The 56,518-nt window shown below is 55.8% G+C and carries 57 protein-coding genes and 1 tRNA gene (2 of these 58 only partly in view); 24 read left to right on the plus strand and 34 right to left on the minus strand.

Annotated elements, in window-relative coordinates; all coding sequences use genetic code 11:
- The 5 genes from VGM48_RS14070 to VGM48_RS14090 form a co-directional block, all read right to left on the minus strand.
- On the minus strand, window positions 1-865 hold the 5' portion of the coding sequence (locus VGM48_RS14070) for a DUF2851 family protein (RefSeq protein WP_331580129.1). Its footprint begins 305 nt before the window's first position; only the first 865 of its 1,170 coding nucleotides appear in the window; the start codon lies at window positions 863-865; its stop codon lies beyond the left edge, outside the window.
- Between the two features lie 94 nt (window positions 866-959).
- Entirely contained in the window at window positions 960-1,532 is a 573-nt protein-coding gene (locus VGM48_RS14075; protein ID WP_331580131.1) for a Maf family protein, read from the minus strand.
- Between the two features lie 14 nt (window positions 1,533-1,546).
- Window positions 1,547-2,488: a geranylgeranylglycerol-phosphate geranylgeranyltransferase gene (locus VGM48_RS14080; RefSeq protein ID WP_331580133.1), complete on the minus strand. Its 942-nt coding sequence runs from the start codon at window positions 2,486-2,488 to the stop codon at window positions 1,547-1,549.
- A gap of 7 nt (window positions 2,489-2,495) precedes the next feature.
- Entirely contained in the window at window positions 2,496-3,017 is a 522-nt protein-coding gene (locus tag VGM48_RS14085) for a KdsC family phosphatase (protein WP_331580135.1), read from the minus strand.
- Between the two features lie 43 nt (window positions 3,018-3,060).
- Entirely contained in the window at window positions 3,061-3,822 is a 762-nt protein-coding gene (locus VGM48_RS14090) for a DUF2520 domain-containing protein (RefSeq protein ID WP_331580137.1), read from the minus strand.
- 20 nt (window positions 3,823-3,842) lie between these two features.
- Between VGM48_RS14090 and VGM48_RS14095 the strand changes: the two genes are divergently transcribed.
- Window positions 3,843-4,691 carry an alpha/beta hydrolase gene (locus tag VGM48_RS14095; RefSeq protein WP_331580139.1) on the plus strand — a complete coding sequence of 283 codons (849 nt, stop codon included), beginning with the start codon at window positions 3,843-3,845 and terminating at the stop codon, window positions 4,689-4,691.
- A 15-nt stretch (window positions 4,692-4,706) separates the two neighbouring features.
- Here the strand turns inward: VGM48_RS14095 and VGM48_RS14100 are convergent, their stop codons facing one another.
- Window positions 4,707-5,363, minus strand: a complete 657-nt coding sequence (locus VGM48_RS14100; protein ID WP_331580141.1) for a protein-L-isoaspartate(D-aspartate) O-methyltransferase — start codon at window positions 5,361-5,363, stop codon at window positions 4,707-4,709.
- A gap of 146 nt (window positions 5,364-5,509) precedes the next feature.
- Here VGM48_RS14100 and VGM48_RS14105 point away from each other — a divergent pair, with 146 nt between their 5' ends.
- The 5 genes from VGM48_RS14105 (at window position 5,510) to VGM48_RS14125 (ending at window position 12,783) form a co-directional block, all read left to right on the plus strand.
- Complete coding sequence (locus VGM48_RS14105) at window positions 5,510-6,703, plus strand: nucleoside permease (RefSeq protein ID WP_331580143.1); 1,194 nt, start codon at window positions 5,510-5,512, stop codon at window positions 6,701-6,703.
- 10 nt (window positions 6,704-6,713) lie between these two features.
- Window positions 6,714-7,907 (plus strand): Gfo/Idh/MocA family oxidoreductase, encoded by a 1,194-nt coding sequence (locus VGM48_RS14110; RefSeq protein WP_331580145.1) that lies wholly within the window; start codon window positions 6,714-6,716, stop codon window positions 7,905-7,907.
- On the plus strand, window positions 7,907-9,214 hold the full coding sequence (locus tag VGM48_RS14115; RefSeq protein ID WP_331580147.1) for a hypothetical protein: 1,308 nt from the start codon (window positions 7,907-7,909) through the stop codon (window positions 9,212-9,214). Before VGM48_RS14110 ends, VGM48_RS14115 begins: the two co-directional genes overlap by 1 nt.
- A gap of 185 nt (window positions 9,215-9,399) precedes the next feature.
- Window positions 9,400-10,371 (plus strand): ribonucleoside-diphosphate reductase small subunit, encoded by a 972-nt coding sequence (locus VGM48_RS14120; protein ID WP_331580149.1) that lies wholly within the window; start codon window positions 9,400-9,402, stop codon window positions 10,369-10,371.
- Window positions 10,372-10,395: 24 nt separating this feature from the next.
- Window positions 10,396-12,783: a ribonucleoside-diphosphate reductase subunit alpha gene (locus VGM48_RS14125; protein WP_331580150.1), complete on the plus strand. Its 2,388-nt coding sequence runs from the start codon at window positions 10,396-10,398 to the stop codon at window positions 12,781-12,783.
- Between the two features lie 197 nt (window positions 12,784-12,980).
- On the opposite strand, the gene VGM48_RS14130 is transcribed toward VGM48_RS14125, so the two are convergent.
- Window positions 12,981-14,708 (minus strand): phospho-sugar mutase, encoded by a 1,728-nt coding sequence (locus VGM48_RS14130; RefSeq protein ID WP_331580152.1) that lies wholly within the window; start codon window positions 14,706-14,708, stop codon window positions 12,981-12,983.
- 256 nt (window positions 14,709-14,964) lie between these two features.
- On the opposite strand from VGM48_RS14130, the gene VGM48_RS14135 reads away from it, so the two are divergent.
- From VGM48_RS14135 to VGM48_RS14145, 3 genes are all read left to right on the plus strand, one after another.
- On the plus strand, window positions 14,965-16,410 hold the full coding sequence (locus VGM48_RS14135) for a hypothetical protein (RefSeq protein WP_331580154.1): 1,446 nt from the start codon (window positions 14,965-14,967) through the stop codon (window positions 16,408-16,410).
- A gap of 211 nt (window positions 16,411-16,621) precedes the next feature.
- On the plus strand, window positions 16,622-16,939 hold the full coding sequence (locus VGM48_RS14140) for a hypothetical protein (protein ID WP_331580156.1): 318 nt from the start codon (window positions 16,622-16,624) through the stop codon (window positions 16,937-16,939).
- Window positions 16,940-17,014: 75 nt separating this feature from the next.
- A complete protein-coding gene (locus tag VGM48_RS14145) occupies window positions 17,015-18,289 on the plus strand; it encodes a saccharopine dehydrogenase C-terminal domain-containing protein (protein WP_331580158.1) in 1,275 nt (424 codons plus the stop codon).
- Here VGM48_RS14145 and VGM48_RS14150 read toward each other — a convergent pair.
- The 8 genes from VGM48_RS14150 to VGM48_RS14185 all read right to left on the minus strand — a co-directional run bounded on the left by VGM48_RS14150 (window position 18,270) and on the right by VGM48_RS14185 (window position 26,098).
- Window positions 18,270-19,616, minus strand: a complete 1,347-nt coding sequence (locus VGM48_RS14150; RefSeq protein WP_331580160.1) for a hypothetical protein — start codon at window positions 19,614-19,616, stop codon at window positions 18,270-18,272. The genes VGM48_RS14145 and VGM48_RS14150 overlap by 20 nt on opposite strands.
- Before the next feature lie 443 nt (window positions 19,617-20,059).
- On the minus strand, window positions 20,060-20,749 hold the full coding sequence (locus tag VGM48_RS14155; protein WP_331580162.1) for an NAD-dependent deacylase: 690 nt from the start codon (window positions 20,747-20,749) through the stop codon (window positions 20,060-20,062).
- A gap of 48 nt (window positions 20,750-20,797) precedes the next feature.
- A complete protein-coding gene (locus VGM48_RS14160; protein ID WP_331580164.1) occupies window positions 20,798-21,208 on the minus strand; it encodes an EVE domain-containing protein in 411 nt (136 codons plus the stop codon).
- A 305-nt stretch (window positions 21,209-21,513) separates the two neighbouring features.
- A complete protein-coding gene (locus tag VGM48_RS14165) occupies window positions 21,514-22,230 on the minus strand; it encodes a (Fe-S)-binding protein (RefSeq protein WP_331580166.1) in 717 nt (238 codons plus the stop codon).
- On the minus strand, window positions 22,227-22,724 hold the full coding sequence (gene ribH, locus VGM48_RS14170; RefSeq protein ID WP_331580168.1) for a 6,7-dimethyl-8-ribityllumazine synthase: 498 nt from the start codon (window positions 22,722-22,724) through the stop codon (window positions 22,227-22,229). Before ribH ends, VGM48_RS14165 begins: the two co-directional genes overlap by 4 nt.
- Window positions 22,725-22,773: 49 nt before the next feature.
- Window positions 22,774-23,454, minus strand: coding sequence for a tetratricopeptide repeat protein (locus tag VGM48_RS14175; RefSeq protein WP_331580170.1), 681 nt, complete (start codon window positions 23,452-23,454; stop codon window positions 22,774-22,776).
- Window positions 23,455-23,492: 38 nt separating this feature from the next.
- Window positions 23,493-24,488, minus strand: a complete 996-nt coding sequence (gene pdhA / locus VGM48_RS14180) for a pyruvate dehydrogenase (acetyl-transferring) E1 component subunit alpha (RefSeq protein WP_331580172.1) — start codon at window positions 24,486-24,488, stop codon at window positions 23,493-23,495.
- A gap of 56 nt (window positions 24,489-24,544) precedes the next feature.
- Window positions 24,545-26,098, minus strand: a complete 1,554-nt coding sequence (locus VGM48_RS14185) for a M20/M25/M40 family metallo-hydrolase (protein WP_331580174.1) — start codon at window positions 26,096-26,098, stop codon at window positions 24,545-24,547.
- 57 nt (window positions 26,099-26,155) lie between these two features.
- Here VGM48_RS14185 and recF point away from each other — a divergent pair, with 57 nt between their 5' ends.
- Genes recF through VGM48_RS14200 form a run of 3 tightly spaced genes read left to right on the plus strand, consistent with a single transcriptional unit; the run spans window position 26,156 to window position 28,039 of the window.
- A complete protein-coding gene (gene recF, locus VGM48_RS14190) occupies window positions 26,156-27,265 on the plus strand; it encodes a DNA replication/repair protein RecF (protein ID WP_331580176.1) in 1,110 nt (369 codons plus the stop codon).
- A 55-nt stretch (window positions 27,266-27,320) separates the two neighbouring features.
- Entirely contained in the window at window positions 27,321-27,776 is a 456-nt protein-coding gene (locus VGM48_RS14195; RefSeq protein WP_331580178.1) for a hypothetical protein, read from the plus strand.
- Window positions 27,758-28,039 carry a DUF721 domain-containing protein gene (locus tag VGM48_RS14200; protein ID WP_331580180.1) on the plus strand — a complete coding sequence of 94 codons (282 nt, stop codon included), beginning with the start codon at window positions 27,758-27,760 and terminating at the stop codon, window positions 28,037-28,039. Before VGM48_RS14195 ends, VGM48_RS14200 begins: the two co-directional genes overlap by 19 nt.
- Window positions 28,040-28,043: 4 nt before the next feature.
- Here VGM48_RS14200 and VGM48_RS14205 read toward each other — a convergent pair whose 3' ends face one another.
- From VGM48_RS14205 to VGM48_RS14215, 3 genes are read right to left on the minus strand one after another with little or no spacing between them, the layout of a single operon-like run.
- Window positions 28,044-29,093 (minus strand): ABC transporter permease, encoded by a 1,050-nt coding sequence (locus VGM48_RS14205; protein ID WP_331580182.1) that lies wholly within the window; start codon window positions 29,091-29,093, stop codon window positions 28,044-28,046.
- Window positions 29,090-30,232, minus strand: coding sequence for a BT_3928 family protein (locus VGM48_RS14210; protein ID WP_331580184.1), 1,143 nt, complete (start codon window positions 30,230-30,232; stop codon window positions 29,090-29,092). The genes VGM48_RS14205 and VGM48_RS14210 overlap by 4 nt, the downstream gene beginning before the upstream one ends.
- Before the next feature lie 9 nt (window positions 30,233-30,241).
- Window positions 30,242-30,793, minus strand: a complete 552-nt coding sequence (locus tag VGM48_RS14215; protein ID WP_331580187.1) for a DUF1599 domain-containing protein — start codon at window positions 30,791-30,793, stop codon at window positions 30,242-30,244.
- Between the two features lie 34 nt (window positions 30,794-30,827).
- Between VGM48_RS14215 and folP the strand changes: the two genes are divergently transcribed.
- Window positions 30,828-31,652, plus strand: a complete 825-nt coding sequence (folP, locus tag VGM48_RS14220) for a dihydropteroate synthase (RefSeq protein ID WP_331580189.1) — start codon at window positions 30,828-30,830, stop codon at window positions 31,650-31,652.
- 33 nt (window positions 31,653-31,685) lie between these two features.
- On the opposite strand, the gene VGM48_RS14225 is transcribed toward folP, so the two are convergent.
- Window positions 31,686-32,642: an FKBP-type peptidyl-prolyl cis-trans isomerase gene (locus tag VGM48_RS14225; protein WP_331580192.1), complete on the minus strand. Its 957-nt coding sequence runs from the start codon at window positions 32,640-32,642 to the stop codon at window positions 31,686-31,688.
- A gap of 11 nt (window positions 32,643-32,653) precedes the next feature.
- Entirely contained in the window at window positions 32,654-33,661 is a 1,008-nt protein-coding gene (locus VGM48_RS14230; protein ID WP_331580194.1) for a bifunctional oligoribonuclease/PAP phosphatase NrnA, read from the minus strand.
- A gap of 134 nt (window positions 33,662-33,795) precedes the next feature.
- Here VGM48_RS14230 and VGM48_RS14235 point away from each other — a divergent pair, with 134 nt between their 5' ends.
- Window positions 33,796-34,212 (plus strand): nucleoside-diphosphate kinase, encoded by a 417-nt coding sequence (locus VGM48_RS14235; RefSeq protein WP_331580196.1) that lies wholly within the window; start codon window positions 33,796-33,798, stop codon window positions 34,210-34,212.
- 4 nt (window positions 34,213-34,216) lie between these two features.
- Here VGM48_RS14235 and VGM48_RS14240 read toward each other — a convergent pair whose 3' ends face one another.
- The 3 genes from VGM48_RS14240 to VGM48_RS14250 form a co-directional block, all read right to left on the minus strand.
- Window positions 34,217-35,161 carry a TraB/GumN family protein gene (locus VGM48_RS14240; protein ID WP_331580198.1) on the minus strand — a complete coding sequence of 315 codons (945 nt, stop codon included), beginning with the start codon at window positions 35,159-35,161 and terminating at the stop codon, window positions 34,217-34,219.
- The gene (locus VGM48_RS14245) at window positions 35,158-37,086 is read right to left on the minus strand and encodes a menaquinone biosynthesis decarboxylase (RefSeq protein WP_331580199.1); all 1,929 of its coding nucleotides are present in this window, start codon (window positions 37,084-37,086) and stop codon (window positions 35,158-35,160) included. The genes VGM48_RS14240 and VGM48_RS14245 overlap by 4 nt, the downstream gene beginning before the upstream one ends.
- A gap of 135 nt (window positions 37,087-37,221) precedes the next feature.
- Window positions 37,222-38,070 carry a DUF6089 family protein gene (locus tag VGM48_RS14250; RefSeq protein WP_331580201.1) on the minus strand — a complete coding sequence of 283 codons (849 nt, stop codon included), beginning with the start codon at window positions 38,068-38,070 and terminating at the stop codon, window positions 37,222-37,224.
- 285 nt (window positions 38,071-38,355) lie between these two features.
- Between VGM48_RS14250 and VGM48_RS14255 the strand changes: the two genes are divergently transcribed.
- Window positions 38,356-38,429, plus strand: a tRNA-Pro gene (locus VGM48_RS14255).
- Between the two features lie 178 nt (window positions 38,430-38,607).
- On the plus strand, window positions 38,608-38,859 hold the full coding sequence (locus VGM48_RS14260) for a hypothetical protein (protein ID WP_331580203.1): 252 nt from the start codon (window positions 38,608-38,610) through the stop codon (window positions 38,857-38,859).
- Between the two features lie 65 nt (window positions 38,860-38,924).
- Here VGM48_RS14260 and VGM48_RS14265 read toward each other — a convergent pair whose 3' ends face one another.
- A complete protein-coding gene (locus tag VGM48_RS14265) occupies window positions 38,925-40,217 on the minus strand; it encodes a hypothetical protein (protein WP_331580205.1) in 1,293 nt (430 codons plus the stop codon).
- Between the two features lie 103 nt (window positions 40,218-40,320).
- On the opposite strand from VGM48_RS14265, the gene VGM48_RS14270 reads away from it, so the two are divergent.
- Window positions 40,321-40,821, plus strand: a complete 501-nt coding sequence (locus tag VGM48_RS14270) for a GNAT family N-acetyltransferase (RefSeq protein ID WP_331580207.1) — start codon at window positions 40,321-40,323, stop codon at window positions 40,819-40,821.
- On the opposite strand, the gene VGM48_RS14275 is transcribed toward VGM48_RS14270, so the two are convergent.
- The 3 genes from VGM48_RS14275 to VGM48_RS14285 form a co-directional block, all read right to left on the minus strand.
- Window positions 40,778-41,686, minus strand: coding sequence for a helix-turn-helix transcriptional regulator (locus VGM48_RS14275; RefSeq protein WP_331580209.1), 909 nt, complete (start codon window positions 41,684-41,686; stop codon window positions 40,778-40,780). The two genes, VGM48_RS14270 and VGM48_RS14275, sit on opposite strands and share 44 nt — an antisense overlap.
- 90 nt (window positions 41,687-41,776) lie before the next feature.
- Window positions 41,777-42,541 carry an SDR family NAD(P)-dependent oxidoreductase gene (locus VGM48_RS14280; protein WP_331580210.1) on the minus strand — a complete coding sequence of 255 codons (765 nt, stop codon included), beginning with the start codon at window positions 42,539-42,541 and terminating at the stop codon, window positions 41,777-41,779.
- A gap of 83 nt (window positions 42,542-42,624) precedes the next feature.
- Window positions 42,625-43,020: an OsmC family protein gene (locus tag VGM48_RS14285; RefSeq protein ID WP_331580212.1), complete on the minus strand. Its 396-nt coding sequence runs from the start codon at window positions 43,018-43,020 to the stop codon at window positions 42,625-42,627.
- 101 nt (window positions 43,021-43,121) lie between these two features.
- Here VGM48_RS14285 and VGM48_RS14290 point away from each other — a divergent pair, with 101 nt between their 5' ends.
- A complete protein-coding gene (locus tag VGM48_RS14290) occupies window positions 43,122-43,469 on the plus strand; it encodes a Bor/Iss family lipoprotein (RefSeq protein WP_331580214.1) in 348 nt (115 codons plus the stop codon).
- Window positions 43,470-43,489: 20 nt separating this feature from the next.
- On the plus strand, window positions 43,490-45,001 hold the full coding sequence (locus VGM48_RS14295; protein WP_331580216.1) for an FAD-binding protein: 1,512 nt from the start codon (window positions 43,490-43,492) through the stop codon (window positions 44,999-45,001).
- 15 nt (window positions 45,002-45,016) lie between these two features.
- Here VGM48_RS14295 and VGM48_RS14300 read toward each other — a convergent pair whose 3' ends face one another.
- A complete protein-coding gene (locus VGM48_RS14300; RefSeq protein WP_331580218.1) occupies window positions 45,017-46,153 on the minus strand; it encodes a hypothetical protein in 1,137 nt (378 codons plus the stop codon).
- Between the two features lie 101 nt (window positions 46,154-46,254).
- On the opposite strand from VGM48_RS14300, the gene VGM48_RS14305 reads away from it, so the two are divergent.
- On the plus strand, window positions 46,255-46,722 hold the full coding sequence (locus VGM48_RS14305) for a nuclear transport factor 2 family protein (RefSeq protein WP_331580219.1): 468 nt from the start codon (window positions 46,255-46,257) through the stop codon (window positions 46,720-46,722).
- A 63-nt stretch (window positions 46,723-46,785) separates the two neighbouring features.
- Here the strand turns inward: VGM48_RS14305 and VGM48_RS14310 are convergent, their stop codons facing one another.
- The 6 genes from VGM48_RS14310 to VGM48_RS14335 all read right to left on the minus strand — a co-directional run bounded on the left by VGM48_RS14310 (window position 46,786) and on the right by VGM48_RS14335 (window position 52,891).
- Complete coding sequence (locus VGM48_RS14310) at window positions 46,786-47,523, minus strand: class I SAM-dependent methyltransferase (RefSeq protein ID WP_331580221.1); 738 nt, start codon at window positions 47,521-47,523, stop codon at window positions 46,786-46,788.
- A gap of 72 nt (window positions 47,524-47,595) precedes the next feature.
- On the minus strand, window positions 47,596-48,066 hold the full coding sequence (locus VGM48_RS14315; RefSeq protein ID WP_331580223.1) for a hypothetical protein: 471 nt from the start codon (window positions 48,064-48,066) through the stop codon (window positions 47,596-47,598).
- A gap of 53 nt (window positions 48,067-48,119) precedes the next feature.
- Window positions 48,120-49,100, minus strand: a complete 981-nt coding sequence (bla, locus tag VGM48_RS14320; RefSeq protein ID WP_331580225.1) for a class A beta-lactamase — start codon at window positions 49,098-49,100, stop codon at window positions 48,120-48,122.
- Between the two features lie 8 nt (window positions 49,101-49,108).
- Window positions 49,109-50,791, minus strand: coding sequence for a hypothetical protein (locus VGM48_RS14325; RefSeq protein ID WP_331580227.1), 1,683 nt, complete (start codon window positions 50,789-50,791; stop codon window positions 49,109-49,111).
- Window positions 50,792-50,800: 9 nt separating this feature from the next.
- Window positions 50,801-52,012, minus strand: a complete 1,212-nt coding sequence (locus tag VGM48_RS14330; RefSeq protein ID WP_331580228.1) for a hypothetical protein — start codon at window positions 52,010-52,012, stop codon at window positions 50,801-50,803.
- Between the two features lie 87 nt (window positions 52,013-52,099).
- Entirely contained in the window at window positions 52,100-52,891 is a 792-nt protein-coding gene (locus VGM48_RS14335) for a murein L,D-transpeptidase catalytic domain family protein (protein ID WP_331580230.1), read from the minus strand.
- A 234-nt stretch (window positions 52,892-53,125) separates the two neighbouring features.
- On the opposite strand from VGM48_RS14335, the gene VGM48_RS14340 reads away from it, so the two are divergent.
- The 4 genes in view from VGM48_RS14340 to treZ are tightly spaced (at most 55 nt apart) and all read left to right on the plus strand, a layout consistent with a single transcriptional unit that may run on beyond the window.
- Window positions 53,126-53,875, plus strand: a complete 750-nt coding sequence (locus VGM48_RS14340; RefSeq protein WP_331580232.1) for an ABC transporter permease — start codon at window positions 53,126-53,128, stop codon at window positions 53,873-53,875.
- Window positions 53,872-54,639: an ABC transporter ATP-binding protein gene (locus VGM48_RS14345; RefSeq protein WP_331580234.1), complete on the plus strand. Its 768-nt coding sequence runs from the start codon at window positions 53,872-53,874 to the stop codon at window positions 54,637-54,639. The genes VGM48_RS14340 and VGM48_RS14345 overlap by 4 nt, the downstream gene beginning before the upstream one ends.
- Entirely contained in the window at window positions 54,636-55,607 is a 972-nt protein-coding gene (locus VGM48_RS14350) for an MlaD family protein (RefSeq protein WP_331580236.1), read from the plus strand. The genes VGM48_RS14345 and VGM48_RS14350 overlap by 4 nt, the downstream gene beginning before the upstream one ends.
- 55 nt (window positions 55,608-55,662) lie before the next feature.
- Window positions 55,663-56,518: the 5' end (the start) of a malto-oligosyltrehalose trehalohydrolase gene (gene treZ / locus VGM48_RS14355; RefSeq protein WP_331580238.1), read on the plus strand. Its footprint extends 959 nt past the window's final position; only the first 856 of its 1,815 coding nucleotides appear in the window; the start codon lies at window positions 55,663-55,665; the stop codon falls past the right edge of the window.

The raw sequence follows: 56,518 nt of genomic DNA on the forward strand, positions 1-56,518 counted from the left end.
CCGATGTCGCCTCCCGGATGATCCCGAACCAGCCTTTCCCTTCCTTTTGCAGGGCCGCCAGCTGCACCAGCCGGGTTACCGGGGAATGTCCCGGCCGCATCCGCAGGAACGATACCGGCAGCCGGATGGGCTGCAATCCATATTTCGATCGCCAGAACTCATATTCCCGGTGCAACCCATGTCCTGCCTGCAGGAGACCGGCCTGCCCCAGCAGAAGGGCTTCCAGGGTCGACGCGTACAGCCGGTGCCGTTTTAACAGCCGCAGCGGCAGGCTCCGCGCCACCGCCTCGAAAACGGCGGCATTCACCGGCAACCCCATGCTTCGCGCCATCATCCACCAGGTCGTTTCTTCCCAGTCCTGGCGGTTCTGGTCCAGCCAGCTCCCCACGATAACGGCCCGTCGCTGCAGCCGGCGGAGTGTCAGCTTCCGGGTCCAGTCCCGCCAGGCATCGGCGGTCAGCGCCGGCAATTGCCGTTCGCAGGGCACGAAACCGGTCTGGCGCATCCAGTGTTCATAGCGGCCAAGCAGCGGCTTGGATACCCGGTCGTGCAATACCAGGATCGGGATATCGGCCGGTGGTCCGGGGGTATCGTTCTCCCAGACCACATGCAGGATCACCTCGCGGTAATGGGCATCACCGGTATGGCCATGACGCAGCCAGTCGGAGCTGCGGATATGCAGCTCCACGGGTCCGACAAAGGTCACCTCCCCGATGCGCAGCCGCGCCGCCCGGAAATCAGGTCCCTGATCGGTATTCGGTTGGCCCGGGAACACGATGTGCAACGGCCGGCCGTCTTCGGTTACCAGTCCCTGTTGGTTGAAATGGCGGTATCGCCAGATGTAATGTAATAACTCTTCCCGCATCCTCGTCCTCCTCTTCGGAGCCGCAATCAGCTAGCTCCACTCCCGGAACGCGCACGGCGTTCCGGACATCACCGGGAAATGGCGTGGCCGATTTTTAGCCTTCGGTCCGCCATTTCCGCAGGGCCTGTACAACCCGGCTCACCGGCAGGCCCATGACATTATAAAAATCTCCTTCTATTCCTTTTATCCCCACCACCCCGATCCATTCCTGGATCGCATAGGCGCCGGCCTTGTCATAGGGTTTGTATCTGTCGACATAGGATTCCAGCTCGGCGGTCGTCAGGGGATGGAACCAGACCGCGGTTATGTCGGCAAAGGCCTGTTCCTGGTCGTCCCGCAACAATACCACGCCTGTGATCACCTCATGGCGCTGGCCCGCGAGTCGCGAGAGGATGTTCACCGCATCGGCCCGGTCCCTGGGTTTGCCGATGATCTCGCTGCCGAGGACTACGACCGTGTCCGCCGCGATGACCACCCGGCCCGGGCCGATATCGGCTTTTACCGCCAATGCCTTGTTCCGCGCGATATGCACGGGAACATCGATGGTCGCCATGCCCGCCGGCCAGTTCTCCGGGGTATCTTTTACCCGAACTTCAAAATCCACCTCGGCCCATTCCAGCAGTTGTTTGCGCCGGGGCGAACCGGATGCCAAAACGATACGTTCCATACAGTATTGCGCATTTAGATCAGGAGCATCGAACAGATACCGGTCAGCATGACTCCTTTAATGACATTGCTCAGCAGATGATATTGCTGTTTTCCCTGGGCCTCGTACAGTTTGCGCAGCAGCCAGACGCAAGGCAGGTCGATCAGCAGAACGCTATAGAGGATCAGCTGCCACCATATTTTTTGCAAGACATAGAATTGAAAGATGACCAGCGCGCCGATCAGCACTACCAGCCAGGTGCCTGCAAACACTTTGGCAACATTGACGCCCCAGACGATGGGCATGGTCCGGCAGCCATACTTCGCATCTCCATCCATATCTTCGATATCTTTTACCACCTCCCGGACCAGGGAGATGATGAAGGCAAACGAACCATAGACGATCGCGAACTTGAAGATGCGCGACGTGACCTCGCGGTAGGTGGGATCGGTGGTGATCCTCGCCTCGCAGACGAACAACACCAGGATGACCCAGGCCGTCAGCAGCGAGATGATGATATTGCCGATCAGCAGCTTCCTTTTGAAGGTCGTGCTGTAAAACCAAAGCAGGCCGACACAGCCCAGGTTGGCCGCGGCGATGATCGGGTTACGCAGCCGCCAGCTTACATAAAAGCTCAGCAGGATACCCATGCCCGAAAGGATCCAGTGCCAGAGGATCGTCCACCGGCGTTTGATCACTTTCTCCACCACCATCCGCTTTGGCTTGTTGACCCGGTCGATATTCAGATCGAAATAATCGTTTATCGCATAACCTGCCGCGGCGATGAGCACGGAAGAGGCCGACAGCAGATAGAACAGCAGCGGCTCCAGTTTCGGCACCGGCATCGGCACCGCGACATACCGGATGGCAAAGCTGGGCAGCAGGATGAAATGATAGAACAACAGCTGGGTTAGGAAGATGAACACCAGGTTTGGCCAGCGGATCAGGCGAAAAAACGATCTAATCAATTGCGACATACCAAATCTATTTTGAGGCTACGGATTGATCCAGGTCCCATTGACCATTTAATTTCAATACCTTTTCGACGACATCGCGCACGCATCCCTGGCCTCCGCCAAACGATGAGATATACGCGGCGATATGCCGGATCTCCGGCGCCGCATCCGACGGCGCACAGGCGAGCCCCACGTGTTGCATCGCGGCGTAATCGGGGATATCGTCCCCCATATACAACATATCCTGTTCGTCGAGTCCGTGTTCCCGGGCATAGCGGTCAAGCAGTTGGACCTTGTCGTGAACGTTTAAAAAGATATCCTGGATACCCAGGTATTGCAGCCGCTGCCGCACGCCTTCCGAAGATCCGCCCGAGATCACGAGCACGCGGTAGCCCTTCCGGACGGCCAACTGCAGGGAATACCCGTCCCGGGTGCTCATCCGGCGCACCTGCTCCCCCGTCTCAAAAACCTGTACGCTGCCGTCGGTCATCACTCCATCTACGTCGAATACGAATGTCCTGATCGATTTGAATTTTTCCAATACGCTCATGAGTCTGTTGATTTACTGGGCGAGCAAAAATACCCTAATTTATCTAACCGTAGTACTCTCTTATCTGGTCGGAGAACTGCCGGTATAAGACACTCATATTATGATAATTGCTAAGAATATCCAGGTGGCGCTCCATTGTTTGCCGGTCGTCCCGGATGGCCGGTCCGGTCTGTACCTCCCGCGGTGGATATTGCTGCATCCGCTGGGCCGTCTCTGCGATGATCGGCAGGAGCAGGTGGAAATCGATCTGCTCCTGTTGGCAGAAATCGGCGGCGAGGGTATAGAGGTAGTTGGTGAAATTGTTGGCGAAGGTTGCCGCCACATGCAATTTTATCCGCAGGGCGTCATCGGCATGCTGCACCTGCCGGGCGATGGTCCGGGCAAAGGCGTCGATCGCCGTTTCGTCTTCCGGGTGGCGGGCATCGATCAACAGCGGAAACTCCGGGAAGGGCCGGATCTCTTTGCGCAGGCTTTGCAGGGGATACAGGACGCCATGGCGGGGGCTCACCTTCTCCAGGGCGGCAAGCGGCGCCGCTCCCGCGGTATGGACGACGAGCCGTCCCGGCAGCGACAACACTCCGGGTAAGTCCACCAGTGCGCGGTCGCTGATCGATACGATATAAATATCGGCCCCGGGGTCTACGGCTTCCCACCGGGTTGTATATCCGCAGCCCCATTCAGCCGCAAGCGCAGCCGCGGCGGCTTCCCGTCGCGCCACCACCTGCAGCAGCTCATGCCCCGCGACGGCGATCCTGCTACCCATCACGGTGGCTACATTTCCCGAACCGATGATAACTACTTTCATCTTTGTAATTTTACGGCGTCATGAAGATATCGCAAAAACTTGCACTTCGATATACACGCGCCAGGATAAACATTCTTTCCCTTGCCGCTCCCCGCAAAGCCGCGATCAAGGCTTTCCGGCTTTTTTGTACGCCCCAGCAGCGGGTCACCAAAAAGGGTTCGGCCTTCTTTGAAAAGGGCGAGCCGCTTTCTTTCCGCTATGCCGGTCACAGCGTTCGCGGTCGTCGGTGGCTGCCTGCGGAACTGCCCCGGAAGAGAGTACTCATTGCCCATGGCTTCGAGTCCGCCTCCCGCAACTTCGACGCGTATATCGCGGCCCTGGTGGAGAAGGGATACGAAGTCGTCGCCTTTGACGCCCCGGCCCATGGCCGTTCCGGCGGCCGCCGCATCCTGCTGACCGACTATGTCGGCGTCCTGCGGAAGATCGAACAAAGTTACGGCCCCTTTCATTCCTATCTGGGCCATTCGCTCGGCGGGCTTGCGCTGGGGCTTTTTCTCGAGAACACCCCGCACAACCGGGTCACGCGTCTGGTGCTGATCGCGCCTGCCGTCGAAACGATCATCGCCGTCGATACCTTCGCCCGCCGCATGCAGCTGTCGCCCCAGCTGGTCAGGGAAATGGATGACTATGTCCAGGAGACCAGCGGCCATCATTTCGACTGGTTCTCTCTTCGCCGGGCGCTTCACCAGGTGCATGCGACCACGCTTTATCTGCAGGACGATGAGGACAGGATCACCCCTGTAAAGGATGCCATGCTGGTCAGGGATGATGCCCACTCCAATGTAAAATTCATCTTTACCAACGGGCTGGGTCACCGGAAGATCTATAAGGATGCCGAAGTCATGGGGCGGATCGTTGCGTTTCTTTAGCGGCGCGCCATCGGCCTAGCTGTTCTTTCCTTCCACCATCGGCACGAAGGAGAAATTGTCAAACACTTCCTGCGTCGTGCTGCCATCCGCCTGGCGGGTCAGCCGCAACATCCGCTGCACCTGTCCCTCGCCTACCGGGATGACCATCAGCCCGCCGGGTTTCAGCTGCTCGACCAGCTTTGGCGGGATGAACGGCGCGGCGGCGGTGACGATCACCTTGTCGAAAGGCGCATAGGTGGGTAACCCTTCGAACCCGTCGCCATAGAAGAATTTCAGCGCGGGGTATTTCTTCAGATAGGGGAACAGCTTGTTGCTGTCGAATAATTTTCTCTGCCGTTCGATCGTGAACACCTGTGCCTTCATCTCGGCCAGGACGGAGGCCTGATAGGCGCTGCCCGTGCCGATCTCCAACACCTTGTCAAAGGGTTTCACCTCGAGCAGCTGGGTCTGGTAGGCGACGGTATAGGGTTGGGAGATGGTCTGCTCCTGGCCGATCGGAAACGCGCGGTCCTCGTAAGCGATCTTGTCAAAGGCCGAATCCATGAAAAAATGCCTGGGGATATGCAGGATGGCGTCCAGCACCCGTTCGTCGGTAATGCCTTTCTGCCGGACGATATCCACGAGCTGCCTGCGCAACCCCTTATGGCGGTAACTGTCTTCGAATGTTCTCATAAACGGGTGCAATTTAATCCCTATATTCGAACCTCGCGAAACGGACTTTGTCCGTTTCGTCCGCGGAGCGGACAGATATAATGAAAATTTCGGGAAAAAATTATCTTTCCGCAATTTTTTCCCGAAATACAAAATTCGAATGTAAAATGAAATTTAAAACAGGTAGCCAACTGGCCTTCATGATGTTCGTCGAATACTTCATCTGGGGGGCCTGGTATGTCACGATGGGCACTTATATGGGCGAGCACCTGCATTCCTCCGGTAGCTGGATCGGCAAGGCGTATAGCGCACTGGCCGTCGCGACCATTGTCTCCCCTTTCTTTGTCGGCCTGATCGCCGATCGTTATTTCCCCGCGCAGCGGGTAATGGGCGTCCTCCACCTCGCCGGCGGCGGGCTGCTCTTTATCGTGCCCATGATCGGAAGCGATCCGTTATTTGCCGTGGCGATCCTGCTCTATTCGCTCCTGTATATGCCGACCATCGCGCTTTCCAACAGCGTCGCCTTCGGCCAGATGACCGATCCGGGAAAACAGTTCCCCTGGATCCGTGTTTTCGGTACCCTGGGGTGGATCGTCGCGGGGGTCATCATCGGCAGCTATAAGCTCGAACCGACGGCCACGACCTTCCGGGTCGCCGCCTCCGCCTCCGTCCTGCTCGGCCTCCTTAGTTTTGTCCTGCCCAATACGCCGCCGAAAGGGAAGGAATCCCAGGCTCCCGGAACAGAGGCATTCGTTCTCTTTAAAAGCAAGCCCTATCTCATCTTCTTTATCGCCGCCATCCTGGTCTGCATCCCGCTGAGCTTCTATTACGGTTTTGCCAATCCTTTTCTCAATGAGCTGGGCATGGACAATGCCGCTACAAAGATGACGCTCGGCCAGTTCTCGGAGGGGCTCTTCATCATCGCCATACCTTTCCTTTTCAACCGCATCGGGGTCAAGAACATGATCCTGATGGGGATGGTAGCCTGGATCCTCCGCTACATTTGCTTTGCCTACGGCGGTCTCGGCGACAAGACGTGGATGCTCTATGCGGGCATCCTCCTCCACGGGGTCTGCTACGACTTTTTCTTCGTGACGGGTTACATGTACACCGAGAAAAAGGCGGGTGCAAAGATCAAGAACGCCGCACAGCAGCTCTTCACCCTGGCCACCTATGGTGTCGGGATGTTTGCCGGCACCTGGTTCTCCGGAGTGGTTGTGGACTCGTACGTCGTCAAAGGTGGCGCCGTTGCCCATGACTGGAAGGGCATCTGGCTGGTGCCGGCCTATATCGCCGCCGCCGTGCTTGTCTACTTTATTTTGTTCTTCCGTGAAAAAAAACAATTGACTGTAAACCAATAAATCATTCGTTATGGTAAAGATCGCTATGCTCGGTTCCGGTTTTATCGCCCGTTTCTATGCCGAATCCATTCTTGGCCAGCGGAGCCGCGATTCCATCGTCTCAGTCTACTCCCGCCGGAAGGAAAGCGCGGAAAAATTTGCCAAAGATTACAAATGCAACCATTGGACCACCGAGATGGAAGAGGCTATTGCCCGGCCGGAAGTAAACCTCGTCTGTATCTCCCTGCCCAATAACCTCCACGAGATCGCCGTCCTCCTCTGCTGCAAGCACAAGAAGGCCGTAATGACCACCAAGCCCCTCGGCCGCAACGCCACCGAAGCGCGCCGCATGCTGGAAGCAGTGGAAGATGCGGGGATCCTCAACGCCTATCTCGAAGACCTCGTCTATACCCCGAAATTCCTGAAGGCCCACCAAAGCGTGGCCAATGGCGCGCTTGGCCGCATCCTCTGGGCTAAGTCCCGCGAGACCCACCCTGGCCCGCACAGCGAATGGTTCTGGGATATCGAACAGGCGGGCGGCGGCTGTATCCTCGACCTGGGTTGTCATTGCGTGGAGATCGCCCGCAGCTTTATCGGTAAGGACATCAAACCCGTCGAAGTCATGTGCTGGGCCGATACCCAGGTGAAACCCATCGACGCCGAAGACCATGCCATCGGGATGGTGAAATATGAGAACGGGGCCATCGGCCAGTTCGAGGTCAGCTGGACCTTCCGCGGCGGGATGGATCTGCGGGATGAGGTCATGGGAACCGAAGGGACGATCTTTATCAACAATTTCCTGCGCACGGGGCTGGAGATGTTCACCACCGGTAAGGGCGCCGACTATGTCGCGGAGAAAGCGGAGAGCAACACCGGCTGGCTCTTCCCCGTCGGCGACGAAGTGAACGATCTTGGCTACAACCATATGTTCACCGATGTCTTCAACGCCCTCGAAAAAGGCGCCGCGCCAAAAGAAACCTTCTACGACGGATATGTGGTCAACGCCATCCTGGACGCAGCCTATCGTTCGGCGAAGACAAAGCTGTGGGAACCCGTCAAGCTCGACATCTGGCGTGGCAGGATCGGGGTCACCAAGGACAGCCATCTCATCGAATACGACGCGGCCCATTATCTCGTAAAAGAGGAGGTGACGCACTATGGCGCCAAAAAAGTGATCCTGAAAGACAAGACCACCGGGAAGATCACGGAAAAAGTGCTCAGCTGATGGGGCGATGGCTGCTGCTGACGTCAGCGGTCCTGTTCGTTCTGGGATACGCCATCAGCCGGGATATCCGCTTTGAAAAAGCCTATGCCGGGGATCTGCGCAACCGGGTGACGGGTTCGAGGATCGTGAAGGATGGCGGCTCGCCCTATTTCTACAAATGGAGCGCGGCGGATGGGCTGCGCTATTACGATCCGCAGAATTTCGATGACTGGCGGCCATCGCATATGACGTCTACCCCGGTGATGTACCGGCTGCTGTCGCCGCTGGTCGAGATGCCCCAGGCCACCATCTCCCGGTGCTGGCTGGTGCTGGAATACCTGATGTTTGCGGGGATTGCGCTCTGGGCCTTTCTCCGGGCCGTTACGCCGCTTCAACGACAGGCCGTGCTGCTGGTGTTCGGACTGGTGCTGCTGACCAATGGCTGGAAGCAGCATGTGGCTAATGGGCAAACCTATCTCTGTATCCCGCTGTTCGCGATGCTTTTTTTTGCTTTCTGGGAGAAGAATGGGCATCCGGCCCGGGATCTGGCCGCCGGGGTTGCCGCCGCCTGTCTTGTCGGGATCAGACCGAACACTGCGTTGTTTTTCGTTGGTTTTTTGTTTTTGATCCCGTTTTATCCCCGCCGCCGGCTTCTGTGGTTTTGTCTCCCCGCGGTGCTGTTGGCCGGCTGGACGCTTTTCAGTTCGCATGAGCGTGGTCTGTGGCAGGACTATTTCCACAATGTGGCCGAGGCGACGAAGATCAATCAAAAACTGCATCCCGATATCGTGCACAATGTGGCCGACCCGCATTACCGCAAATGGGAAGGCATCGATACGGTCGAAACGACCCGCTATATGGACCATCCTCCGGCCCCGATCTATTCGGAGAATGGGAATTTCTTTGTTCTTTTCAACGGCATTTTTCATACGGTGCTTTCCGTAACGGCCATGGGTGTACTGGCGCTTGGCGCGATCGGTATCGTTGTTCTTTTGTTCTTTCTTCGTCTTCGTGGCCAGCCTTCCGATAAACCGGATCTTGCCGGGGCGGCCCTGCTCGGGGTTTGCCTGTTCATGATCGCCGATCTGGCCTCCCCGATCTATCGCCATCAGTACTACACCGTTCAATGGATATTCCCGCTGCTGCTGGCGGCTACGGAGTTTACCCCGGGGCGGAAGTGGATCTATGTCCTGCTGCTGGTGGGATTACTGCTCAATTGTATCCATTTGCCCTTTGTGAAGATGGGTCAAACCATCGGCGAATATGGACTTTTACTCGGGTTTTTGGGGATGGCGCTGACCCCGCGCGGCTTTCGGGATTTGGGGTAAAAGTATTGCACATTGGGTGGAAAACATAAACCCCGTTTTTTCCCTGGCTATGTTATTTTTGAGTTAGCTCTTCACCGAAAGAGGTCCACCTCCTCCGAAAGAGTCCCCTGCCGCCAAAGGTATTGCCGGAACTGTCCCCGAACCATTGAGGTTATCATTCATTCATCTGCAATCTATTAAGTAAAATGGAGAACGGAAACGAGGTCTTATTGAAAGAAAATAAAGATCGGTTTGTCATCCTGCCGATCAACTACCCAAAAGTGTGGGAGATGTATAAGAAGCATGAGGCTTCCTTTTGGACGGCGGAGGAGATCGACCTCGGGGGTGACCTCCAGGACTGGGGCAAATTAAACGATGGCGAACGGCATTTTATTTCCCACGTTCTTGCTTTTTTTGCCGCCAGCGACGGCATCGTCAATGAGAACCTGGCCGTCAACTTCATGAGCGAGGTGCAGCTGCCCGAAGCCCGTTGCTTCTACGGCTTCCAGATCATGATGGAGAATATCCACTCGGAGACCTACGCCCTGCTCATCGACACTTACATCAAAGATCCTCAGGAAAAATACCGGCTCTTCCATGCCATCGACACGGTTCCCGCCGTGCAGAAGAAAGCGCAGTGGGCTCTTCGCTGGATCCAGAACGGCAGTTTCGCCGAGCGGCTGGTTGCCTTCGCGGCCGTGGAAGGTATCTTCTTCAGCGGCAGCTTCTGCTCTATCTTCTGGATGAAGAAAAGAGGCCTGATGCCCGGGCTCACCTTCAGCAACGAGCTGATCAGCCGCGACGAAGGCCTGCATTGCGAATTCGCCTGCCTGCTCTACAGCATGCTGGAGAACAAGCTCCCCCAGGAACACGTGCATTCCATTATCGGCGACGCCGTCAACATCGAGAAAGAGTTTATCACCGAAGCGCTCCCCGTCGATCTTATCGGGATGAATGCCCGGCTCATGCAGCAATACATCGAGTTCGTGGCGGATCGCTGGCTGGACCAGCTGGGCTACACCAAGCTCTTCAATACCACCAACCCCTTCGACTTCATGGAAATGATCTCGTTGCAGGGCAAGACCAACTTCTTCGAGAAGCGCGTCGGCGACTATCAGAAGTCAGGGGTCATGTCCGGCAAGGAAGCGCAGACCTTCAGCCTCGAAGAAGATTTTTAGATTACCCATTAAATCTACATATATATGTTCGTCATCAAAAGAAACGGCAAGAGTGAGTCCGTGAAGTTCGACAAGATCACGGCCCGGATCGAAAAACTCTGCTACGGTCTCGACCGTCGCTTCGTCAACTCCGCAGAGGTTGCCAAGAAGGTCATTGAAGGACTCTATGACGGGGTCACCACTACCGAACTGGATAACCTGGCCGCCGAAACCGCCGCTTCGCTCACCGTAAAGCACCCGGATTACGCCCTGCTGGCCAGCCGCATCGCGGTAAGTAATCTGCACAAGAACACGATCAAGAGCTTCTCCGACACGATGAAGCTGTTATTCGAATGCCGCGACAGCAAGACCGGCAAGCTGGTCCCCCTGCTCTCCGATGAGGTCTGGCAGATCGTCAGCGACAATGCCGAGCTCCTGGATTCCACCATCATTTACGACCGGGACTACGGCTTCGACTACTTCGGCTTCAAGACCCTGGAGAAATCTTATCTCCTGAAGGTCGACGGCAAGGTCGTCGAGCGTCCCCAGCATATGTATATGCGCGTAGCCATCGGTATCCATCAGAGCGATATCGACGCGGCCATCAAGACCTACCATCTGATGAGCGAACGCTGGTTCACGCATGCCACCCCCACCCTCTTCAACGCCGGAACGCCGAAGCCGCAAATGAGCAGCTGTTTCCTGCTGACGATGAAGGACGACAGCATCGACGGCATCTACGACACGCTGAAGCAAACGGCCAAGATATCCCAGAGCGCGGGTGGTATCGGCCTCTCCATCCATAATATCCGGGCCACGGGTTCCTATATCGGCGGCACCAACGGCACGAGTAACGGGATCATCCCGATGCTGCGAGTCTTCAACGACACGGCCCGCTATGTGGATCAGGGCGGCGGCAAACGCAAGGGCGCCTTTGCGATCTATCTCGAACCCTGGCATGCGGATGTATTCGCATTCCTCGACCTCCGCAAGAACCACGGCAAGGATGAGCTTCGCGCCCGCGACCTCTTCTACGCCCTGTGGATACCCGACCTGTTTATGCAGCGCGTTGAATCGGGCGGCGAATGGAGCCTGTTCTGCCCCCATGAAGCACCGGGTCTTCACGAGACCTGGGGTGCGGATTTTGAAGCACTGTATGCCCAGTACGAGGCCGAAGGCCGTGCCCGCCGTACGGTAAAGGCGCAGGACCTGTGGTTCGCCATCCTCGATGCGCAGATAGAGACCGGGACGCCATACCTCCTGTACAAGGATTCCGCCAACCGCAAGAGCAACCAGCAGAATCTCGGCACGATCAAGAGCAGCAACCTCTGCACCGAGATCATCGAATACACTTCTCCCGACGAGATCGCGGTTTGTAACCTCGCGTCGCTGGCGCTGCCCCGCTTTGTGATCAACGGGCAGTTCGATCACCAGACGCTTTATGACGTAACTTACGAGGTGACGAAGAATCTGAACAAGATCATCGACAATAACTATTACCCTGTCGAAGAGGCCCGTAACTCCAACCTGCGTCACCGGCCGATCGGTCTGGGCGTTCAGGGACTGGCCGATGCGTTCATCCTGCTCCGGCTTCCGTTTGAAAGCGACAAAGCCAAGCAGCTGAACAAGGAGATCTTCGAGACCATCTACTTCGCCGCGATGACTGCGTCGAAGGACCTGGCGAAGATCGAGGGACCTTACTCCAGCTTTGCCGGCTCACCGGCTTCGAAGGGGCAGTTCCAGTTCGATCTCTGGGACGTCGAGCCCACGCTTCGCTGGGATTGGTACCGGCTGAAGGATGAGGTTATCAAGCACGGGGTGCGCAACTCCCTGCTGGTCGCTCCGATGCCCACGGCGTCGACGTCGCAGATCCTCGGCAACAACGAGTGCTTCGAGCCTTACACGTCGAACATCTATGTCCGCCGGGTACTCAGCGGGGAATTTGTGGTGGTGAACAAGCATCTGTTGAAGGACCTGGTCGAGCTGAACCTGTGGAACGACGAGATGAAGAGTAAGATCATCTTCAACAACGGCTCGATCCAGGCCATCGATGAGATCCCGCAGCATCTGAAGGAGATCTATAAGACGGTGTGGGAGATCAAGCAACGCAATATCATCGATATGGCTGCCGACCGCGGCGCCTATATCTGCCAGTCGCAGTCGCTCAATCTATTCATCGATTCGCCTTCGGCCAATAAACTCACTTCCATGCATTTCTATGGCTGGAAGAAGGGGCTGAAGACGGGGATGTATTACCTGCGCACGCAGGCCGCTTCGCAAGCTGTTCAGTTCACGGTCGAACGCCAGGGCGGCAAGATGATCGAGCCGCTGGCCAACCCCGCTGCCATCCAGGTTGCTTCCGCCGACGCCGGCGAAGACATGGTGGGTGCGACCTGCACGATGCAGGAAGGTTGTGTGACCTGTTCCGCATAAATAATAACACCTAGGCCCCGCCTTTCGGTGGGGCCTAGGTATTTTTACTATTGCAAGTGCGGTGTTTTGTGCCTACATTAGCTTCAATCTGTAACCCTCTAAAAACTTACCGTTATGTTCACACGTACCAACCTCCTCAGCGCAAGCCTTTTCGTTTTAGTCGCAATCATTCAAATGGCCTTCTAGCCAAGCCACCTTTACTTCAGCTGCATATCTTTTATGATGCCTTCTATCCGCGTGGATAGTTCAGCGTTTACCTTGTCGTACTCGCCTGCGGATGCAAGCTGTGTATGCACGCTGAAATAGAATTTGATCTTGGGTTCCGTCCCCGAAGGACGGGCAGAGATCTTGCTGCCATCAGCCAAGATGAATTGCAGGACATTCGACTTCGGCAGTTGAATGGCCCAGGTATCGCCTTTCTGTAAATTCCGGCCCTTCTGCAGCTGGTAGTCGAGCAACTGCGTCACGGGCGATCCGTTGATCGTGGCCGGAGGATTATTGCGATAGACGCTCATCATGTCTGCGATCTCCTTCTGTCCGTTCATGCCCTTCCTGGTAATGGAGATGAGATGCTCCTTGTAGAATCCGTATTCGACGTACAGATCGATCAGCTTTTCGTAGAGGCTGCGGCCCTTGTCTTTTTCATAGGCTGCCATCTCGCAAAGCAGGGCGACGGCGCTTACCGCATCCTTGTCCCTGATCTGGCTGCCGATCATCAGGCCATAGCTTTCCTCTCCGCCGATGATATAGTTCTTTTTGCCTTCTTTTTCCTTGATCAGTTCGGCGATATACTTGAATCCTGTGAGCACATTGTAGCACTCGATCTCGTTGTGCGCGGCGATCTCATCGATCAGGTTGGTCGTCACGATCGTCTTGACCACCATATCGGCGGGGGTGGAGATCCCCTTGGCCTTGCGTGCCTCGATCATATAATTGAACGCCAGGACAGCCGTCTGGTTCCCGTTGAGCAAGACCCATTGTCCTTTTCTGTCCTTCACCCCGATGCCCACGCGGTCGGCGTCCGGATCGGTCCCGAGGAGGATGTCGGCGTCGATCTGCCGCGCCTTCCGTAATCCGATGCTCATCGCTTCGCTCTCTTCGGGGTTGGGATAGATCACGGTCGGGAAATTTCCGTCCGGGGTAGCCTGTTCATCCACTACGTGTACATTGGTAAAGCCAAACCGCTGGAGCACTTCGGGCACGAGTTTGATCCCCGTCCCGTGGATGGGGGTATAGACGATCCGTAGATTATGCTGACGTTCAATGACTTCGGGATAAACAGAAAGATTGCGGACCATGGCGATGTAGGCCTCGTCCAGTTCTTTGCCGATCATCGTGATGTTGGACTCGCCCCCACCCCATTTTACGCTATCCACGCCGGCGATCTTCTCTACTTCTCTGATGACGTTTCCGTCGTGGGGCGGCACCAGCTGGCCGCCATCGTCCCAGTAGGCTTTATATCCGTTGTATTCTTTGGGGTTATGGGAGGCGGTGCAGACCACTCCGCCCTGGCAATGCAGGTGCCGGATGGCAAAACTCAGCTCCGGCGTGGGGCGGAGCGACTGGAAGAGAAAAACCTTTATTCCGTTGGCTGCAAATACGTTAGCCGTGGTTTCCGCAAAAAAACGGCTGTTGTTCCGGCTGTCATGGGCAATGGCGACCCGTACTTCCTGATTGGGAAAAGAGGCCTTCAGGTAGTTGGCATATCCCTGTGTGGCCATCCCGAGGGTATATTTGTTCATCCGGTTGGTGCCGACGCCCATGATCCCTCTTAACCCCCCCGTCCCAAATTCCAGGCTGCGATAAAAGCTATCCATCAGTTCGGTCGGGTTCTCATTTTGCAGCCGGGTGATCTCATCTTTGGTTGCCTGATCATAATTTCCCGTTAGCCAGGCATTCACTTTTTCCTGTATTGCAGCGTCCATATATCGTTAATTTATATTGGGTTCCGAAGATCGGGTATCTTGCGAAGAATAACAAATCTTGGGGAATACTATGAAATTATTTGCGAAAATAGTACATTTGCCTTCGGCCCCAGACTCCCGGCCTGTCCTCCTCAAATCCATTGAAATCCCGCGCCGGTAAGAATATAACTTACCCTTCACAGTATCAGGTGAAAAATTTGCTGTTATTTATCGGTACCGTCTGAATTCGAAAACGCCTCTTAACCGGAACATGGATATGTATTTGCTACTTCGTAATAACAAGCAAAGCGGCCCATACTCGCTCGATGAATTGAAGAGCATGGGGCTTAAAGCCTACGATCTCGTATGGTTGGAAGGGAAAAGTGCAGCATGGAGGTATCCCGGTGAGTTAGAAGAGCTTAGTTCCTTTGCGCCGCCTGTCGAAGAACAACCTTTCGACCGGTTTTACAAAAAGCCCGCTGCTTCCGCAAACGCCGGCGTACCTGTCAACGCCGCTGTCGAATCCACGGTTTCCACGACAACATCGCTTCCGCCTATCGTTCCGGCAGCAACGCCTGCCGCCGCGAGTCCGCAATACGCCGGTGAACCCTCTGCGGTGCCCGGCAAACGCATTATTTATGTGACCATGCCCGCGGGCCGGACGTCATCGCCTAGCCGCGAGACGCCACGCGAGGTGGCCAATGATCAGCGGCTCAACGGCGCGCCGGTTAGGGAGACGCCGAAGGAGCCCGTTCGCCCGGTAACTGTGGCCGGCGCCCCGGATCCCGAGCATGTCGCTTATGCTTCGGGCGTCACGCACGCCGGCGCTGCCACGCCTGCCGGCGCTGCGGTTCATGCCAGGCCTGCCGCTGAGGATTATTCTTCACAACTGCCTTCACTCGAAGAACAACTTGAGGCGGTTTCTCCACGGTCGAGATCCATGCGTTCTAAGCGGATCCTGCGGCCCCTCGGCATCGGCCTCGTGATCCTGGCCCTGCTGGCCGCCGGTATCTTTATCGGCATTTCCCTCGCCAAAGACAATCCTGCCCTTCAGCAAAAGATCGCGTCGAAAAACGCGGCGCAGAATACGGCTCAACCCATCATTCATCCCGCTTCGCAGCAGCTGCCGGCTGCCGCGACGATCCCGGCTTCACCAGCCGGTGTCACCGGAGAAGCGAAGGATTCGGTAGCTGAAATTGTTGAGCAACCGGTGACGACGGTTCCGCCTGTCACGAAGCCTACCCATCCGGCGACTTCGAAGCAAAGACCCGCCACACCGAAGAAAGGAGTGATACCTCCGCCCGTTACGAAGGATTCCGCTGCCGGCGCGAATTCGGCGCTACACCGGGAGGCGGTTCATCGTGCGGATATTATCGAAACGAAGTCGGAGAACAAGGTCGACAAACCCGCCAGGACACCTATCGCCAGCCAGGTATCCGTCGGAGCCAATGGCTATGCCGTGGGGACCTTTGGCGGGATCAACGACCTGCAGTTGACCGTTACTAACCGGAGCGTATATCCGCTGGACCTGGTTGTAGTGGAAGTCCAGTACATCCAGGCAAACAAAAAGGTTTACAAGACAGAGAACCTATACTTCCGCAACATCGGCGCAGGGTCCGCCCTCATGCAGGAGGCGCCCAAAAGCACCCGCGGGATAAAAGTCCAGTATAAGATCACGACTATCAGCTCAAAAGACCTGGGCTTGTCTTATTCTGGGATCTAATTTTTGGCCATCGGCCGGGCTGCCCTTGGTGGCTCCTGTAACCTTCTCATTAACAAAAAGGTAAACAAGTATTTCCTACATTCTTCTTCATTTGGCACAGTAGTTGAAAATACCCTGTGCGATCTTGCCCTCTGTCACCACTCTTTTCGATCTCTTAATTGGAAGCCTGTCATAGTAGTCAAAGGATTTTTTCAAAAAATTTGGAATCGGTATGAGAAACGCGATGGTGCAACTTTGCCTTGTGATAATAGGTATCTCTAGTATCCATGCTGTCAAACTATTACAAACTTCTTCCTTCCACGTTCGGACGTATCCCCTGGACGCCGCCGACAGGGTCTGGGCCGTTCAGGGACGGGACTCGGTAGAGATGATGAATATCAACGGGGAATACATTCTCCGGTCGATCAACCCGGGTCACTGGCTCATCTCCGTAGAGGCGAATGAGCCTTATCGGAACGCCCGATTCGATGTCAGCGACGTAAAGCCCGGCATGGATGTAGATCTCGGCGAGATCCGTTTAGGAAGATAATCCCGCAGTTGCCAGAAAAGTTTAATACCAGGGGTTTAGCAGTCGGTTAACAAAACGGGTTACCTTGCGGTCCATATGAAAAAGATCCTCCTTTTCGGGGCCGGCAAGTCCGCTACCAGCCTGATCCGCTATCTGCTTGGCGTCACCGCTACCCGGGGCTGGCAGCTGGTCGTGGCCGAAAGCAACCTCCCCCTGGCGGAATCGAAGATCGCCGGCCATCCCCAGGCGCGGGCAGTGGCGCTGGATGTCACCCGGGAAGAAGATCGCGATGCGCTTGTCGCCGGCGCCGATCTCGTCATCTCCCTCCTGCCGCCGGCCCTTCACTATGGGGTGGCGCTGTCCTGTCTGGCAAACGGCAAGCACCTGCTTACGGCTTCCTATCTCGATGACTCCATCCGCGCGCTCGAAGACTCCATCCGGGAGAAAGGGTTGTTCTTTCTTTGTGAGATGGGATTGGACCCGGGGATCGACCATATGAGCGCCCTGCAGTTCATCCGGGAGATCGAGGGCACCGGCGGCCGGATCCATTCTTTTCGTTCTCATACGGGCGGCCTTGTCGCACCCGAAAGCGATGACAATCCCTGGCACTATAAGATATCCTGGAATCCCCGGAATGTCGTCCTGGCCGGATCTGCCGGCGCCCGTTACCGGGAAAACGGTATGATAGTGGTAAAGGATCATAGCCGGCTTTTCGAGGAGCCGGGGCGAGTCACGATGCCGGGTATCGGTGAGCTGGCCTGGTATCCCAACCGCGACAGCCTTTCTTATATTCCCTTATATGGCCTTGAGCCGGCGGCAACCTTTATCCGGACGACCCTGCGCTACCCCGATTTTTGCCGGGGCTGGGCGCCCATCGTTCGGGCCGGGCTCACCGACGATAAGACGCCCGTCGACACCGATAATCTCAGCTATGCCGTTTGGTCGGCGCCCCTCCTGTCCTTTGTCGATGCCTCGATCCGCGGGCAACTAGAATACCTGGGCTGCTTCGATCCCGACCTCGTTCCGGCGGCTGCCCTCAGCTCCGCCGATATCCTCCAGCATTTGCTGGAAACGCGGCTCGCGATGCAACCCGCCGACAAGGATATGATCGTGATGATCCACGAGCTCGGCTTTGTGCGGGAAGGCAAAGAACATGTTGCCACCAGCACGCTGGTCGTAAAGGGCGAGGATCATTTGCACACGGCCATGGCCCGTACCGTCGGCCTGCCGCTTGGCATCGCGGCTGTACTGGTGCTGGAACAAAAGATCACGTTGCGGGGATTGCATATCCCGATCGTCCCGGCCATCTACGAGCCGGTGATGCAGGAGCTGGAACGCCAGGGCATTTGCTTCAATTCACTTCAATATTGAGAGCACTCAGGATCTTGTAATTGATGTCGCGGAAAAAGATCTTGTACTTTCCCTTTCGCAGGTAGAGCAGATAGCGCTTGTGGCCTAACCCATCGCTTCCGCCCGGTGTATAGGTCTGATCGGCCGGCACGAGCTGCCAGGGTGTGTTGTCGTTGTTGTCGATCTCCTGTTGATAATAGGCTTGTACGAGGAAGACTGCGGTGGAGGGCGATTTGACATAGGTAGGCTGCCGCGTGCCTCCCAGGCTCAGCCAGGTGGGCCGTCCATCCAGCCATTGGGTCGGCGGGTGGATGACGCATAGATCATAGAGGTCCTTATCGGTGATGTTTACCGGGGTGTTGTTGACCAGGGCGATAGACGGCGTGCTCAGCTTGAATCTTGTCGTATAGGCCTGATAGATGACCCGGCCATAGCCAAAGCTGCTTTCTTCGGTCATGTCGATCTGATCGATGGTCAGCGGTTGGATACCGGAGAGGCGCCAGAAGGCGAGGGCCATGGGGATATGGCCGTCGGGCAGTTTTTTCTTGCTGATATGGGCATAGGAGGCATGGACGAGGATCTTTGCCGTGGAATCTTTGAGGAGGACGGCATTCAGGTTGGCTGCCTGCACCGAATCCCGCTGGTTGGCTGTGTGTGTGCCGGCTGCGGTGTCCTCATAGGACACCAATGTGTAGCCGAGCTCGATGGCTTTGCGCATCAGTTCCCCGCCGACGGGTTCACAGACATAATACCCCGAGTGCATCCCGACGCTGGAGAGCCGCTGATTGGAGAAATTATCCAGCATCTCCATCGCGAGATACCGGAAGCCCATCCGGTAGAAATCTTCGAGCAGGCTGAGGGTAAAGGCCCGATGCAAGGGTTTTGCAAAAGCCTCGTTGATCATTACCACCCGGCGGTCCTTCGCGGCAAGATGGATATACTTGCGGGCATCGACGTGCTCGATCTCGGGTAGATTGGCGGCTGTCTTATAGATCTTTTTGCGGGTGGCGTCATCGATGCTGTCATAGCTTCTCACCAGGTATTGCAGGGCTGTCCGGTAGTCCCCTGCAAAGGCGAAATACTGGCTCATCTCATCGAAGTATCCCTTGTCGGAATAGATCTTCCGGAATTTCTCTTCGTCTTTGAGCCCATGATACAGCGGGAACAGGTAGTGCAAATTGCCCTTGGGCGTCAGCGTCAGGATATTGAGCCGGGGGCTATAGCCCGTCGGGACATTCTGCCGGCAATACTCCTTCAGCTGTTGTACGGCTGCGGAGGTGTCGTTCTGGGCAAACGCGCTGCCGACGGAGAACAGTACAGCCGCTACCAGAAAGAATGGCCTTATCACTAATAATCGCTTATATCCGGTCATTTCGGCGCAAAGTAGTGCATTTTTGGGCTGGCGCCTCAGGCGAGTACGCGCTTTAGCTTATTTTTAAATTGGACGATCCTGACCCAGTAAATGATCCAGCAGGTCATCGTGGCCAGCCCGAGGCCGATTATCGTAAATCCGAAAATAGCGTAAAAATTATCTGAATTTGCCGGTGTGGGGTCAGCTGAAAGACTGGTCGCAAATACAATTGAACAGTGGGATCAGTTGAAGCCATACCAGCCCCGGGTGCATTCGGCGGTTTTCCGGGCGGATCATCGATAGGGTACTTTTCTGAGCGCTCATGAAAATCATGGCAAGGATGAGGAATGCTGCAAGGTAGAACAGCTGCAATCCGCTACTGGAAGAGGTAGTATCCACGGTTAGTAGGTTGGTTGGTCCAAATATAAGGATTACCCCGATCACCCCAACTCCCCAAGTCTTTTCTGAAGCTCCAGCACCCCAACGGACGCCGGCTGTTCGATGGCAACCAGGTTGCTCACGCCGGATGTATCGGGGATCTTCTTATCGACGATGAATTTCGGGATCCCCCGTCCGGCCACGCCTACCAGTCCCGCCGCCGGATATACTACCAGCGAGGTGCCCACGACGATAAAGATATCCGCGGCCTGGACCAGCGGGACGGCATGCCCGATCATCGGCACCGGCTCTTCGAACCAGACGATATTCGGCCGGAGCTGCGCTCCGTCCTCTGCCGTATGGCCCAGCAGGATATCTTCGCGGATGTCATATACGAGTCGTTCATCCCGTTCGCTACGCATCTTGAAGATCTCGCCGTGCAGATGCAGCACCCGGGTGCTGCCCGCGCGTTCATGGAGATCGTCGATATTCTGGGTGATGATCTGAACGTCGAAATCCTTCTCCAGTTGGGCCAGACCAAAATGTGCCGCGTTGGGCTTCGCTTTAAGGACATCCCTGCGCCGCATATTATAAAATTCCAGTACCAGTTTGGGGTCCCGCCGCCAGGCTCCCGGCGTTGCCACTTCCGTTACCTCATAGCCTTCCCACAGTCCGTCGGAATCGCGGAAGGTCTTCAGCCCGCTCTCGGCGCTGATGCCTGCTCCGGTGAGCACTACGATCTTTTTCTTCATGCGCACAAATTAATAAAACTCCCCACTTCCCAACGATCTGTTAAAACATTACTTCTCCTTCGCCAGTTCCATCACCACTGCCCACTCCTTGTCCGATACCGGCTGGACCGACAGGCGGCTGATCCTTACCAGCGCCATTTCCTTCAGGCGCTTATCCTCCTTGATCTGATCGAGACTAACGGGATGCTTTAACCGCTTGAAGGGTTTCAGGTCCACGGCGTCCCAACGATCGTCGTCCGTCGTGGGATCGTGATAGGCTTCCTTCGAGATCTTTGCAATGCCGACGATATCCATGCCTTCGTTGCTATGATAATATAGCACCTCATCGCCTTTTTTCATTGCCCGCAGATGAAGCCGGGCTGCGTAGTTCCGGACGCCCGTCCAGGCGGTTTCCTTGTCTTTTTCCAATTGGTCCCAGGGATAGACCGAGGGTTCTGATTTTACCAGCCAGTATGCCATACTCAAAAATAGATCATTTACGAGAAATCCGGGTTGCGGGCAGGCGCCAGGTTACCCACAAGTAATTGACTTTCAATAGGGGGTGCCTTTCTTGAAAAAAATCGCCTTTTTATAAATCCAAAGCGTACCGGGCTTCGTATGTATTCCTGAGGCCTGGTTTTAACCCTATTTAACGCTTGCGACAGGTTGTTTTAAGGGTCAAGACCATCCGGTTACTACTGTAATTTGGGTGGTCTTATTTTTTTGCCCTTACCTGTCAGCGGATAGTCCGGTTGCCGGCGGTTATTGATCGATACCTTGAAAAATTAGCAGTTGGCTAACACATCCGCGATGTGCATCGTGCGAATCGGATAGCCTTTGTGACGGATATACCCGTCCAGGTGCATCAGGCAGGAGAGATCGGTGGAAATGATATAGTCGGCGCCTGTCTGAAGCGCATTATTCACTTTCTGGTCGGCCATGGCGACAGAGATGGATTCGAATTTTACCGCAAAGCTGCCGCCAAATCCGCAACAGGTCTCCACATCATTCATTTCGAGCATTTCGAGGCCCTTCACCCGGGCCAGCAGTTTCCGCGGCTCTTCTTTTATCCGGCATTCCCGCAGACCGGCGCAGCTGTCGTGATAGGTGGCTTTCCCATACAGCGAAGCTCCGACATCTTCCACGCCCAGCACATTCACCATAAACGAAGAGAATTCGAAGATGCGTTTTTGCATATCCCGCACCTGGTTGTGGAGGGACGAGTTATTGAACAGCGTGCTGTAGTAATTGCGGACAAAGCCGACACAGCTGGCGCTGGGCGCCACGATATAGTCATGGCCGTCGAAATCCTTCAGGAATTTGGTACAGACCTCCCGTGCCTCGTCGCGGAAACCCGCATTAAAGGCCGGCTGGCCGCAGCAGGTTTGTTCCTCGTTATAGGCCACTTCGACGCCCGCTTTTTCCAGGACCTTCACCATATTGAAGGCGGTCTCCGGGTAAAGCTGGTCGACAAAACATGGTATGAATAGTTGTACCCTCACTGAAAGGTCTTTTTTACGGCGATCATTTTTAGCGCCGTGATCGCGGCTTCTTCTCCCTTGTGGCCGTGCTTGCCGCCGATGCGTTCGTCGGCCTGCTGCTGGTTGTCGACGGTCAATACGCCAAAGATCGTCGGAACGGGCAGCGTCAGGTTTAGTTGAAGCACCCCATCGGTGACGGCGCGGCATACATATTCAAAATGCGGGGTATCGCCTCTCAACACGCAACCCAGGGCTATAAAGGCCTGGGGCCGGTCGTCCCGGTATTTATGGATATCCCAATAGGCCCGGATGCCAAAGGGGATCTCGAATGCGCCCGGCACTTCGATGACCCGGCAGGTCGCCCCGGCCTTCTCCAGCGCGGCCTTGCAGCCTGCCTCCAGTGCGCCGACGATGGCGGCATTCCATTCCGTACGGATAATAACGACACAGGCACCCTCGATACCCGGGATGCCTGCGTTGGTGGCGAATAAGTTACTGTTTGTCACTTCAGCCATAAGGTCATGAATGTTTGTCCTTCTGACGAGCCCTTTCCAGGGGCTCTGGTTATTGAATCACACCCAGTCTCGCCAGGTATTTGTCGATATCGGCGCCACGCTGCGAGGTGGGATATTTGTCCTTGATCAACTTGTACATTGCGATCGCATCTTGCATCTTGCCCATGTTCTCGTACAGGTAGCCGCTGCGGAAAAGATATTCAGGAGAGAGAAGTTCATCCTGTTCGTAGTAGGTACCGGCTTTCTTGTACTGGTCGGCCGCTTCTTCCTTCTTGCCCTGTTCGGAATACGCATCGCCCAGCAAGCCCAGCGCCCGCTCCTGCAGTTGCTTTACCGGCGTGGAGAAGTCCTTCAGGTATTTCACGGCATTGTTGAAATCGCCGAGCTTCAGATAGCAGCTGCCTGCATAAAAGCCGGCCATACCGGCGGCCTTCGTGCCACTGTATCTGGACATGACCTTCAGGAAGCCGGCATTGATATTGTCGCCGTTGAGGGCAAGCCGGGCCGAATCTTCCCGGAAGTATTCCTCCGCCCGGAACATGGCTTCGGAAGCCTGTAGCTCTTTGGGTTCGCTGATGAAGTTGCGATAGGCGATAAAGCCTCCTATGATGACGATGACCACCAATAGTACATAGGAAGCCGTCTTCCCATATTTCTCCCAGGCGTTGTGGAACTGGGCAACCGGATTTTTTTCGTCCTCTAAATGAGCGGGGTGTTTGATCTCTGACATGGCTTATTTAATGAAAATTGCTTTTTGTTGAATGGATTTTAGTCGACGATAAAGGGATAGTTCGCATCGAGATAGACATCTTTATACACTTCGGAGTCATCCGGCCAGGGTGACTCTTCGGCGAACTTCACCGACTCGGCAACGGTGTCGTTCACCCGTTTGTTGATCGCGTCGATCTCTTCCTGGGTGGCGTATTTTTTCGTCATGATGGTGTCCAGCACGGCCAGCACGGGGTCGCGTTGCTTGTATTCATCCACTTCTTCTTTCGTCCGGTATTTCTGCGGATCGGAAATAGAGTGGCCTTTGTAGCGATAGGTCTTGATCTCGAGCAGGGTCGGGCCATCGCCCTGACGTGCGCGTTTGACGGCGCGGGCGACCGCTTCGTGGACGGCTTCGGGGCTCATCCCGTCGATGGAGTCGGCGGGCATCTCGTAGGCATCGGCCAGCTTATAGATATCGACTACGTTCGAGGTCCGCTCGACGCTGGTCCCCATCGCATAGTTGTTGTTCTCGCAGACAAAGATAACCGGCAGCTTCCACAGCATCGCCAGGTTGAAGGTCTCGTGCAGCATTCCCTGCCGGGCGGCGCCGTCGCCAAAAAAGGTGAGCGCCACGTTGTCTGTGCCCTTGTATCGCTCGGCAAAGGCGAGTCCGGCACCGGTGCCGATCTGTGCACCGACGATCCCATGACCGCCAAAGAATTTCACGTCCACGCCAAAGAAGTGCATGCTCCCACCCTTCCCCTTGGCTGCACCGGTCGCCTTGCCATACAATTCGGCCATGCAGGCATTGGCGCTGACACCCTTGGACAGGGCCAGACCATGGTCGCGGTAAGCGGTGATAAACGGATCATCCGGTTTGGTGGCCGTCATACAGCCGGCCGCGATCGCCTCCTGTCCTATATAGGCATGGAAGAAACCACGGATCTTACCTTCCATTTTGTATTTTTCTTCCGCCATCAGCTCGAACTGGCGGATCAACTGCATTAATTCATACCAATACAGGTAGGTCTCTTTTGAGAATTTGGTAGCCACGATATTGAAAAATTTTGGGTTCCGAGGCGCAAATATACGCCTTCCCCCTCAATCCTTTATGGGAAAATATCGTCAAAAACGAACTTTTCGGGCTTCGGTAACGGCTTCCTGGGGATCATCTGGGGCCGCATGGCTGTGAAATACACAAAGCCTGCCAGGATCGTGGCCGCCTGCCGCAGATCGTCCATTCGCAGATGGTCATAATTGTCCTCGTTCGAATGGTGGGTCCGGGTCTCGTAATCCAGCTCGTCCTGAATGAACTGGAAGCCGGGAATACCTACGGCGTCAAAGCTGAGGTGATCGGTCGAACCCGTATTATGGAGGGTTACCGTGGTTGCGCCAAGGTCGTGGAAGGGAACGAACCATTGTTTGAAAATGGCCGCCGCCTGCTCATTTCCCTGGGCAAAGATGCCCCGGATCCTGCCCGTGCCGTTGTCCAGGTTGTAATACGCCGAGATCCTGGCCGCCTCGGGCTTCAACTTCATGTCGATGGGGTCGCCAAAATGATTTTTCACATAGTGGAAGGAACCGAACAACCCTTGTTCTTCACCGTCCCACAGGGCAATCCGGATCGTCCGTTTGGGCTTTATCCCCAGGTCCTTGAGGATGCGGATCGCCTCGAGCGCCACGATACAGCCTGCGCCGTTATCGGTGGCTCCCGTCCCCGAAGACCAGGAGTCCAGATGACCGCCCAGCATGACCACTTCCGACTTCAGGGCCGGATCGGTGCCGGGTATCTCCCCCACGACGTTATGTCCCGTCAGGTCCTGATCATAGAGTTTGGTATCGCTTTGTACCTCGACGGTCACGTTCGTGCCCCCAAGCGCCAGCCGGGATAACCGTTGCAGATCTTCCTTGGCGACCTGCAGATCGGGGATCGCCGGTTGATCCTTCTTCCGCCAGCCGGTCATACTTTGCACGACCACGGTCCCGTCCCGGCGTGCGGAGGCATGGAGGATCGCCAGGGCCCCGCTGTGGGCCAGCATCTTGTCGAGTGCCATATTTTTCAGGAGGAAGGGCAGGTAGAACTTGAACATCTCCTTGGTGAACATATACGTGTCGCCGATGGCCGCCAGTGCGCTGTCGCTATACCGGGTAGCGTCGGGCTTGAAATCCGGCGATAATACACTGTCCTGTGGGGTGATGACCAGGATCTTTCCTTTCATCTCACTGAGATGACCGGTGATCCAGGCGGAGTCCATCTTCGCCACGACAAAAACGGGTGCGGATACCGCCCCGTTGGTGCTGCCGCTCCAGGGAGTGGCATAGGCGATCAGCGGGCTGTAGTACGGCGTGCGCATGGCCAGGGTCGTTTTCTCCGCCGACCATCCATACCCGAATTCCCCCCAAGGTTCGGCCTGCGCCCCGCTGAGGCCCCAGCTTTTCAGGGTCTGCACGACCCAGGCGGCGGCCCGGTGAAAACCCGGGCTGTTGGTGAGCCGTGGCCCCATCTCGTCGGTCAGGTGATGTGCGATGGCGGGTATCTGGCTGTTGGTAAGCCCTTCCTGCCGGATTCGTCTAACCATTGCCGTGTCAACCGTTTCCTGTGCGGCGGTTACTGCCGGCGCGGAAAGCCCGGCCATCAGAAGCAGTCCGAAAAGTTTATTCATAGCAGTGTTCTTTACATTTGCCCGAAAGATAATATTTTACACCCGAATTCCACCGGATTGCTAAGGATTAAACAAATATCGCTCGTCGGTTTCAAGAACTACGCCGGGGCTACGTTCCGCTTCGATAAACGGATCGTCGGCATCTGCGGCAACAATGGCGTCGGCAAGACCAACCTGCTGGACGCGCTGTATTATCTCTGCTTTACGCGGAGCTATTTCACCCGCAGCGATCAATCGAACGTGCTTCGCCGCGCGGCGGGGTTCCGCATCGAAGGGCATTTCGACAATGCCGGTCAGCCGACAACGGTGGTCTGCATCCTGCGTGAAAATGGCAAGAAGGAATTCATTGCTGACGGCCAGGCCTATGAGAAATTCTCCCGGCATATCGGCCGCTTCCCCTGCGTCATCATCGCGCCCGACGATATCCAGATCATCACCGGCGGCAGCGAAGAGCGGCGGCGGTTTCTCGATGCCCTGCTATCCCAGCTGGACCCCGTTTATCTGCAGAACCTCATCGACTATAACAAGGTCCTGCAGCAACGCAACAGCTTCCTCAAATCCCTGACCGATAGGCGGCTGACGGATAACCAACTCCTCGAAGTATATGACGAGCAGCTTGTTGCCACCGGGACGGCGATCTTCGATTACCGCCGCCGCTTTCTGCAGGACCTGCTTCCCCTGGCAGCCCGCTTCTATACGGACATCGCCGGCGCCGAAGAGCCCCTGGCCCTCGGATATGACAGCCAGCTGCTGAACACCCCCTTTCGTCAGCTTCTTCGCCAGGGACTGGAAAAAGACCTGTACCTCCAGCGAACGGGCAGCGGCATCCATAAGGACGACATCGATATCCGCTATGCCGAAGAGCCCTTCAAGACCCGGGCTTCGCAGGGGCAGCGTAAAAGCCTGCTCTTCGCACTGAAGCTGGCCGAATATGAGACCCTGAAACAGGCAAAAGGCTGGGCGCCGATCCTGCTCCTGGATGACGTCTTCGAAAAACTGGACCGGAATCGCATGCGCAACCTGCTTGACAAGGTCTGCGTGCAGGATGAAGGTCAATTATTTATCACCGACACCCATCCCGAACGCATCCGCCGGGAGATGGACGAGATCGGGATGGAATTTCAGCTCATCACCCTTCCCCTCGATGAAGAAAATTCCGATTTATGAGTAAAAAAGAGTATATTTATTGACCCAATTTGAACACTCCCGAAAATTGATTGCTATGCCATCCGACCTGGAATCTGCTATTCGTTTCCTAGAAGAAACGAATGACCCTGCCACCGCTTTTTTCTCCTACACGGTTGACAATACGGGCGAGTTTGGACTCATCAAAGCCAACAAAGAAGGACTGCGTTTATACGCCGCGGAGATCCTGAAGAAATCCCGGCAGATGGAAGTTGCCGAACAGCAGCCCGAACCGGAGCAGCCCCTGCATTTCGATCCCCTGCAATGGATCTGCAGTGAGACGGGGTACGATCTTATCTCCGGCGTCCTCCCCCAGTATCAATCCCGGCGCGAGATCCTGACCTCGCAACTCCCGCCCCGTCGCGTCACCGGTCCCCGGCGTAGAAAACAACCGGTGCTTCTTTTTATCCTCATGTGTATAACGGGAGCACTCATTATGCTGGCTACACTAAAAGCTTTCCCTAACTTGCGCCTATGGGTGAATATTCATTAGGGGATGCGCTGCGGAAATTTCTAAACCAAAGTCAGCTGAAAGGCTCCATCCAGGCCCTGCAGATCGAAGAGATCTGGGAGCAGATCATGGGTAAGACCGTAGCCCGCTACACCGACAAGATCCAGATCCACGGACACACCCTCTACGTCAATACAGCCGTCGCCCCCCTTCGGCAGGAACTGCTCTACCAGAAAGACAAGATCATCCAGCGGGTCAATGAAGCGCTTGGCGAGAATGTGATAAAGGAAGTGGTGATCAAATGATCCATCAACCGGTCATCCGCACCCGCGGATCGACGAGGCCATAGAGGACATCGGACAACAGGCTGATCCCGATAAAAAAACAGGAAGAGACCAGCACCGACCCCATTACGACGGGGAAATCCAGCTTCTCCAGCGCATCGACCGTCACTTTTCCGATGCCCTTCCAGCCGAATATCGTCTCGACAAAGAAAGCGCCCGCCAGCAATTCGGCAAACCAGCCGGTGATCGCGGTGATGACGGGGTTCAGCGCATTTCTCAACCCATGTTTCCAGACCACGGCCCGTGGTTTCAGCCCCTTCGCATACGCGGAGCGGATATACTCCTGGTCGAGGACGTCCAGCAGCGATCCCCTTGTCAATTGGGCGATGATGGCCATCGGTCTGATCCCCAGCGTCAGCGCCGGCAGGATCAGGTTGCGCAATTGCAGTTGCCGTCCCGCGAATGGATCGGTGTCGAAAAGGCTGCCGGTCATATGAAGTCCGGTGGCATGGCTGAAGACAAACCCAAAAAGATAGGCGATGACGATGCCCATGAAGAACGAAGGCGCCGAGATCCCCAGCACGCTGACGAAAATGGAAGAAGTATCCCAGACGGTACCTTTTTTGATCGCCGCGAGCACCCCCAGCCCGATGCCGAGTATCGTCGCGACGAACATCGCTGCCAGCGCCAGCAGCAAGGTTCCCGGCAAGGCCTCCATCAGGATCGCCCCCACTTCGCGCTTGGTCTGATAGCTTCGGCGCAGATAGGGCCATTTAAGGCCGATCGTCGTTTTCCCGCCGATAAAGATCCCCCTGAGGCCCTTTTGTTCTATCTCTTCACGGGAGTGAATGCCGATGGGCGAAATGTCATCGAGATAGTAGACGAATTGCTTCCACTTTGGCTGATCGAGATACAGTTCCTTGCGGATATTCTCCTGCGTGGCGGCATCCGCCCGCTGACCCATCACCAGCCGGGAAGGATCCCCGAAACCCTGGAAAAGGAAAAAGACGGTGACCACCACTCCCAGCAGTACGAGCAGCCCATAAAAGGATTTGCGGAGGATGTAGCGTATCATTGTTTCGATTGATCAGGCAGTTCGGCGATGGCCGGGAGCGTGCCGTCATAGTCGGCATAGCTCCATTTTCTCAGGATCGTCGCGCCTTTCAGCAAATAGATCGTGGGTTTCTCTTCGGAACGTGCAGCGGTTTTTATCGCCGTCGCATCACATTTCACCAGCGTGATCAGGCTGTCGATCCCTTTCTGCCGTGTCCAGGCGCTGAGCTCGTCGTAGTCGCCGGTGACCAGGTAGAAGGGAATGTTCTTTGCCTTCGCCATCGCGAGCAGCACGCCGAAGCCTTCACGGGTGCGGGGTACAAAATCCATATCCTTTACAAATACCAGCAGCTTGAACCCCCGGGCCTCCAGCACCGCCTGGGTGGTATCCGTCCCTGCTCCGGTGAGCAGGTTGAAATCTTTTATCGCCGGGTCCGCGTTTCCCTTGCGGATCAGCTTGTCATAGCGCTTCACGAAATGATAGGAGTCGTTGAAATCCGCGGGGAACTGACTCGCGTCGAATTCCACCTGCTTGCCGGCTTTTTCGTACACCATCGTGATCGCCGTGCTATCGGGGATCGCACCGGGCGGGGGCTTCATCTTCTCCTGGATATTGTTGCCGACGCGGTAGGGCAGGCAGTCCACGGAGGGCAGATGCACCAGCACATGCCATTGAAAAGAGAACGACAGGATCGTGGCCAGGATCAGCACTGCCGCGCTACTTACGGGACGAAGCGCGGGGATGATCCGGTCGCGCACCGTAAAGAGAAAAAAGATCAGCACCAGCAGGATGAGGTCCTTGGTGAAGGACTGGCCGGCGGTCAGCGGGATGCAATCGCCAAAGCACCCGCATTCCCTTACCTTTCCCGACAGATAGGCATAACCGGTAAGGAAGGTAAAGAAGATGATCAGCAGCAGGAGCAGCCAGCTGAACAGCCGCATCTGCCAGCCCAGCAGGATGGCCACACCGGCGACGATCTCGAAGACGATCATGATCAGTGAGAACGCCAGCGTAAAATGATCCAGCCAGTGGAAATTCCAGACCTCGAAAAACTCCTGCATCTTATAGCTCAGCCCCAGCGGGTCGTTTGCTTTTACCAAACCGGAAAAGATGAACAGGATGCCTACGAAGGTCCGGGCGATGGAAATGAGTAGCTTCATAAACGTGGTTTATGCACTATGCAGCCCTTCTCCGATCAGGATCAGGGCAAACAGGGAATAGTTGATGATATCGATAAAATTGGAGTCGATGCCTTCGCTGATCAGCGTCTTGCCGTCGTTGGCCACGATCTGGCGGACCCTCAGGATCTTCATCAGGATCAGATCGGTGAAGCTCTCCTGGCTCATGTCCCGCCAGGCTTCTCCATAGTCGTGGTTCTTGGCGGTCATCGTTTCCCGGGCAAGCGCCATCTTTGCATCGTACTGCTTTTCCGTTTCGGCCACGGTCAGCTCTTCGGCTGCATCCGGGTCGATCGACAGCTGGATCAGCCCGATGACCCCGTAGTTCACCATTGCCCGGAACTCGCCGGCCTTGTCCTCGCCTACTTTCGTCACATCGGTCTCTTGCAGGGTACGGATCCGTTTTGCCTTGATGTAGAGCTGGTCGGCAATGGAGATCGTCCGCAACACCCGCCATGAGGTGCCATAGTCCTTTGTCTTGCTGATAAAAATAGTCCGGCATGCCCGAGCTGCTGAATCATATTGTTTATACGTATCGCTCAATTTCTATTTAATTTCACACAATGATAATTAAAAAATGGGCACATTGAATGTAAAAGGCCGGTTAATACCCCTCGGCCGGCCGCTGGTCATGGGCATCCTCAACCGGACGCCGGACTCTTTCTATTCCGGCAGCCGCATCGCCGATGAACCGCTTCTGTTGCAACAGGCGGAGAAGATGATCCGCGAAGGCGCCGATATCCTCGACATCGGCGGGCAGAGTACGCGTCCGCATGCCGAGCAGGTCGGGGAAGAGGAGGAACTGCGGCGGGTGGTGGGTGCGATTGCGGAGCTGCATCGCCGGTGGCCTGAGGTGCCCCTCTCGGTGGACACCTGGTATGCCCGTGTGGCCCGGGAAGCCGTAGCCGCCGGAGCCTCGATGGTCAATGACATCAGCGGCGGAACGCTCGACCCCGGGATGCTGGCAACGGTCGGCCGTCTGCAGGTGCCGTATATCTGTATGCATATGAAAGGAACTCCCGCCACCATGAACCGGGAAGCCGTATATGAAGACGTCGTGCGTGAAGTCCTGGACTTCTTTATCCGGCGGATCGAAGACTGCCGGCTGGCCGGTATCCATGATGTCATCCTCGATCCCGGTTTTGGCTTCGCCAAGACGGCCCTGCATAATTTTCAGGTATTGCGTGGTCTGCCGCTTTTTCGCATCGCCGGCAAGCCGCTGCTGCTTGGCGTTTCCCGGAAATCCACCATCTACCGGACCTTGCAGAGCACGCCCGAGGAGGCGCTCAACGGGTCGACCGTGCTGCATACCATCGGGCTGCTCAATGGAGCAGATATCCTTCGGGTGCACGATGTAAGGGAGGCGAGGGAGGCGATTATATTATTGGAGGCCTATAAATGAAAAAGGGACCTCACGGTCCCTTTTTCGATTCGATTATCTGTGCGGTTGCGGCTGTCCTTGCTGCGGTTGCCCTTGTTGGGGCAGACCCTGGATATTCGGCATCCCGGGCTGTGCGGAAGCGGGCGGTGCATCCTTTACGTCCACGATCTCTACGTCGAACATCAGGTTCTCGAAAGGCTTGTGCCCCGGACCTGCCTGTGCGTCATAGGCGAGATAGGCGGGGATATAGAGCTTTCCCTTTCCGCCTTTCTTGAATACTTTCAACCCGTCGTCCCAGCCGGGGATCACGTTACCCGCGCCGACGACAAGCTTGTAGGGATCGGCGGGACCCGTCATATTTCCGTCGAAGACCTTGCCAGAAGGCATCAGTTTGCCGGTATACTTGACGGCCACCTGCTTGCCGGAGTCTACCTTCGGACCGTCACCGGGATTGTCGATGACGTAGTATACGCCTTTCTCCGTTTTCTGAGCCTGGATATGGTTGGCGCTAAGATAGCTTTCGACCTCTTTTATTTCCCGGTCCTTCTGCTTGGCCAGTTCGCCTTCGCGATCCTTGTTCAGCAGATCTTCACTTGCGAAGACATCCAGCACCTTAAAGGCGAAGATGATCTTGTCCTTCTTCTTCAGGAAGGGAGGCAGTGCGCCGTTCATCTTGCGAAGCAGGGTGTCCACCGACAGGACTGCTACCGCGCTGTCACCTTTCCGCAACATCGTGAAGATCTCCCAGGGATTATAGGTGTTGTGCGGAGTGTCTACCGGCAGATAGACCGGCATCGCACCATAGGAGCTGTACAACGTGGAATCCCGCAGTTTCTGCAGAATATCGAGTTTCAGAAATTGGCCTTTCTTGGCCACATCCCCACGCCCGTCGGAAAATATCTTGTACTGCAGACCTGCTTTCGTCCGCTTGAATTCGGTATTGGTGCAGGCTACTGCTCCAAGCAGAACCAGGCTCACAAGCCCCAGGAATTTCGGAAACATGATTTTCATTCGTATTGTTATTATTGTAATTGTGAAGAATTATCGGTTAAAGCCTTCAGGAATCGTTGTACCGTGACCTCGAGCGTATCGGTGCTGCGTCCGCCGGCCGCGTTGACATGCCCGCCGCCGTCAAAATAGGTGCGCGCAAACGAGTTTACATCGAAGTCGCCCTTGCTGCGGAACGAACATTTCACTTCTTCGTCGCGGTCGATGATCAGGGCGGCCATCCGGATGCCCTGGATCGAAAGGGGATAGTTCACCAGACCTTCGGTATCACCGGTCTTAATCTCGTACCGGACGAGGTCCTTCCAGGGGATGGCGATGAGCGCCGCGTTATGCTCATAGAAGATCTCCATCCGGTTGCTCAGGACATAGCCGATAAAGCGCAGCCGGTTCTCCAGGAAGTTATCAAAAAGGTTCTCATGTATCTGCGTATGATTCAGCCCCGTGTCCTTCAAGGCCCCAACCATCCGGTGCACGGCTGCCGAAGCGCCGGGAAACCGGAAAGAGCCGGTGTCGGTCATCACCCCCGAATATAAACAGGCGGCGATGTCGATATCGATCTTGTCGGCATGACCGGACTCCACGATAAGATCATACACCATTTCGCTGGTCGAGCTCTTTTCGGTATTGCTGATGCCGTAGGCAAAAACGGGGGTTTCAGGCTGTTGGTGATGATCGATCAACAGTTTTTGGGCGGGTGACTTTCTGAGCCTGGACGCCATGTGACGAGTTCGGGTCAGGGTGTTGAAGTCCAGGCAAAAGATCCACTCCGCCTGGTCCAGTGCGGCAATGGCCTTCTCGGTGGAGAACTCATAGTCGATGACCGCCGCGCAGTCCGGCATCCACTTCAGCCATTCGGCCCAGTTGGTGGGTGAAATGACGGTCGTTTGGTGCCCCAGCTTCCGCAGGAAAAGTGATAGGCCAAGGGACGATCCCATGGCATCCGCATCGGGTTTCTGATGCATAATAATCACTACCCGGCGGGGCTGCTTTAATAACGGATATATCTCGGAAATAGGTTTCATGTCTACCAAAAGGCTTGCAAAGGTGCAGAATTCTGTGGCAAATCCCAAGTTTTCCTTATCCCCCCCGTTTTGAGCCGGAAAAAGCCAAAGGATTATCCTACATTTGCCAGCCAAAAAAGAAAGGAAAGGAATATATGAGCAATCAAACTTTCACCATGATCAAGCCGGACGCTTTTGCAAAAGGGCATTCGGGCGCCATCATCGACAAGATCCTGAAAAGCGGTTTTCGTATCGTAGCCCTGAAGCTGACCCGGCTTTCGAAAGAAAAGGCCGGTGAATTCTATGCCGTCCACAAGGCAAGACCGTTCTACGGCGAGCTGGTCGACTTTATGAGCAGCGGTCCCATCGTCGCCGCCATCCTGGAAAAGGACAATGCCGTAGCCGATTTCCGCAAGCTCATCGGCGCCACCGACCCCGCCAAGGCGGACGAAGGCACCATCCGTAAGCTGTTTGCGGCATCCGTAGGCGAAAACGCCGTCCATGGCAGCGACAGCGACGAGAATGCGGCCATTGAAGGGAGCTTCTTCTTCAGCGCGTTTGAAAGAATTTAGACCATTATAGTGTTGAACGGGCAGCGGTCCGCTGCTGTCCGTTCGATACCTCGTTCTTCACCGGTTCGACGGTGTACCCCTCCTTCCGCAGCAGATCGATGACGCCGCCGGTGCCCGGCAGATGCGCCGCCCCCACCGCGATCAGCAGCGATCGTTTCCCGAGCAGGCTATCGAGATTTTTCGCCCATTTCCGGTTGCGGTTGTATAACAGCAGGTCCATATAACCCGACACGCCCCCGTCTTCCTTCTTGCTCAGCTCGTCGATCCCATCCAGGTCCTGGTGATTGTACAGGTCTACCAACTGCTGGGTCATCTGTTTGTTCTGGTCACTGCTATCGATATAATTCACGAGTTCTTTAGCCTGGGTCTCGTAGGGGATGCTGTCGAAGAGTCCGGCCTGGAATTCCGCGGTCTCCAGTCCGTTGACCGGTTTGTCGTGTTTGGCTTGCTTCATGATCAAGAGCTCCATTCCGTCCGTCGTTTCGCAATCGAGGGCCTGTTCTTCGACAAGTCCGCTGATCAGCATGGGTTTGAAGCGTTCGAGCAGACTGAAGGGAAGCATCGATGCGTGCCGGGCGAAATAATCCTTCACGCGGGCATATTCGTCGGGCTTCAGCAGATCGGACAGCTTCTTGCTGTCATTCATCCGCATATACTTCATGGAATTGAGCATGCCTGCCATGTCGCTCAGGTTGATCTCGAAATAGATCTCATCACAGGTGGCGATGGCGGCCTTGAGGCTATCGCTCAGGTTGGCGTCCTTTGCGCAGAGGACATGCATCGTGCCGAAGAGATAGGACGGATGGGTGATCTTCTTGCCCGTGATCCGCCATAAAAGCGTGTGGGGCAGCTGCGAAAAGGCCAGGGACGCGGTCAGCATCCCCGCGGCCAAAAGTCCGGCCCGCCGCCAGGCGGCAAACCCTGAAAAAAAGCGCATCTTCTTTCTCATGAAACCACGGCCTCCTCGCCGTATACCTGGTCCTTGAATTTTAGCGATGGCGATGGGAGAAAGGCTCCCAGCCCCAACTCGTTCCATTTTTTGTCGACGGCCCGGATCGTCGCATCGTCGGCGACGATGATATTGGGCCAGTCGCGCTGAAAGTTATCCAATTCCTTTGTCTTGCGCGTGCCGTCGAGCCCCAGACAGGCAAATATTTTTCCATTGCCGGCCGCCGAGGGCCGTTCCGTCAGGATATGGTCCCGCCGGGGGTCGAGGTTATTGCAAAACCGCCATAGCGCCACGGGCAGATCGGTAGCATCGACGGTATGCTCGACATACAGGATCATCTTGAGCCCCTCCAGGCTGTCGAGGCCGCAGAGGGCTTCGTGCAGCTGGCGGATATGTCCGGGCCGTTGCTTACGAACTGCGAGCACCAGACAGGGAATCCCTTGTTGCAGCAGTGCAGTATTGACGCCGGCGATCTCGGGCCAGCAGCTTTTCAGGGTCTCGCCGTTGAGCCCTTGCCAGGCGGTCGCCTGCAGCTGGTAGGTTTCCGCGTCGGTCTCTTCCTCGAACTTCGTCGTACCGTCGATACACATCTTCCCGCCGAAGCCGAGCTTGCTGCAGCTATGATCGAGCACATCCATCGGCCCCTGAGAGAAACTAACATCCGTAGCCGGGTTAAGGTTGTGAAAAACGGCTTGCGCCAGCTTTTTATAGTCCTGGATGACGGTGTGCTCGTCGGCGATGACGAGGATCTTGTTGAACATCATCTGACCGGCGCCCCACATCGCATTCATCACTTTCTGGCCCTGGCCGGCATATTCCTTTTTTATCTGGGCGATGACGAGATTGTGGAATACGCCTTCCACCGGCATGTCCATATTGACGATCTCGGGGACCAGCGTCATTTTTATCGGTGCGAGGAAGATGCGTTCCGTAGCCTTGCCCAGCCAGGCGTCTTCCTGTGGCGGGATGCCGACGATCGTCGCGGGGTAGACGGGGTTCTTGCGGTGGGTGATGGCGGTGATATGAAAACGGGGATACCAGTCGGGAAGGGAATAGTACCCGGTATGATCGCCAAACGGGCCTTCCCAGATGAGTTCTTCGTTGGGGTCTACATAGCCTTCGATGATGAAGTCGGCGTCGGCGGGGACTTCGATTTCGGGTTGGGTGAGGCATTTGACCAGTTCGACCTTCTTTTTGCGGAGGAAGCCGGCGAGCATATATTCATCGACATTCTCCGGCAGGGGCGCGGTGGCGCTGTAGGCGTAGGCGGGGTCGCCGCCGAGGGCGACTGCGACGGGCATTCTGCGGCCTGTCTTCTTGTATTCGGAAAAATGGCGGGCGCTGACCTTGTGTTTATGCCAGTGCATCCCGGTGAGGGTAGGTCCGAAGACCTGCATGCGGTACATCCCCACGTTCCGGATGCCGTTGTTGGGGTCTTTGGTATGAATGATGGGCAGGGTGACGAATGGCCCCCCGTCCTTGGGCCAGCAGGTGATGACCGGCAGCTGGCCGATATCGGGGTTGGTCATCACTATTTCCTGGCATTCGCCGCGGCCGCTTTTGACGACGGGCATCCAGCTGGCGAATTGTCCTAATTTGGGAAGCAGTTTCAGCTTGTCCAGCAGGCCCTCTTTGGGGGCCGAGAGGAGTTTGAAAAGATTCTCTATTTCGCTGGTGACATCGTCGAGGTGTTGAACGCCGAGGGCCATGCACATGCGTTTCTCGCTGCCATAGGCGTTCATCAGGACCGGGAAACCGGTGCCTGTGTTCTCGAAGAGGAGGGCTTTTCCTCCGTTGCCGCTTTTGCTGATGCGGTCTGTGATCTCGGCGATCTCGAGCTTTGGGTCGACGAAGCTGCGGATGCGCACCAATTCCCCTGCTTTCTCCAATGCCTGAATGAACTCCTGCTGGTTTCTGTATGCCATCCGGCAAAATTAAGTCAGAAACCGACGGCCGCCAAAAGGGATGGACGCCCCGCCCGGGGGGGCGACCTGCGGTGCACAGGCGGTTCTGGTTGACGGCCCGGCGGTGCACACCGCTGTTCTGCCTGGCCGCGCGGGTCAATACACTCTTTTCGGGCAGTCGAGGACGCCGCTGTGCCGGCGAAACTCGGCGATGCGCAGCGAGTTCAAGGCGATCGTTACGCGCAGGCCGGACATATAATACCAGTCCTTATGCTTGGGATTGCCGCGGACCGTTCCGTCGGGCGGGTAGGTCGCGCCGCCTTTCAGTTCGTTGCCGCGGTAGGCCATCTCGACTGCCTCCGGGCCTTTCGCGGCCAGGAGGTTCGCCTGGCTGACGTAGCGGTTGCTGACATCATCGAGATAGTCGGTAAAAAGCTTGCGCAGGCCGATCTCGTAGGCCAGGGTCACCCTGTCGGATATGCGAAATTTGATCCCGCCGCCCATGGGGATGGCCAGCTGCGTAAGTGCGTAGGGCTTTCGGCCCGGGTATTGCGTCAGTCCCTCCCCTTCCGTGCTCAGCGGCCGGAGGTATACTTTTTTGCCTGCCGTATCATAGGCATAGGGGTTGAAATGATAGACTGCGACACCCGCGAATACATAGGGTGTCAGCTTATGTTTGCGCAGATCGAATAGATTGTATTCGGCAAGCAGGTTCCACTCGCCGATCACCGTTTCGAAGTTGAGATTACGCGCCCGGTGATCTGTCTGTGTGGCATAGCCGTCGGCTGCCGATACGCGACCACAAGTAAGATTGGAAAGGACGGAGAAATGTCCGCTGACATCGTACTGAAGTCCGGCTCCGAAGGAGCCATTCGATTGTTGGGTGGTGTAAGGATGTTCTTGCAGATCACCGAAGTAATTGGAGAAACCTCCGAATAGATTTACATTCCATTGGGCTTGGGTCATCAGCGGTAATAGCATCCCCGCCAGAAGAATTTTCTTCATTCTAGTTTAGAATTTGTTGCGAAAAAGGTCGTTGCGATGGCTTAACGCAGGGTAGGTGGATTTGGCGGTGCTACGATAAAGGGGAAGAAGGAAGGTCTAATGATCTTGGATATTCGTAGTAGAGTTCTTGCGTTAGGAGAGATTTGAAGTTGTAACTCTAAACGCAATTTTTAAGCCAAATATTTCCAAAAGCTTTGCCAAAAAAAAGTTAAAGCAAAAATTCCTGATTTAGCCCCTTTTTCCCTTACCTTTGCACCCCTCGGCGGAGTCATCCGATTCCCATTTCGGGACGTAGCGCAGCCCGGTAGCGCACTTGCATGGGGTGCAAGGGGTCGCAAGTTCGAATCTTGTCGTCCCGACTTACAAGAAGCCCGCAGCGAATGCTGCGGGTTTTTGTTTTGTGCGCCAGGCATGTCTATCTGCTCTAGGGTGCGAGTCCCGAAAGCGCTTTACAATAGGGAGCTTTAGCCAAAGGCAAAAACCCCCCTTTTCTAAAGGTTTTCTTATAAATGTTTACGTAGATAAACAAAAGACTAAATGCAGCCTTTGCAATACATATCGGACCACACCGGAAAGCATACTGCGGTTGTAATTCCTATCTCTGATTGGGAAAATATTGTCCGAAAATATGCTGATCTCAAATTGCTGGAACAAGAAACAATCAAAGAAAATCCGTCCTCCCGGCAATATACCATGGGAGATTTTGCCGGTGCCCTTGCTCCAGAAAGAGCAGACGCATTGCTGAAACATGTTGAACAAAGCCGTAATGAATGGGACAGGGATATTTGATCGATTCATGGTCTAACTCTCATATCCCGCAAGGTGTCGGATTGTCCACAATAGGATTCGGCATCTCAAAGAGATTTCAAATACTCAACCAAACTCGATTTGTCTGTCGTTGTCAGATCCAACGACATGCTTGTATTGTAATGGTCGACGACATCGTTTAAAGTGGCAAACCGCCCGTCGTGATAGTAGCCGCCTTTCGACCGGGTAAACAATCCACCCAACGGCGTCGTGCGGTATTTGTCCGTGGGAGAACGACTGGCTTCAAAGTCATCGATACCGATCTCCGCTCCTGTGTGCAATACATTATCGGCATAAGCGGGCCCCGAGTGGCAGCTGGCACATTTCGCCTTATTCGTAAAGATCATTCTTCCGGCGGCGGCCGCAGTCGCATCGAAGGTTCCGGCGGGTGGTCTTGGCGCGGCAATGGAGTGTTGATAGGCCGCTAAAGCCGGTAATTTCGAAGTGATCAGATCCGGGTTATTTATCACATCGAAAAAGCCGTTCTCTACAGCGATCGGGTATTTGGTGCTGTTATTCAACCGGGGATCCGAGAAGCTTCCTTTTCCGTGCATTTCCAGGTTGGCAACAAAGCCATTCCAGTACATAATGTCCCCCCATCCGGTATACGTCGTCAGTTTAACATCCTTTAAACCAAAAGCAGCAGGGATCAGATTTGCGGCAACAGTGCCATCGGGCTTAAGGGCCTTGCCGTCCATAAATAATATCGCCGCAAATTTCCCGGGTCCCCACAGACCCAGTACCGTACGCAAGGTAGGTTCATCGACGTGAAGCAGACTCGCGACCGGCTTGGCATTGTCGGTCAGCGAAATGATCGCGCCTACATTCAGATCCCGGTTTGGCCAGCCATCTAACCGGTTCCCGATGCCGGCGGAAAATGAATTGTCGACGGTGGAATGACAGATCGCGCAGGTAACGCCTATCGCCTGGAGCTTTCCTGCCGAACTGAAGGTACCCTTGACACCGACCACCGCGCCCAATTTCAAGAGAGCCAGGGTCGTAGCGGGATCATCCAAACTGATCGTACCGGCCTGGATACCGGCAACAACATCGGGCGGCAGAGCGGTCGCATCGACCTTTAATCCCACGGCCAATGCCGTTTTGGGACTGACACCAGGTCCGTAGCCACCATTTTGTGCGCCGGCAATGGCGCTGTCGAGGTGTAAGAGACCGCTCCAGAACGATTCGTCTCCATACGTGTCAAAGCGAAAGGTCTGCTTACCATCAGCAATCTGCTGGTTGTTGTTTCCGTTGTTCTTATTTTCTTTTCTACATTCGGCGAGGATCAACACAAATAGTAGGAGCACACCTACGATCGAAATTCTTTCGTAAGTCTTCATGTCATGTCAGTTTATAGTATGTGGTAGTATTATAGATTAGAGTGGAAGAGAGTTAAAAGGGTTACAAAATTTCCCCCTTATCTTCATACTCATAAACACAACCATGGAACTGCACCTCGCGCGCACCCATTCCGATGACCCGGACTTCCGCCTGCTGGCCGGCGAGCTGGAGCAGGATCTGCGCATCCGCGACGGTGACCGGTACGAACAGCATGCCCTGATAAACGCGATCGACCAACTCCCGCACACCCTGGTTGTTTATGAACGTGAACAGCCGGTCGCCTGCGGAGCGATCCGGGACTACGAAGAAAAAACGGTGGAAATAAAACGGATGTATGTCCGGCCGGCAAGCCGCGGGAAAGGCATCGCCACTGCCCTGCTGGCGGAACTGGAGAACTGGGCCCGGGAACAGGGCTATCGAACCTGTGTGCTGGAGACCGGCAGCAACCAGCCGGAAGCGATCGCGCTCTACCGGAAGAACGGCTACCGCGATATTCCGCGGTTTGGCCGGTACAGGGACAGCGCCAACAGCGTTTGCTTCGGTAAAGAGCTTTTTCCCGTCACCCCCGAAAGCCCAGGGGCGCCAGCCCGGTCTGCTTTTTAAAGAAGTGCGAGAAATGCGCCGGTTCTTCGAACCCGAGACACCAGGCGATCCCGGAAACGGCCCAGTCCGTTTGGCGCAGCAGGATCTTCGCCTCCTGTTCCATCCGCGCGGCGATGATCTCCGTGGTGGTCTGCCCCGTAGACTCCTTGAGCACCTTGTTGAGATGGTTGACGTGCACGGCCAGGCGGTCGGCATATTCTTTCGGCGTCCGCAGACCCAGGCGGTGTTCCGGCGATTCGATGGGGAACTGTCGTTCCAGGAGTTCGATAAAAAGTGAGGAGATGCGGTGTGAGGCGTTTTGCATGGTGTGCAGCGCGGACATGGGTTGCAGCTTCTGGCCGTAATGGATCAGCTCGAGGACGAGATTTCGCAGGAGGTCGTATTTATATTTATAGTCTGACCCCATCTCCCGCAGCATCTTGCGAAAGATATACTCCGTCTCCGCGACCTGCTGTTGTGACAGCTGGAACACGGGCAGCTGGCCCGGCTGGAAGATGGGCAGGTCCTCCAGGGCGACACCGGATTTTCGCTGGGCAAGGTAATCAGGGGTGAAGATGCAAAACATCCCGGTCTGCCGCCCGTCGGCCGGCACCCAATGATAGGGGATCTTCGGCGTGGCATACAGCAACCCGTCCTGCTCGACCTCTACCACCTTATCCGCATATTCCACCCGGCTCCTGCCGCGCAGCCAGCTTATCTTGTAGTAGGCGCGCCGCGTATACGGCATGATCCGCCGGCCCGTCTCGTCGTCGATCAGCTTCTCGGTCTCGAAGATGTTGAAATGGCCGATCTCCTTTGTAAGGCCCTCGGGAAGCGGAGCCGCGCTATCCCGGTAAAAGTCATCCAAAGACGTTAATGTAGGCATCCCTTTGCTTAAGATCCGAAGTTAGCACATAATTTCCTGCGTCGAAGACCCAGGGACCTGGCCCGCGGGGAACCGGTGGGCCTCGGCGGGTTATACCTGCATCCCGCCGGAGGCCTCTATCCGCTGGCCATTGACCCAGCGGGCGTCTTCCGTACACAGGAAGGCGACGACACCGCCGATGTCCTCGGCAACCCCGGGCCGGCCCAGCGCGGTGATCGCACTGACCATCTGCTGCAACTGCTCATTGCTCCGGAGATGACCACCGCCAAAATCCGTCAGGATGGCGCCCGGGGCGACGACATTCGCCCTGATCTTCCGCACACCAAGCTCTTTTGCCAGATAACGGGTAAAGACCTCTACCGCGCCCTTCAGCGAACCATATATCGACGAACCGGGCATCGATACCCGCGTAAGACCGGAGGAGATATTGACGATCCCCCCGCCGTCGTTGATCAGCGGCAGCATCTTCTGTGTGAGGAATACCACTCCTTTGAAGTGAATGTTCAACAACTGGTCGAAGAATTCTTCGGTCAGCTCGGCCACGGGCGAGTACCCGCCGATGCCGGCATTGTTGATCAGAAAATCGAGCCGATCGGAACCGAATTGTTTGTCCAGGGTTTCTTTCAGCCGGACGATAAAAGCATCGAAGCTCCCGATCTCGCCGGTATTGAGCTGAAGCGCCGCCGCTTTTTGGCCCGACTGTTCGATCTGCGTGGCCACTTTTTGCGCTTCGCCGGCCTGGCTATTATAAGTGACAATCACATCGATCCCTTTTTCGGCCAGCCGGAGGGCCATGTCCTTCCCTAATCCCCGGCTCCCGCCGGTCACCAGGGCAATCCTATTTTTCTTTTCCATGATCCTTTGCATTTATTGTTCTGCAAAGATCAGCACGAACCGGGCCCGCTTGTTTGCGGCAAACAATCCGATACTTACATAATTCAAATAATTTTCACGGTCACACCCTTGCGAAGCGTATTGTGGACTTCCGCCAGGCGGTCGGTGGCCCGGATCAATTCTTCGATCACGTCCGGCGCCGCATCCGCGCTTACCCTCGCCGTATACCGGAAGTTTTCGCCCGGCTCCCCTTCGGCGCCAAAATCCGCGGTGCACTCCACTTCCACCGCGGAAACGGCGATATTCCTTTTACCGGCTTCGCGGTATACATCATTGCAGAAACAGGTCGCCAGCGCCAGCAACAACAACTCCCCGCCATTGACCGCAGAGCCATAACCTGTCGTCTTCACGGGCATCGAGAGCTTCTTGGCGATATCGTTGGTCTCCACCACCGTCTCCTGGGAATGAAACCGGCTTTGAATTTTCGCAGAGATTTGCATACATCATTCGTTTTAGGTCCATTGCTAAGATATCAAAAACTTATGCACCCGGGTATTGTTGTATATGGAAATAACAATATATTTGATCAAACACCACGGCTATGTTGTCCCTAAAGGCTGTTGCCTCCTCGTTTCGCGTCTCTGCCGCTCTTCTCGTCTGTGGAATACTCTTCGCCAACTGCTATTCCTACCGGATCGCCACACACGCGCAACCGGGGACCGAATTCCAGACCCGCACGGCTCATTCTTTCTTCTGGGGACTGGTGCAGAACCCGAAAGAGATCTCCACGCCTATTTGTGATTCCCTGGATGTCAACGGCGTCGCCGTCGTACAGGTGCAAAACAATTTCGGTTACTCGCTGATCACCGTGCTGACCCTCGGTATCTGGTCGCCGATAAAGCTGCAATGGAAATGCGGTAAACCCTGCCAGGTCAGCGGGCATCTCTAGCTACCCCAACACCGATCGATATGAAAATAGTAAAAACCGGTTTCACGACCTGGGAGAACAGACATGAAACCTTTGTCGAGAAGATAAAAGACCTGTATGAGCTTGCTAACGACGACAGCCTGTCCCCGATCGACAGCTACAACGATTCAACAAAAGGCCTCCAGCAACTGATCGCTCAGGCCATTGCTCAAAAGCTGCCGCTCCGGGCCCTTGGCGCCGGCTGGTCGTGGATGAAGATCGCCACCGCGGACGGCGGGATCATGCTGGACACCAAACCGCTGAACCTGATGTTCGATATCTCCGTGCCAAGCCTGGTCCCCGGCTGCAAGAGCGACCCTACGAAACTCTTCTTCGCCCAGTGCGGCAACGGTGTCTGGGAGCTGAGCCGCTATCTCCGGCCCCGCCACCTCTCTTTAAAGACCGCGGGCGCCAGCAACGGGCAAACCCTCGCCGGGATAATAGCAACGGGCGCCCATGGCTCTGCTTTCGATGTCGGCGCCGTACAGGATTTTGTCGTGGGCCTGCATATCATCGTCAGCCCCACGCGGCATATCTGGCTGGAACGGGCCTCCAACCCCGTTGTCTCCGACGCCTTTATCAAAAACCTGCAAACCGAACGCGTACAGGACGACGACCTGTTCGACTCGGCGCTCGTCAGTTTTGGCAGTTTTGGCATCATCCATGGCGCGATGATCGAGACCGAACCGCTCTTCCTGCTCGAGAGCTATATGGCCCGCATGCCCTATGATGCGACCCTGCAGCAACTCATGCAGACGCTCGATTTCAACAACGCAAAACTTCCGAACGGCAGCGAACGCCCTTATCATTTTGCCGTTTCCGTGAACCCTTATGACCTGGACGGCGGCGCTTATGTCACGACGATGTATAAACGCACCTATGCCCCCGGCTATACCCCGCCGAAGCCCAACCTGAACGGCATCGGACCCGGGGACGACGCCGCCTGTTTTGTCGGTGGGCTTACCCAGGCCATTCCCGCCCTTGTGCCTGCGCTTGTCAACAAGTTGCTGGCGGGCGCCCTGACCCCCTACTCCAGGCAAACAGGTACGCTGGCCGAGACCTTTAACAATACGATCCTGCACGGAAAGCTGCTCAGCGCGGCGATCGGTGTTCCGATAACATATATTACCCGGGCGATCGGCCTGCTGCTGGATGTCAACAAAACGGCCGGCCCCTTTTCGGGACTCTTTGCCTGTCGGTTTGTAAAGCGGTCGCCGGCAAAGCTGGCCTTCACCCGTTTCGACTATACCTGTGTGATGGAACTGGATGGCGCCTTCTCCGACACGACCTATGCCTTCTATTCGGCGGCCTGGAAAAAATTAGAGGAGGAAAAGATCCCCTTCACCTTCCACTGGGGAAAGGTGAATGAACTGAACATCGACCGGCTGACCACGATGTATGGCGACAATGTGCAGAGCTGGATCTCCGCGCGCAACAAGCTGCTCGACACCGATACCCGGCAGGTATTCACCAACGCCACCCTGAAGGCCTGGGGGCTGGATAAGTCCCTATGATAGGAGTAAGATGGCTTATTGACAATAATCGTGCAGGGCGTCCATGATCATTTTCCGGTTATCTCCGAGGGATATCGCCTTCTGCAGATCGCTGCAGATCTTCTCTTTGTCTGCGGCTGGGATATCCACCTTGCCTTTGGAGGCCATCACCGTGACATCGTCATTTTTGGACAGGACCCGGCCGCCGGCAAACTGATATTTCCGGATCCGCGCAAAGGCCCGGTTGGACAATGCATTTTTCATATAAGGCTCGATCGTCAGTGCTTTGTCGAGATCGGCAATGGCCTCATCAAATTTAAAATCGTTTAGCTTCAACGTTCCTCGCGAGAAATACGCATCTGCGAATGTGCTGTCCAGCGCGATCGCCTTTGTCGCATAGCGGATGGCGCCCGCCCTATCTTCCTCTTTGTCGGATTGGGCGCTTTTATTCATCAACTGATGCACCTTGGTTTTCACCGGATCGGAGATGACCTTCCCGTTCTTGATCATCACCCGCTCTTTGATCATTCCGGTGGAATAATACCTGACGGACGAATCGACAAGTTCTCCATGCAGGTAGTTACTGTAAAGGTCGGTCTGCCCATTGGGGAAATATCTTTTCCAGACGCCTTCTTCCCGGCCGGCTACAAATACCCCTTCCTGCTTCAGGGTGCCATCCGGATAGAATTCCCTGTCGGTCCCATCGATCACTCCGTCCTTGTAGGGCCGCGCCAATTCCTTTTGTCCGTTGTGATAATAGTGGATGACCCAACCATTGCCTTTGCCGTTGAGGAGCTGGCCTTCCGTTTGGACCTTTCCGTTGAGGTAATAGTCGATGACCCTGCCGCTGTAAGGGGCTTCATGAAAATACCAGACACCGTTCTTCTGCACCATCTGTTTGAGGGAAGGATTTTTTTTGATGCTGTCCGGTCTTGCCCGATACGCTTTTGTGAAGATAAACGCAACTCCGTTGAACCGGCCGTAGCCCAGGCGTTGCAGGGAGTCCTTGTTTTTAACGACCACCATTTCTGCAATGTCGGCGGGCGACAGATCGTCGTCGGAACCCGGATCACTTTCCACCAGGACCGAGTCGACGACATACACTAACCGGGAGCTATCGGTTTGGCCAAACACCGGGCGAACGGTGAGGAACAGGCCGAGGCCTATAAGCAAAGATTTTAAGTAACAAGGCATGGAGCAAAATAGGAAAAATTCCGGTTCTCTTTTTTACAATTTCAAACCGGAGCCAAAGAGTTACTTTGTATAAAAAAATCATGCGTCCAGCTAACCTCCTCCCGGCCGCCATGGCTACTCTTGCCTTATTCCTGGCCTGCAACCGCCCGCAAACCGCCGACCCGCTCGCCGAAGCCCGGCAAGCCATCACCGCCAGTAATGCCATCTATTTCAAAAGCTTCGCAAACAACGACTCATCTATCTTCCTCGACCGCTATGCAGCGGACTGCCGGATCATGGCGCCCAACAGCGCGCCGTTCATAGGCCGGGAAGGCGCCGAGACCTTCTTCCGGGTGGCGTATGATAAGTTCGGCCTGCGTAACGGCAGGTTCATCATCACGGACATTTATGGTGACGGCAAAGAATACGTTACGGAGGAAGGCGTCTGGCAATCCTTCGACCGCGACGGTAAGCTTTTTGACAATGGGAAATGTCTTGTTCTATGGAAGAAGACGTCGGAAGGCTGGAAGATGTTCCGCGACAGCTTCAGCAGCGATCGGGAGCAATAGGCGTAGCGATTCTTAGCGAGCCGCAAATGGTTTTTTGCGAGCCTCACATCAGTTTAGCGAGCCTTAAAGAGGTTTTGCGAGCCGCAAAAAGATGGGAAACCGCCCTTTTTTCATAACGTCTCCGCCCCAATTTTTTTTCAGCGCGGCCGCGACCAACTCCACGGGGTCATGCCCCTTCGCTTGCTGGTAATGCTTCACCGCGCTCCAGGTGCCGATATAGCCGATCAAATGCTCAAAACTCCACTCCACCTCATTCTCGAAAACGGGCGCCGCCAGATCGGTATAGGGAAAGGGAATGGTCCGGTATTGTTGATCGATGTACCGCCGTTCGCGATCCCAGAAGGGCCCTATTACGTCCCGGTAGAAGTCGTCCAGGACGGCATCCACCGCCGGCGAGAAGCGAACGAGGTCATAACCGATCACCGCCAGCACGCCGCCGGGCTGCATCGTCCGGTTCACCTCGCGGTAGAAGGCGTCGAAATCGAACCAATGGATGGCCTGGGCGACCGTGATCAGATGGAAACAAGTATCCGGGAAAGAAGTCTTTTCCGCGGGCTGCACCGAATACCCGATCTGCGGATGCGCGATGGCACTTGCGAGCTGTGACGCGCTGATGTCCGTTGCGTCCACCCGGGCGAACGACTCCGCCAGCGTCACCGCTACCTGTCCGTTGCCCGTGCCGCAATCCCAGGCCCGCTCGCGGTGTGGGACGAGAGACAAGAGAAACTCGAACAGGTCGGGCGGGTAGGCCGGGCGAAACTGCGCGTACTTATCCGAGCCGCTGGAGAAGTTATCTTTCATCTCCAAATATACCGCGAATCGGGGGGAAGGGGGTGAGACCGGCTAATCCAGGAGGCCGAACCGGCGGTGCGGCTAATCCAGGAGAAGGAAGGGGCGACGCATCACGACCCGCACCTTTCGTCCCCGTGGCACGACCCGGGGATGAACATAGATCATCAGGAGAATAAACAACGGTATCCCGGCATAGACCACGGTGTCGCCCCAGATGGCGGGGAAGACATCGATCTTCGCGTCCCCGGGATCGGCCACCTGGTAGCGCACCGGGATCGCATCCCCTTCGTGAAAAGGCAGATTGCCCGTCCCGTTGAACCAGATCGTATCTCTGCCCAAGGGGAACCAGCAGACCGAATAGTCCAGTTGTATCTGGTCGCCCGCCTCCCCCATTCCTCTGAAGGAATATACCCCGGCCGTATGCCGCGAATGCAGCAGCCACCAGCCCTTACTGGCCACGAACGGCATTGCGAACAGGAGCGCCAGCAGCAGGAACAACCGGATCTTGGTGAATCGGATCATCGGGGTCCGAATCATGGTGAATTGGATCATGGGGAATGAGGTATTCTCCACGAATATACATAAGAAAACAATGCATCCAAAACCTACTTAATTCTTTCCTTTTCCTCCCCGCCCTTTCGGCCTTTCGCGGCGATCACAGCCCCGTGCCCCAGGCTATAGGTCCGGTAAGCCAAACGCGCGATCCGGGCGATGACCTGTTCGCGGGTTTCCTCGTTCGCGGCCGCGTCGGCGACGAAGACTACGATCAGCAGGTGCTCCTTTCGCGCATTCGGGAGGGTGATGATGCCCACGTCATTGGTTGCGGCGGTGATCCCGGCGGCATTGGTGTTACTGGTGCCGGTCTTATGCGCCACGCGGGTCCCGGGTGGCAGGAGATGCACGATCCGCATCGGTCCGGTGGTGGTAGCCTCCATCATCTGCAGGAGTACCTCTCTGCTCCCCGCCGAAAGCGTCCCGCCCCGGTACAGGATCCTCAACAATTGGATCATCGCCGCCGGCGTACTCCAGTTGCGATATTGAACCTCCCATGCCCGGGCCTGTTCGTCTTCGGTCGTTTGGATGGAGATATCCTTCACCCCCAATCCCGTGATGTATGCCTGCACTTTTTCAGGGCCGCCCACGAGGCGGAACAGGACATCGCAGCCCGCATTGTCGCTTTGGCTTACCGTAAAGCGGAGGATCTCCTTCAGGGGAAGATCCACGTCCTGGCCTTTGTATCTATCGCGCAGCGGACTATACAGCTTCGCCGGCCAATCCTTTTTACCGATATGGATCTTTTTATCCAGGGAGAGTTGACCGAGGTCCACTTTATGAAGGACGAACATGGCCAACGGGAATTTATAGACGCTTTGCATTGGGAAATGCATTTGCGCGTTAAGGCCGTTGAACGTGTTGATCCCTGATGAAACCGGGTCGGTCAACTCAAGGGCGACGCCTACCCTGCCTTTCGCTTCCCTGGCGATGATCGTCAGCGAGTCGGTCAGTTGTCGATCCTGCGCCCTCCCTATAAGAGTCGATGCGAGCGCTGCCGATATGAGAATAGAGTGTTTTATTTGTTTGTTCATGTAGTTATTTATCGTACTGTCCTGTCGAATGCGGCTGTCAGCACCTCGCCGTTCCGCCGCACCTGCACCCAGATGCGATAGGCTCCGGGCTGCGGGAAGGTATAGGGAAAGCTCACCCTATTCTCCATTTTCATCTCACCCGTGCTGGCCGCCGACCTTTTCATCGCACCCGCAGGGTCCGCCGGCGTTTGCATCGCACCCGCGCTGTCCGCGGGCATTTTCATCTGCCGCATCAGCCAATCCTCGCGATCCGGCTCCTTCATCCCACGCAGCCGGTCCACCAGCCTGTCGATGCTGTCGCTGAACGCGCGTGCCTGGGGCAGCCGGTATTCGTTCTCCGTCTGGCCGATCCGCGTGATCAGTCCTTCCTGTGCCGCAACCGAGTAGGTGCCTACGGGGTGAAGATGGTTATAGGTGCTGCCGTCGTCTTTGATGATCGCCGCATGCGCCATCATCCCGAGATAGGGCTCAAGCGCTGCAGGTTTTCCGTTCTCATCCTGTACCGCAAACGACAGGCTATACAACTGCCCTGCTTCCAGGTCGCTTGCCGCGGCGTCTTCCGCGACCATCGTCGAGCCATCCTTCATCCGGACTCCTTCGCCCGGCTTCCCGCAAACGATCGCCTCCCGGTCTCTTTCTCTGCCGGCCACCGGTGTGGAGGCGGGAAGTGCAAACGCATAGGCATCATCCGGGTCGGTGTGATGCAAACTGTCTACGAGATCCTGACCGATGTCAAACGTGTCCTGTATCGTCTCGGCGAAACCGGAGAGATTGACGATATCGGCAAAGGCGAGATAACGTCCCCGGGGCAGCGGCGGTAATATCGTTCGAAAGGTAGCGGTATTCACCCGGACGGGATGCAGGTGGGCGAAGGCATCCATCGCGGGTATCCGGACGACGAAAAGATGCATCAGCTTACCGTGATCGGGGATGATATACGGCAACCAGCCCTTTCGCTGCGCCCCGGCCGTGTCGAGCTCGATGGTCAGGGCATTGACCCCGTTGTCCGACCGCAGCTGATAGGTCGCGTGCATGGGCCGGTACATGAACTGCCGGTACCGGGCTGCCCAATGCTGCCACCAGGCGTTTCCACCAAAGACGATCAGCGAAGAAAAAAGCGCGGCCACGATCATCGCAACCCGCTTCGACCGCCGGCGTCCGGCGCCCACTTCCTCCCCCCTGCGGGTAACGCCATCGGCTACGCTTGAGCCGACGATGGTCAGCAGGAGCACGAAGAGCAGGATCCCCAGTCCCGCCAGGATGTAGCCTGTCGCGGCCGGCAGTTTCTTTTGCGCCGTAGAAACCGCCACGATCGGCACGACCAGATCGCCGCTTCCAAGACTGCCGCTGACATGCAGCAGGATGCTCGAAGAGCCGTCATTCATCAGCCAAACGATTCCCTTGTATTGACCGGGCTGACCGGCCACCGCCGCCAGCCTGTCTGGGGATGGTGCCCCGTTGCGGCCTGAATAAAAGAAGATCGGTTGAGCGGACACGGTGACCGTCCCGCCGTTCTGGAGGAATACCGTCACCTGCGCGGTGCCGGGGATGACATCCGGCGGTTTCACGCTCACCAATAAACGATAAGGTCCGGCGGTTCCCTCCATCGACACATCGGGATTGCCGACATGCGCGGCCAATGGACCCCAGGAAAGTGACAGTAAGACCAGCAACCCGATCAATTTCTTCATACGCGAAAGTTAACGTTGAATAGTTTGCATCCACCGGCCCCAGCGAAGACTGATGCGGGCAAAAATCCAGCCCAGCACCACGGCGACGCTCAACCCCTGCAGCAATGCCGGCAAGGGCGAGAGATCACCCGGCCGGAACTTATAACGGAAGGGGGCATTCGGGGATAGTCCAAAATAGTAGGTATCGGCTGTGAAGAACCAGTTGCGGGCATGGGGCGACTCCTGCAGAAAGCCGCTCAGCGGATACTGTACGGCAAACAGCAACCCGACAAAGGCGAGGCTCAGCCAAAAGGCTTTGAGCCAATCGTTTGCTTTATTCCGTTGCAGGATCAGGTCCATGGCCATCGCCGGGATGATCACCAGTGCGGGAAAGTTGGCCGGCTGGAAATGGGTGAGATGGGTAAGGATCGGCCCCAGTTTCGGCTCCGCGGGAAACAGCGGGAGGATCCAGTTGCAACCGCCTACCAGCAGGAAATAGCCGCCGGTTACCGCCGTCATCCCCCATTTCATGCGTAACGCGCGGCCAAAAGCAGGCAGCAGCAACAGGCTGGCCATCGCTGCGACGACATAGAAAGTGGCGCTTCTCATCGCCCGGACATGCAGATAGTCGGTGAGCAGGGTGTAGAGCATGGTCAGCAGGCTCAGCGCGCTGATCACAAAAAGAGTTTGCAGCAGGGCCCGCCGTTTTGTATCGGGCCCATCGGGCTGATCCGCATTCAGAAATTTACAGATGCTTACACAGGCGCCGAGCTGCAAACAGATCATCCCCATGGCGAGCAGCGTATGTGGCGGTGAAAGGATCGTTACGTCGAGTCCGTAGGCGTTATGCCACCAGTCATCGAACGGCGCCGAGGTCAGCATGGCGATGGCGCCCCAAATGCAAAAAAGGCTGCCCAGCGGACTGTAGAAAATGCCCCAGACCCGGATATCCGTCGCTTTGGCGGCTTCTTTCCGAAAGAACGAGTTGTACAGCACCTGGATACCCGAGAAGAGACCGGCGAAAATGGCCCCGAGATAGATGAGGATATGGGGTGGGGAGAGAAACTTATCCCGGCCGATGGTCCGGTGCCAGGAGATATCCCATAGGATGCCGACGATCGTCAGCAGGGACGCCAGCGATACGGCGTAGATGGAAAGCGGGATGGATGACCTGCGGGATAAGGCTCTGGGCTGTGTCACGGCAGGCGAAGACGACAGCGGAGAAGGAATCGTTAGGGACATAAGATGACGGTTCTGTCATCAAATATATATAAAAAAAGCCGCCCAGGACGGGCGGCTTCGGTCTATATTCAGGGGGTAAAAAGGGGCTTAGCTATTCAGTACCCTGGACTGGCTCAGGTACTTTTTCGAAGGATAGTAAATAAACCAGCAGCTGCCGTTCTTTACTACCGGGATGATCTGCGTGGTCATCTCCGTGGGAATGGCCGGGCATCCAAAGGTGGTACCCATCACTCCGTATTTTTTCAGGATGCGCTTGCTTACATAACCTGCGCCATGGATCACCACCGCACGCTTCAGGGCGTTGTTGTTAAAACCCTGGTCGACACCATTGATCCGCAGGGAGATCCCGTTGATGCCCGTATAGGTTCCCGTGGTAACATAAAACCCCAGGCTGCTCTTACAGGATTCCATCTGGTTCGAAAAGGAAGTGGCATATTCTTCGCCGGAATTGATCCCGTGGGCGACAAAGGTTCTATATAACATCCGGCGGTTGCGTACATCGATCACATACAGCCGCTGATTGCTCGAAGACTGGCTGAAATCACAGATCGAAAGGATATTCGTCTTACGCAACAGACCTTTTTTCTTCAACTTGTAGTAGCCGGTCCACGCATACATAAAGGCCTTGCGGCTCAAACCGGAATCTTCCAAATCCATCTCATCATAGATGCTCGACGCCGTGGCGACGATCATCCGCATCTCAGCCTTTTTTGCTTCGGCTTCGGCGCTGGCCTGACGGTTCTTTTCCATCGACCGGCTGTGGGCGATGATAGAGGAAGTAGAGATTCGAATACTGGCGTGCACCCGGAAGGAAGAGAGTGAAAAAATTACCATGACTAGGAAGAGTCTGGTTTTGGGGGTAGGGTTACACTTTTTCATGACTACGGATTTGAGATATAAGGTCCAACCGCCATACCAGAATTCAAACGATTGTTTCTCAGTCTGGTACCGGTGTGCCAAAGTCGGGATTTTTCCAGGATCGGGAAGGGCGGTGCTTTTTTGGGAAAATGCGCTCAAAAAAGGTATAAAAATCAGGAAGAAACCTCTCCTGGGGAATTTCCTTCCCATCGCCGCTCCTGCCTGCACTGGCATACAATTTTACCCGATACTATAATGAAGGCTTTCTTTTTACGCATCGATACTATTTATCGCTTTACCCTCCGGTTCTTCCGGGAAGCCTTCGTCCCACCCTACGAATACAAAGCGGTATGGAATCAATTCTTTGAAGTGGGGATCCGTTCGCTATCCATTATCACGCTGACCGGGTTTATCACCGGGCTCGTATTTACGAAACAGTCCCGCTCCTCCCTCGCCGAGTTTGGCGCCACTTCCTGGCTTCCGTCCCTGATGGCCATCGCCATCATCCGCGCGTTGGCGCCGCTGGTGACCGCGCTGATCATCGCCGGGAAAGTGGGATCCAATATCGGAGCGGAGCTGGGATCGATGAAAGTGACCGAACAGATAGAAGCCATGGAGGTCTCGTCCACCAATCCATTTAAATTCCTGGTGGTAAGCCGGATCCTCGCAACGACCTGCATCGTGCCGGTACTGGCGATCTATATGGGGTTCGTCGGGATGCTGGGAGCTTTTCTGAACGTCTACCGCAATGAACAGACCAGCTTCACCTCCTTCTTTCAGGCCGCCTTTGTACGGATCAACTTCATCGATATCTATGTCTTGGTGGCTAAATCGGCCATCTATGGCTTTACCATCGGGCTTACCGGCTGTTTCAACGGGTATAACGCCGACCAGGGAACGGTGGGAGTCGGCCGCGCGGCCAACACCTCGGTGGTGGTATCCATGTTCCTGATATTCGTCGAAGAGATGATCATCGTCACACTGGTTAACAACTATTTGAAATGACCGACAACGCCGACCATACCCCCGTCATCCGCACCCGCAACCTCCGTAAGTCCTTTGGTCCGCTGGAAGTACTGAAGGGTGTCGATCTCGATGTCTGCAAGGGAGAGAACGTGGTGGTGCTGGGGCGCAGCGGAAGCGGCAAATCGGTTCTTATCAGGATCATCGCCGGTCTGCTCTCCCCTGATACGGGTTCGGTGGAGGTGTTGGGCAACGACATCGGAGCGCTGGATATCCGGCAGCTGCGTACGCTGCGTACCCGCATCGGGTTCTCCTTCCAGAGCAGCGCGCTCTATGACGGGATGAACGTCCGCGCCAACCTGGAATTTCCGCTGGTCCGCAACAAACGGCATCTGAGCCGCAAAGAGATCGACGCGGCCGTCGCGCAGGTGCTGGACGATGTCGGGCTTTCAGCGACGATCGACCAGATGCCGGCCGAGCTTTCCGGCGGTCAGAAAAAACGGATCGGCATCGCCCGCACCCTGATCCTGCAGCCGGAGATCATGCTTTATGACGAACCCACGGCCGGCCTCGATCCGGTAACCAGTGTCGATATCAACGAGCTGATCAACGAAGTGCAGCATCGTTATAACACGAGCTCGGTCATCATCACGCACGATCTCACCTGTGCAAAGGCCACGGGCAATCGGATCGTGATGTTGTCGGAAGGCCGTTTTCTTCGCCAGGGCAGCTTTGAAGAGGTATTCGACACGACCGACCCGCGGATAAAGGATTTTTATAAATATAACTTCATCGAAAAGGCATGAACGAAATAAACGCATCAAAAAGACTGGCCGTAGGGATCTTTATCGTCCTCGGCCTGGTGATCCTGATCGCCGCGGTGTTCACCATCGGCGGCCAGCACAAGGCTTTTGTAAAAAGCGTCCGTGTCCACATCCTGTTCGACGATGTGCAGGGATTGCAACCCGGCAATAATGTCTGGCTGTCGGGGATGAAGGTCGGCACGGTCAAATCGATCGATTTCTATCACAACAGCCAGGTTGCCGTGACGCTCAACATCGAAAAGAAGGCCCAGCCGCATATCGCCGCCGACGCCAGGGCGCGGATCAGCACGGACGGACTCATCGGTAACAAGATCGTGGTCATCAGCGGCGGCACCGACAACGGAAAAGTCATCGCCGACAACGACAGCCTTCGCAGCGAACATCTGGCAGGTACGCAGGAGATGTTCGCCACGCTGCAGGCCAGCAATGCCAATCTCCTCGAGATCACCGGCAATCTCAAAACGATCACCCGGCGGCTAAGCGATGGAGAGGGGACCCTTGGACGACTCATCAACGATCCGGCCATCGCCGATCACCTCCGCTCATCGATCGATCATCTCCGCACCGCCGCCGCCAATGGCGAAACCCTTGTCGCCAATCTCGAAGACTTCTCCGCCCGGCTCAAACAACCCGATGGTCTCGCCAGCCAGCTGGCTACCGATACTACAGTCTTTAACCGGATAAAGGGAGCCGTTGCCCGGCTCAATCAGGCTGCGGCGGAAGCGGGCGCCTTCACCTCTTCGCTAAAGGAAGCCGGTGAGGGTTTGAACAATAAGAACTCCCCGGCGGGCACGCTGCTGCATGACGAAGATGCCGGGGCCGATCTGCAGCGAACGTTAAAGAACCTCCGCATCAGCAGTAAGGAACTCAGCGACGACCTCGAGGCGATTCAGCATAATTTTCTGCTGCGCGGTTTTTTTCGCAAGCGGGAGAAAGAAGGAAAGCAATAACGCTGGGGAATATTTACCTCATCGGCCATGGCATCTGTTTTGTCTCTTCTTCCCAGTGAAACCATTTCATCAAAAGATCGGCGCATGGTATCGGGACGGCGCCACCGAATTCATCGTCTGGGCGCCGCTGGCAAAAAGCGTCGACCTCGTCCTGGGAGAAGCGCGCCACCCCTTGCATTCCGACACCGGCTATTGGAACATAACCCTCCCCGTTAGTCCGGGAGACCGGTATGGCTTTAGCATCGACGGTGGAAAGACCCTGGCCGACCCCGCCAGTTTCAGCCAGCCCGATGGCGTGCATGGAAGGTCTGCCGTGGTCAACCGCGATCTCAACTGGAAGGACGATGGCTGGCAGGGGTTATCGCTGAGTAATGCGGTGATCTACGAACTGCATACCGGCGCCTTCTCCCCGACCCATGACTTCGATGGGGTCATCGAGCGGCTCGACTATCTGCAGCAGCTGGGCATCAATGCCATCGAGCTGATGCCCCTGGCGCAGTTCCCCGGCGACCGCAACTGGGGTTATGATGGGGTTTATCCTTTTGCCGTCCAGCATTCTTATGGAGGCGTCGATGCCTTCCGCCGGCTCGTGGATGCCGCGCATGGCCGGAACATCGCCGTTATTGTCGACGTGGTCTATAACCACCTCGGCCCCGAGGGCAGCGGCCTGCATCATTTTGGACCTTATTTTACGGATCGATACAAAACGCCCTGGGGCAGCGCGTTGAATTTCGACGGGCCCTGGTCGGACGGCGTGCGCAATTTTTTTCTGCAGAATGCCCGGATGTGGCTCGAGGAGTATCATGCCGACGGGCTGCGGCTCGATGCGGTGCATGCGATCGTGGATCCCAGCGCCATCCCTTTTATCCAGCAGCTTCGCGAACTGGCAACGGATATCGGCAAACAAACCG

The sequence above is a fragment of the Puia sp. genome, assembly GCF_036500295.1.
GTDB lineage: Bacteria > Bacteroidota > Bacteroidia > Chitinophagales > Chitinophagaceae > Puia.

Coding starts and splice junctions, on each gene's coding strand:
- VGM48_RS14075 (WP_331580131.1), bottom strand. CDS start 1,532: ATGGAACGTATCGTTTTGGCATCCGGTTCGCCCCGGCGCAAACAACTG.
- VGM48_RS14080 (WP_331580133.1), bottom strand. CDS start 2,488: ATGTCGCAATTGATTAGATCGTTTTTTCGCCTGATCCGCTGGCCAAAC.
- VGM48_RS14085 (WP_331580135.1), bottom strand. CDS start 3,017: ATGAGCGTATTGGAAAAATTCAAATCGATCAGGACATTCGTATTCGAC.
- VGM48_RS14090 (WP_331580137.1), bottom strand. CDS start 3,822: ATGAAAGTAGTTATCATCGGTTCGGGAAATGTAGCCACCGTGATGGGT.
- VGM48_RS14095 (WP_331580139.1), top strand. CDS start 3,843: ATGAAGATATCGCAAAAACTTGCACTTCGATATACACGCGCCAGGATA.
- VGM48_RS14100 (WP_331580141.1), bottom strand. CDS start 5,363: ATGAGAACATTCGAAGACAGTTACCGCCATAAGGGGTTGCGCAGGCAG.
- VGM48_RS14105 (WP_331580143.1), top strand. CDS start 5,510: ATGAAATTTAAAACAGGTAGCCAACTGGCCTTCATGATGTTCGTCGAA.
- VGM48_RS14110 (WP_331580145.1), top strand. CDS start 6,714: ATGGTAAAGATCGCTATGCTCGGTTCCGGTTTTATCGCCCGTTTCTAT.
- VGM48_RS14115 (WP_331580147.1), top strand. CDS start 7,907: ATGGGGCGATGGCTGCTGCTGACGTCAGCGGTCCTGTTCGTTCTGGGA.
- VGM48_RS14120 (WP_331580149.1), top strand. CDS start 9,400: ATGGAGAACGGAAACGAGGTCTTATTGAAAGAAAATAAAGATCGGTTT.
- VGM48_RS14125 (WP_331580150.1), top strand. CDS start 10,396: ATGTTCGTCATCAAAAGAAACGGCAAGAGTGAGTCCGTGAAGTTCGAC.
- VGM48_RS14130 (WP_331580152.1), bottom strand. CDS start 14,708: ATGGACGCTGCAATACAGGAAAAAGTGAATGCCTGGCTAACGGGAAAT.
- VGM48_RS14135 (WP_331580154.1), top strand. CDS start 14,965: ATGTATTTGCTACTTCGTAATAACAAGCAAAGCGGCCCATACTCGCTC.
- VGM48_RS14140 (WP_331580156.1), top strand. CDS start 16,622: ATGAGAAACGCGATGGTGCAACTTTGCCTTGTGATAATAGGTATCTCT.
- VGM48_RS14145 (WP_331580158.1), top strand. CDS start 17,015: ATGAAAAAGATCCTCCTTTTCGGGGCCGGCAAGTCCGCTACCAGCCTG.
- VGM48_RS14155 (WP_331580162.1), bottom strand. CDS start 20,749: ATGAAGAAAAAGATCGTAGTGCTCACCGGAGCAGGCATCAGCGCCGAG.
- VGM48_RS14160 (WP_331580164.1), bottom strand. CDS start 21,208: ATGGCATACTGGCTGGTAAAATCAGAACCCTCGGTCTATCCCTGGGAC.
- ribH (WP_331580168.1), bottom strand. CDS start 22,724: ATGGCTGAAGTGACAAACAGTAACTTATTCGCCACCAACGCAGGCATC.
- VGM48_RS14175 (WP_331580170.1), bottom strand. CDS start 23,454: ATGTCAGAGATCAAACACCCCGCTCATTTAGAGGACGAAAAAAATCCG.
- VGM48_RS14185 (WP_331580174.1), bottom strand. CDS start 26,098: ATGAATAAACTTTTCGGACTGCTTCTGATGGCCGGGCTTTCCGCGCCG.
- VGM48_RS14195 (WP_331580178.1), top strand. CDS start 27,321: ATGCCATCCGACCTGGAATCTGCTATTCGTTTCCTAGAAGAAACGAAT.
- VGM48_RS14200 (WP_331580180.1), top strand. CDS start 27,758: ATGGGTGAATATTCATTAGGGGATGCGCTGCGGAAATTTCTAAACCAA.
- VGM48_RS14205 (WP_331580182.1), bottom strand. CDS start 29,093: ATGATACGCTACATCCTCCGCAAATCCTTTTATGGGCTGCTCGTACTG.
- VGM48_RS14210 (WP_331580184.1), bottom strand. CDS start 30,232: ATGAAGCTACTCATTTCCATCGCCCGGACCTTCGTAGGCATCCTGTTC.
- folP (WP_331580189.1), top strand. CDS start 30,828: ATGGGCACATTGAATGTAAAAGGCCGGTTAATACCCCTCGGCCGGCCG.
- VGM48_RS14225 (WP_331580192.1), bottom strand. CDS start 32,642: ATGAAAATCATGTTTCCGAAATTCCTGGGGCTTGTGAGCCTGGTTCTG.
- VGM48_RS14230 (WP_331580194.1), bottom strand. CDS start 33,661: ATGAAACCTATTTCCGAGATATATCCGTTATTAAAGCAGCCCCGCCGG.
- VGM48_RS14235 (WP_331580196.1), top strand. CDS start 33,796: ATGAGCAATCAAACTTTCACCATGATCAAGCCGGACGCTTTTGCAAAA.
- VGM48_RS14240 (WP_331580198.1), bottom strand. CDS start 35,161: ATGAGAAAGAAGATGCGCTTTTTTTCAGGGTTTGCCGCCTGGCGGCGG.
- VGM48_RS14245 (WP_331580199.1), bottom strand. CDS start 37,086: ATGGCATACAGAAACCAGCAGGAGTTCATTCAGGCATTGGAGAAAGCA.
- VGM48_RS14250 (WP_331580201.1), bottom strand. CDS start 38,070: ATGAAGAAAATTCTTCTGGCGGGGATGCTATTACCGCTGATGACCCAA.
- VGM48_RS14260 (WP_331580203.1), top strand. CDS start 38,608: ATGCAGCCTTTGCAATACATATCGGACCACACCGGAAAGCATACTGCG.
- VGM48_RS14265 (WP_331580205.1), bottom strand. CDS start 40,217: ATGAAGACTTACGAAAGAATTTCGATCGTAGGTGTGCTCCTACTATTT.
- VGM48_RS14270 (WP_331580207.1), top strand. CDS start 40,321: ATGGAACTGCACCTCGCGCGCACCCATTCCGATGACCCGGACTTCCGC.
- VGM48_RS14275 (WP_331580209.1), bottom strand. CDS start 41,686: ATGCCTACATTAACGTCTTTGGATGACTTTTACCGGGATAGCGCGGCT.
- VGM48_RS14280 (WP_331580210.1), bottom strand. CDS start 42,541: ATGGAAAAGAAAAATAGGATTGCCCTGGTGACCGGCGGGAGCCGGGGA.
- VGM48_RS14285 (WP_331580212.1), bottom strand. CDS start 43,020: ATGCAAATCTCTGCGAAAATTCAAAGCCGGTTTCATTCCCAGGAGACG.
- VGM48_RS14290 (WP_331580214.1), top strand. CDS start 43,122: ATGTTGTCCCTAAAGGCTGTTGCCTCCTCGTTTCGCGTCTCTGCCGCT.
- VGM48_RS14295 (WP_331580216.1), top strand. CDS start 43,490: ATGAAAATAGTAAAAACCGGTTTCACGACCTGGGAGAACAGACATGAA.
- VGM48_RS14305 (WP_331580219.1), top strand. CDS start 46,255: ATGCGTCCAGCTAACCTCCTCCCGGCCGCCATGGCTACTCTTGCCTTA.
- VGM48_RS14310 (WP_331580221.1), bottom strand. CDS start 47,523: ATGAAAGATAACTTCTCCAGCGGCTCGGATAAGTACGCGCAGTTTCGC.
- VGM48_RS14315 (WP_331580223.1), bottom strand. CDS start 48,066: ATGATCCAATTCACCATGATTCGGACCCCGATGATCCGATTCACCAAG.
- bla (WP_331580225.1), bottom strand. CDS start 49,100: ATGAACAAACAAATAAAACACTCTATTCTCATATCGGCAGCGCTCGCA.
- VGM48_RS14325 (WP_331580227.1), bottom strand. CDS start 50,791: ATGAAGAAATTGATCGGGTTGCTGGTCTTACTGTCACTTTCCTGGGGT.
- VGM48_RS14330 (WP_331580228.1), bottom strand. CDS start 52,012: ATGTCCCTAACGATTCCTTCTCCGCTGTCGTCTTCGCCTGCCGTGACA.
- VGM48_RS14335 (WP_331580230.1), bottom strand. CDS start 52,891: ATGAAAAAGTGTAACCCTACCCCCAAAACCAGACTCTTCCTAGTCATG.
- VGM48_RS14340 (WP_331580232.1), top strand. CDS start 53,126: ATGAAGGCTTTCTTTTTACGCATCGATACTATTTATCGCTTTACCCTC.
- VGM48_RS14345 (WP_331580234.1), top strand. CDS start 53,872: ATGACCGACAACGCCGACCATACCCCCGTCATCCGCACCCGCAACCTC.
- VGM48_RS14350 (WP_331580236.1), top strand. CDS start 54,636: ATGAACGAAATAAACGCATCAAAAAGACTGGCCGTAGGGATCTTTATC.